At 64.8% G+C, this 56,394-nt stretch carries 53 protein-coding genes and 2 pseudogenes (1 of these 55 only partly in view); 29 read left to right on the top strand and 26 right to left on the bottom strand.

Annotation, left to right across the window (positions count from 1 at the left end):
- The 5 genes in view from XH79_RS09685 to XH79_RS09665 are tightly spaced (at most 6 nt apart) and all read left to right on the top strand, a layout consistent with a single transcriptional unit that may run on beyond the window.
- Nucleotides 1-249 carry the 3' portion of a branched-chain amino acid ABC transporter permease gene (locus XH79_RS09685; RefSeq protein WP_271581531.1) on the top strand. 609 nt of this gene lie to the left of the window's left edge, so the window shows 249 of its 858 coding nt (coding positions 610-858); the start codon falls outside the window, past its left edge; it ends in the stop codon at nt 247-249.
- Nucleotides 250-253: 4 nt separating this feature from the next.
- A complete protein-coding gene (locus XH79_RS09680; protein ID WP_212347443.1) occupies nt 254-1,471 on the top strand; it encodes a substrate-binding protein in 1,218 nt (405 codons plus the stop codon).
- 6 nt (nt 1,472-1,477) lie between these two features.
- Entirely contained in the window at nt 1,478-2,569 is a 1,092-nt protein-coding gene (locus tag XH79_RS09675; protein WP_271581530.1) for a branched-chain amino acid ABC transporter permease, read from the top strand.
- Nucleotides 2,559-3,290: an ABC transporter ATP-binding protein gene (locus XH79_RS09670; protein ID WP_271581529.1), complete on the top strand. Its 732-nt coding sequence runs from the start codon at nt 2,559-2,561 to the stop codon at nt 3,288-3,290. Before XH79_RS09675 ends, XH79_RS09670 begins: the two co-directional genes overlap by 11 nt.
- Nucleotides 3,283-3,978, top strand: coding sequence for a branched-chain amino acid ABC transporter ATP-binding protein (locus XH79_RS09665; RefSeq protein WP_271581528.1), 696 nt, complete (start codon nt 3,283-3,285; stop codon nt 3,976-3,978). The genes XH79_RS09670 and XH79_RS09665 overlap by 8 nt, the downstream gene beginning before the upstream one ends.
- A 326-nt stretch (nt 3,979-4,304) precedes the next feature.
- Here XH79_RS09665 and XH79_RS09660 read toward each other — a convergent pair whose 3' ends face one another.
- From XH79_RS09660 to XH79_RS09645, 4 genes are all read right to left on the bottom strand, one after another.
- A complete protein-coding gene (locus XH79_RS09660) occupies nt 4,305-5,828 on the bottom strand; it encodes a L,D-transpeptidase family protein (RefSeq protein ID WP_271581527.1) in 1,524 nt (507 codons plus the stop codon).
- Between the two features lie 511 nt (nt 5,829-6,339).
- Nucleotides 6,340-7,302, bottom strand: a complete 963-nt coding sequence (locus tag XH79_RS09655; protein ID WP_271581526.1) for an acetyl-CoA carboxylase carboxyltransferase subunit alpha — start codon at nt 7,300-7,302, stop codon at nt 6,340-6,342.
- Between the two features lie 272 nt (nt 7,303-7,574).
- Nucleotides 7,575-8,534 carry a site-specific tyrosine recombinase XerD gene (gene xerD, locus XH79_RS09650; protein WP_271581525.1) on the bottom strand — a complete coding sequence of 320 codons (960 nt, stop codon included), beginning with the start codon at nt 8,532-8,534 and terminating at the stop codon, nt 7,575-7,577.
- Between the two features lie 17 nt (nt 8,535-8,551).
- Nucleotides 8,552-8,698: a histidine kinase gene (locus XH79_RS09645; protein WP_271581524.1), complete on the bottom strand. Its 147-nt coding sequence runs from the start codon at nt 8,696-8,698 to the stop codon at nt 8,552-8,554.
- A 169-nt stretch (nt 8,699-8,867) separates the two neighbouring features.
- On the opposite strand from XH79_RS09645, the gene XH79_RS09640 reads away from it, so the two are divergent.
- The 3 genes from XH79_RS09640 (at nt 8,868) to XH79_RS09630 (ending at nt 12,035) form a co-directional block, all read left to right on the top strand.
- Nucleotides 8,868-9,491 carry a shikimate kinase gene (locus tag XH79_RS09640; RefSeq protein WP_212347462.1) on the top strand — a complete coding sequence of 208 codons (624 nt, stop codon included), beginning with the start codon at nt 8,868-8,870 and terminating at the stop codon, nt 9,489-9,491.
- Nucleotides 9,488-10,636, top strand: a complete 1,149-nt coding sequence (gene aroB / locus XH79_RS09635) for a 3-dehydroquinate synthase (RefSeq protein ID WP_271581523.1) — start codon at nt 9,488-9,490, stop codon at nt 10,634-10,636. Before XH79_RS09640 ends, aroB begins: the two co-directional genes overlap by 4 nt.
- 94 nt (nt 10,637-10,730) lie before the next feature.
- Complete coding sequence (locus XH79_RS09630) at nt 10,731-12,035, top strand: HlyC/CorC family transporter (RefSeq protein WP_271581522.1); 1,305 nt, start codon at nt 10,731-10,733, stop codon at nt 12,033-12,035.
- 174 nt (nt 12,036-12,209) lie between these two features.
- On the opposite strand, the gene XH79_RS09625 is transcribed toward XH79_RS09630, so the two are convergent.
- A complete protein-coding gene (locus XH79_RS09625) occupies nt 12,210-12,479 on the bottom strand; it encodes a BolA family protein (protein ID WP_433996671.1) in 270 nt (89 codons plus the stop codon).
- A gap of 105 nt (nt 12,480-12,584) precedes the next feature.
- On the opposite strand from XH79_RS09625, the gene XH79_RS09620 reads away from it, so the two are divergent.
- Nucleotides 12,585-13,217: a J domain-containing protein gene (locus tag XH79_RS09620; RefSeq protein ID WP_018643492.1), complete on the top strand. Its 633-nt coding sequence runs from the start codon at nt 12,585-12,587 to the stop codon at nt 13,215-13,217.
- 168 nt (nt 13,218-13,385) lie between these two features.
- Here XH79_RS09620 and XH79_RS09615 read toward each other — a convergent pair whose 3' ends face one another.
- On the bottom strand, nt 13,386-14,480 hold the full coding sequence (locus XH79_RS09615; RefSeq protein WP_271581521.1) for a citrate synthase/methylcitrate synthase: 1,095 nt from the start codon (nt 14,478-14,480) through the stop codon (nt 13,386-13,388).
- Nucleotides 14,481-14,564: 84 nt separating this feature from the next.
- On the opposite strand from XH79_RS09615, the gene XH79_RS09610 reads away from it, so the two are divergent.
- Nucleotides 14,565-15,782, top strand: coding sequence for a citrate synthase family protein (locus XH79_RS09610; RefSeq protein WP_271581520.1), 1,218 nt, complete (start codon nt 14,565-14,567; stop codon nt 15,780-15,782).
- A gap of 180 nt (nt 15,783-15,962) precedes the next feature.
- On the opposite strand, the gene XH79_RS09605 is transcribed toward XH79_RS09610, so the two are convergent.
- Nucleotides 15,963-16,616 carry a DedA family protein gene (locus XH79_RS09605; protein WP_271581519.1) on the bottom strand — a complete coding sequence of 218 codons (654 nt, stop codon included), beginning with the start codon at nt 16,614-16,616 and terminating at the stop codon, nt 15,963-15,965.
- Between the two features lie 295 nt (nt 16,617-16,911).
- Between XH79_RS09605 and cobS the strand changes: the two genes are divergently transcribed.
- From cobS to XH79_RS09570, 7 genes are all read left to right on the top strand, one after another.
- On the top strand, nt 16,912-17,910 hold the full coding sequence (gene cobS / locus XH79_RS09600; protein WP_172786549.1) for a cobaltochelatase subunit CobS: 999 nt from the start codon (nt 16,912-16,914) through the stop codon (nt 17,908-17,910).
- A gap of 3 nt (nt 17,911-17,913) precedes the next feature.
- The gene (locus XH79_RS09595; RefSeq protein ID WP_212347485.1) at nt 17,914-18,324 is read left to right on the top strand and encodes a GNAT family N-acetyltransferase; all 411 of its coding nucleotides are present in this window, start codon (nt 17,914-17,916) and stop codon (nt 18,322-18,324) included.
- A complete protein-coding gene (gene cobT / locus XH79_RS09590; RefSeq protein WP_271581518.1) occupies nt 18,321-20,228 on the top strand; it encodes a cobaltochelatase subunit CobT in 1,908 nt (635 codons plus the stop codon). Before XH79_RS09595 ends, cobT begins: the two co-directional genes overlap by 4 nt.
- Entirely contained in the window at nt 20,225-21,295 is a 1,071-nt protein-coding gene (locus XH79_RS09585; protein WP_271581517.1) for an esterase-like activity of phytase family protein, read from the top strand. Before cobT ends, XH79_RS09585 begins: the two co-directional genes overlap by 4 nt.
- 73 nt (nt 21,296-21,368) lie before the next feature.
- The gene (locus XH79_RS09580) at nt 21,369-22,058 is read left to right on the top strand and encodes a hypothetical protein (protein WP_271581516.1); all 690 of its coding nucleotides are present in this window, start codon (nt 21,369-21,371) and stop codon (nt 22,056-22,058) included.
- A 142-nt stretch (nt 22,059-22,200) separates the two neighbouring features.
- Complete coding sequence (locus XH79_RS09575) at nt 22,201-23,313, top strand: NADH:flavin oxidoreductase/NADH oxidase (protein ID WP_271581515.1); 1,113 nt, start codon at nt 22,201-22,203, stop codon at nt 23,311-23,313.
- A 299-nt stretch (nt 23,314-23,612) separates the two neighbouring features.
- The gene (locus XH79_RS09570; protein WP_212347500.1) at nt 23,613-24,020 is read left to right on the top strand and encodes a hypothetical protein; all 408 of its coding nucleotides are present in this window, start codon (nt 23,613-23,615) and stop codon (nt 24,018-24,020) included.
- A 52-nt stretch (nt 24,021-24,072) separates the two neighbouring features.
- On the opposite strand, the gene XH79_RS09565 is transcribed toward XH79_RS09570, so the two are convergent.
- From XH79_RS09565 to XH79_RS09555, 3 genes are all read right to left on the bottom strand, one after another.
- Nucleotides 24,073-24,318, bottom strand: coding sequence for a PilZ domain-containing protein (locus tag XH79_RS09565; protein ID WP_026312067.1), 246 nt, complete (start codon nt 24,316-24,318; stop codon nt 24,073-24,075).
- A 273-nt stretch (nt 24,319-24,591) separates the two neighbouring features.
- Entirely contained in the window at nt 24,592-25,977 is a 1,386-nt protein-coding gene (locus XH79_RS09560) for a DUF2235 domain-containing protein (protein WP_271581514.1), read from the bottom strand.
- Nucleotides 25,978-26,261: 284 nt separating this feature from the next.
- The gene (locus XH79_RS09555; RefSeq protein WP_260387632.1) at nt 26,262-26,396 is read right to left on the bottom strand and encodes a hypothetical protein; all 135 of its coding nucleotides are present in this window, start codon (nt 26,394-26,396) and stop codon (nt 26,262-26,264) included.
- A 373-nt stretch (nt 26,397-26,769) separates the two neighbouring features.
- Here XH79_RS09555 and XH79_RS09550 point away from each other — a divergent pair, with 373 nt between their 5' ends.
- Nucleotides 26,770-27,048: a DUF1488 domain-containing protein gene (locus XH79_RS09550; protein WP_271581513.1), complete on the top strand. Its 279-nt coding sequence runs from the start codon at nt 26,770-26,772 to the stop codon at nt 27,046-27,048.
- Nucleotides 27,049-27,271: 223 nt separating this feature from the next.
- Nucleotides 27,272-27,820 carry a hypothetical protein gene (locus XH79_RS09545; RefSeq protein WP_271581512.1) on the top strand — a complete coding sequence of 183 codons (549 nt, stop codon included), beginning with the start codon at nt 27,272-27,274 and terminating at the stop codon, nt 27,818-27,820.
- A 265-nt stretch (nt 27,821-28,085) separates the two neighbouring features.
- On the opposite strand, the gene ftsZ is transcribed toward XH79_RS09545, so the two are convergent.
- The 4 genes and pseudogenes from ftsZ to XH79_RS09525 all read right to left on the bottom strand — a co-directional run bounded on the left by ftsZ (nt 28,086) and on the right by XH79_RS09525 (nt 30,961).
- A complete protein-coding gene (gene ftsZ / locus XH79_RS09540; protein WP_271581511.1) occupies nt 28,086-29,342 on the bottom strand; it encodes a cell division protein FtsZ in 1,257 nt (418 codons plus the stop codon).
- A 55-nt stretch (nt 29,343-29,397) separates the two neighbouring features.
- Nucleotides 29,398-29,811 carry a hypothetical protein gene (locus XH79_RS09535; protein WP_271581510.1) on the bottom strand — a complete coding sequence of 138 codons (414 nt, stop codon included), beginning with the start codon at nt 29,809-29,811 and terminating at the stop codon, nt 29,398-29,400.
- A gap of 401 nt (nt 29,812-30,212) precedes the next feature.
- Nucleotides 30,213-30,347 (bottom strand): annotated as a pseudogene (locus XH79_RS09530) (DUF2235 domain-containing protein); the annotation flags it as partial.
- A gap of 125 nt (nt 30,348-30,472) precedes the next feature.
- Nucleotides 30,473-30,961: an HNH endonuclease family protein gene (locus XH79_RS09525; RefSeq protein WP_271581509.1), complete on the bottom strand. Its 489-nt coding sequence runs from the start codon at nt 30,959-30,961 to the stop codon at nt 30,473-30,475.
- Between the two features lie 93 nt (nt 30,962-31,054).
- Between XH79_RS09525 and XH79_RS09520 the strand changes: the two genes are divergently transcribed.
- On the top strand, nt 31,055-31,513 hold the full coding sequence (locus tag XH79_RS09520; protein WP_333938869.1) for a very short patch repair endonuclease: 459 nt from the start codon (nt 31,055-31,057) through the stop codon (nt 31,511-31,513).
- On the opposite strand, the gene XH79_RS09515 is transcribed toward XH79_RS09520, so the two are convergent.
- The 3 genes from XH79_RS09515 to rpmB form a co-directional block, all read right to left on the bottom strand.
- Nucleotides 31,478-32,731: a DNA cytosine methyltransferase gene (locus XH79_RS09515; protein ID WP_271581507.1), complete on the bottom strand. Its 1,254-nt coding sequence runs from the start codon at nt 32,729-32,731 to the stop codon at nt 31,478-31,480. The two genes, XH79_RS09520 and XH79_RS09515, sit on opposite strands and share 36 nt — an antisense overlap.
- A 417-nt stretch (nt 32,732-33,148) precedes the next feature.
- Nucleotides 33,149-33,910, bottom strand: a complete 762-nt coding sequence (locus XH79_RS09510) for a hypothetical protein (protein WP_271581506.1) — start codon at nt 33,908-33,910, stop codon at nt 33,149-33,151.
- Between the two features lie 217 nt (nt 33,911-34,127).
- Nucleotides 34,128-34,436 carry a 50S ribosomal protein L28 gene (rpmB, locus tag XH79_RS09505; protein WP_212347519.1) on the bottom strand — a complete coding sequence of 103 codons (309 nt, stop codon included), beginning with the start codon at nt 34,434-34,436 and terminating at the stop codon, nt 34,128-34,130.
- 475 nt (nt 34,437-34,911) lie between these two features.
- Here rpmB and XH79_RS09500 point away from each other — a divergent pair, with 475 nt between their 5' ends.
- The 5 genes and pseudogenes from XH79_RS09500 to XH79_RS09480 all read left to right on the top strand — a co-directional run bounded on the left by XH79_RS09500 (nt 34,912) and on the right by XH79_RS09480 (nt 41,839).
- On the top strand, nt 34,912-35,775 hold the full coding sequence (locus tag XH79_RS09500) for a DUF3108 domain-containing protein (RefSeq protein ID WP_271581505.1): 864 nt from the start codon (nt 34,912-34,914) through the stop codon (nt 35,773-35,775).
- A gap of 777 nt (nt 35,776-36,552) precedes the next feature.
- A complete protein-coding gene (locus tag XH79_RS09495; RefSeq protein WP_271581504.1) occupies nt 36,553-39,957 on the top strand; it encodes a helicase-related protein in 3,405 nt (1,134 codons plus the stop codon).
- A gap of 10 nt (nt 39,958-39,967) precedes the next feature.
- Nucleotides 39,968-40,237: pseudogene (locus tag XH79_RS09490) on the top strand (RNA-binding S4 domain-containing protein); the annotation flags it as partial.
- Between the two features lie 132 nt (nt 40,238-40,369).
- Entirely contained in the window at nt 40,370-40,708 is a 339-nt protein-coding gene (gene fdxA / locus XH79_RS09485; RefSeq protein WP_018643465.1) for a ferredoxin FdxA, read from the top strand.
- Between the two features lie 345 nt (nt 40,709-41,053).
- Nucleotides 41,054-41,839, top strand: coding sequence for a CarD family transcriptional regulator (locus XH79_RS09480; protein WP_212347525.1), 786 nt, complete (start codon nt 41,054-41,056; stop codon nt 41,837-41,839).
- 190 nt (nt 41,840-42,029) lie between these two features.
- Here the strand turns inward: XH79_RS09480 and XH79_RS09475 are convergent, their stop codons facing one another.
- The 7 genes from XH79_RS09475 to cyoA are packed head-to-tail and all read right to left on the bottom strand — an operon-like array spanning nt 42,030 to nt 48,946.
- Nucleotides 42,030-42,563, bottom strand: a complete 534-nt coding sequence (locus XH79_RS09475) for a response regulator transcription factor (RefSeq protein ID WP_212347527.1) — start codon at nt 42,561-42,563, stop codon at nt 42,030-42,032.
- Nucleotides 42,553-43,953 carry an ATP-binding protein gene (locus tag XH79_RS09470; protein ID WP_271581502.1) on the bottom strand — a complete coding sequence of 467 codons (1,401 nt, stop codon included), beginning with the start codon at nt 43,951-43,953 and terminating at the stop codon, nt 42,553-42,555. Before XH79_RS09470 ends, XH79_RS09475 begins: the two co-directional genes overlap by 11 nt.
- Complete coding sequence (locus tag XH79_RS09465) at nt 43,925-44,773, bottom strand: SURF1 family protein (RefSeq protein WP_271581501.1); 849 nt, start codon at nt 44,771-44,773, stop codon at nt 43,925-43,927. The genes XH79_RS09470 and XH79_RS09465 overlap by 29 nt, the downstream gene beginning before the upstream one ends.
- Entirely contained in the window at nt 44,770-45,150 is a 381-nt protein-coding gene (cyoD, locus tag XH79_RS09460) for a cytochrome o ubiquinol oxidase subunit IV (RefSeq protein ID WP_212347532.1), read from the bottom strand. The genes XH79_RS09465 and cyoD overlap by 4 nt, the downstream gene beginning before the upstream one ends.
- Nucleotides 45,147-45,776, bottom strand: coding sequence for a cytochrome o ubiquinol oxidase subunit III (cyoC, locus tag XH79_RS09455; RefSeq protein ID WP_211413335.1), 630 nt, complete (start codon nt 45,774-45,776; stop codon nt 45,147-45,149). The genes cyoD and cyoC overlap by 4 nt, the downstream gene beginning before the upstream one ends.
- A complete protein-coding gene (gene cyoB / locus XH79_RS09450) occupies nt 45,777-47,774 on the bottom strand; it encodes a cytochrome o ubiquinol oxidase subunit I (protein WP_212347538.1) in 1,998 nt (665 codons plus the stop codon).
- A gap of 11 nt (nt 47,775-47,785) precedes the next feature.
- Nucleotides 47,786-48,946 carry a ubiquinol oxidase subunit II gene (gene cyoA, locus XH79_RS09445; RefSeq protein WP_271581500.1) on the bottom strand — a complete coding sequence of 387 codons (1,161 nt, stop codon included), beginning with the start codon at nt 48,944-48,946 and terminating at the stop codon, nt 47,786-47,788.
- A gap of 181 nt (nt 48,947-49,127) precedes the next feature.
- Here cyoA and XH79_RS09440 point away from each other — a divergent pair, with 181 nt between their 5' ends.
- Nucleotides 49,128-50,456 carry an MFS transporter gene (locus XH79_RS09440; protein WP_212347544.1) on the top strand — a complete coding sequence of 443 codons (1,329 nt, stop codon included), beginning with the start codon at nt 49,128-49,130 and terminating at the stop codon, nt 50,454-50,456.
- A 168-nt stretch (nt 50,457-50,624) separates the two neighbouring features.
- On the opposite strand, the gene XH79_RS09435 is transcribed toward XH79_RS09440, so the two are convergent.
- Together XH79_RS09435 and XH79_RS09430 are read right to left on the bottom strand one after the other, a co-directional pair.
- Nucleotides 50,625-52,016 (bottom strand): M48 family metalloprotease, encoded by a 1,392-nt coding sequence (locus XH79_RS09435; protein WP_245004074.1) that lies wholly within the window; start codon nt 52,014-52,016, stop codon nt 50,625-50,627.
- A 133-nt stretch (nt 52,017-52,149) separates the two neighbouring features.
- Complete coding sequence (locus XH79_RS09430; RefSeq protein WP_271581499.1) at nt 52,150-52,920, bottom strand: thermonuclease family protein; 771 nt, start codon at nt 52,918-52,920, stop codon at nt 52,150-52,152.
- 400 nt (nt 52,921-53,320) lie between these two features.
- Here XH79_RS09430 and XH79_RS09425 point away from each other — a divergent pair, with 400 nt between their 5' ends.
- From XH79_RS09425 to XH79_RS09415, 3 genes are all read left to right on the top strand, one after another.
- On the top strand, nt 53,321-54,526 hold the full coding sequence (locus XH79_RS09425) for an ABC transporter substrate-binding protein (protein ID WP_271581498.1): 1,206 nt from the start codon (nt 53,321-53,323) through the stop codon (nt 54,524-54,526).
- Nucleotides 54,527-54,641: 115 nt separating this feature from the next.
- The gene (locus XH79_RS09420) at nt 54,642-55,430 is read left to right on the top strand and encodes an enoyl-CoA hydratase (RefSeq protein WP_271581497.1); all 789 of its coding nucleotides are present in this window, start codon (nt 54,642-54,644) and stop codon (nt 55,428-55,430) included.
- A 2-nt stretch (nt 55,431-55,432) separates the two neighbouring features.
- Nucleotides 55,433-56,185 (top strand): hypothetical protein, encoded by a 753-nt coding sequence (locus XH79_RS09415; protein ID WP_271581496.1) that lies wholly within the window; start codon nt 55,433-55,435, stop codon nt 56,183-56,185.
- Nucleotides 56,186-56,394: the final 209 nt, after the last annotated feature.

Below are 56,394 nucleotides of genomic sequence, written 5' to 3'. Positions count from 1 at the left end.
ATCGTGCCGGTGTTCAGCCTGTTCGCCGATCTCGGCCTGCGCTTCCTGATCCAGGGCTTTGTCGCGGTGATGGTCGGCGGAGTCGGCTCCTTCATCGGGCCGGTCGCGGGCGCCGGCGTCATCGGCACGCTGAGTGCCGCGCTGCCATGGGTGATGGCGCCCGTCGTCGCCGACGTCCTCGTCTTCGTGCTCGCCATTGTCTTCATCAAATTCCGCCCGCAGGGCCTCATCGCTGGAAAAGGGGTTTAGTCACATGTTCGATCGTCCTGAGCTTTCACGCCGCCGCTTCCTCTCCAATTTTGCCTTCGCGACCGGCGCCGTCGCGACCGGTGTCGGTAGCTGGGTGATCCCGGCCGATTGGGCCAACGCGGCGGAAGGCCCGATCAAGGTCGGCATCGCCACCGACCTCACCGGTCCGATCGCCTATGCCGGCAATGCCGACGCCAATGTCGCCAAGATGGTGATCAAGGAGATCAACAATGCCGGCGGCCTGCTTGGCCGTCCGCTCGAGCTCTACATCGAGGATACCGCGTCGAACGAATCCGTCGCCGTCGGCAACGTGCGGAAACTGATCCAGCGCGACAAGGTCGACATGGTGCTCGGCGGCATTACCTCCTCGATGCGCAACGCGATCAAGGATCCGATCGTCGCGCGCGGCAAGACGCTCTACATCTATCCGCAGCTCTACGAGGGCAAGGAGTGCACGCCCTATCTGTTCTGCACCGGCCCGACGCCGGCCCAGCAGTGCGACGAATTCATTCCCTGGTTGATCAAGAACGGCGGCAAGAAGTTCGCGCTGCCGAGCGCCAATTACGTCTGGCCGCACACGCTCAACGTCTATGCCCGCAAGGTGATCGAATCCAATGGCGGTGAGGTCGTGTTTGAGGAATACTACCCGCTCGACCAGGTCGACTTCTCCTCGACCGTCAACCGCATCATCTCCAACAAGGTCGATGTCGTCTTCAATACCGTCATTCCGCCGGGCGTCGGCCCGTTCTTCAAGCAGCTCTATGAAGCCGGCTTCCTCAAGAACGGCGGGCGTCTCGCCTGCGTCTACTACGACGAGAACACGCTCAACATCAATCAGGCCGCCGAGATCGAGGGTCTTGCGAGCTGCCTCGACTATTTCAAGGTGCTGACCAAGGAGAACCCGTTCGACGCCAAGATTCAGGCGGCCTACGAGAAGGACTTTCCGGGCAACTTCCTGTTCGCCGCCGGCAGTGCCGCGACCGGCACCTATCGCGGCCTGAAGCTGTGGGAAGCGGCGGTCAAGGAAGCCGGCAAGATCGATCGCGAATCGGTCGCTGCTGCGCTCGACCATGCCAAGATCGCCGAGGGTCCCGGGGGACCTGCCGAGATGGTGCCGGGCAAGCGGCACTGCAAGATGAAGATGTACACCGCGGTCGCCAAGGGCGGGAACTACGAGATCGTCGCGCGCAGCAACGGTCTCGTCGATCCCAAGGAATGCTGAGGCAGAATGCCGAAAGCGATGGGCGCAGTGAAGCAGGCGGTCCCCGCCGAGATCGGCGGGGAGACGCAGGCTGCCATGGCTGGCAGCCGAACGGCGGCAAGAGTCGTCGCGGTACGAAAAGTCCTGCCGATCGTGGAGGGCGTCGTACTGGTCGCGGCGCTGCTCGCGCCGCTGGTGCTGCAGGACTATCTCACCGTGTTCGCGACGCGCGTGATCATCCTCGCGCTGTTCGCGCTGTCGTTCGACCTGGTCTGGGGCTATGCCGGCATCATGAGCTTTGGCCAGGCCCTGTTCTTCGGCTCGGCCGGCTATGGCGTCGCGCTGCTCGCACGCGATCTCGACATCACCAACATCTTCCTGGTGTTGCCGGTGGGCACGCTGATCGGTCTCACCTTCGCGCTCTTGCTCGGCGGCTTCCTGCTGCTGGGCCGGCATCCCTCCAGCGTGATCTTCGTCTCGCTGGGCACGCTCACCGGCTCCTACGCTGCCGACCGCCTCGCGCGCGGCTGGTACTATCTCGGCGGCCAGAACGGCATTCCCTCGATCGCACCGATGTCGCTCGGCGGCTACGAGTTCTCGGAAGGGCCGGCCTTCTATTATCTCGTGCTCGGCATCCTCGTCGTCGTCTACCTGCTTTGCCGCTTCCTGGTGCGCTCGCAGTTCGGGCTTGCGCTCGCGGGCCTGCGCGAAAACGAGCAGCGCATCGCTTTCTTCGGCTACAAGGCGCAGCACCTGAAGGCGATCATCTTCGCCATCGGCGGCGCCATCGCCGGTCTTGCCGGCAGTCTCTATGCCTTCCACGAAGGCTTCGTCTGGCCCAACATGGTCGGGGTCGTCGTCTCGACCCAGGTCGTGCTCTACGTGCTGTTCGGCGGCTCCGGCACGCTGATCGGCGCCGTCATTGGCACCGTGATCGTCGAAGGCGTCAGTTTCTGGCTCTCGGACAATTACCGCGACATCTGGCCGATCATTCTGGGATTGCTGCTGCTGCTCGTGATCCTGTTCCGGCCGCTCGGCCTGATCAGTTTTGTCTTGGGCGAGCGCGAACGGGTCGGCAGCTTCGGTGCCAGGATCAAGGAGAAGCGCAATGCTCCTTGAAGCGGCCGGCATCAAGAAGGTCTTCGGCAAGCTCACCGCGCTCGACGGCGCCGCACTCACCGTCGGCGAGAACGAGTTTCACGGCCTGATCGGTCCGAACGGCTCCGGCAAGAGCACGCTGATGAAGTGCATTGCCGGCGCCGAAGTGCCGACGCAGGGAAAAGTCTCCTTCGTCAACACCGACATCACCGCGTTCACGCCGACCGAGCGTGCGCGCGCCGGCATGAGCCTGAAATTCCAGATCACCAGCGTGCTGCCGTCGCTGACGCTCTACGACAACATCCTGCTCGCGCTCCAGGCGCAGTCCTCGCTGTTCGACCTCGTGTTCTCGCGCACGCGCGGTGCGCTGCACGATCAGGTCATGACCATGCTGACGCAGTTCCGGCTCGCTGATCGCGCCTTCGATGCGGCTGCAGCCCTGTCGCACGGCCAGCAGCAATGGCTGGAGATCGCCATGGCGCTGGCCGGCAAGCCAAAGCTCCTGCTGCTCGACGAGCCCACGGGCGGCATGAGCCTGGAGGAACGCCGCGTCACCGGCGAATTGCTGCAGCCGATCAAGGAACATTGCTCGCTCGTCATCGTCGAGCACGACCTCGATTTCATCCGCGACATCTGCGATCGACTCACCGTGCTCGACCAGGGCAAGGTGCTGGCATCGGGCACGGTGTCCGAGATCCAGGCCAACAAATCCGTCCAGGAGATCTATCTGCGCCGTGCCTGAATTTTTGGACATCAAGCATCTCGACGCCGGCTATGGCCGCAGCCAGGTCCTGTTCGACGTCACCCTGGGCATTCCCTGGCGCGGCGGTGTCGCCGTGCTCGGACGCAACGGCGCCGGCAAGACCACGCTGATGAAGACCATCGTCGGCGAGCTGCCGGCGTGGAAGGGCGAGGTCGCCTTCGACGGCCGCGACATCAGCCGCCGCGCCACCCAGGAGCGTGTCCGCGCCGGCATCGGCTATGTGCCGCAGGAGCATTCGGTGTTCGCGCGCCTGTCGGTGCGCGACAATCTCGCGGTCGGCTCGCTTGCGAGCAAGGACGCCTCTGCCGTCGACCGCGTGCTGACCATCTTCCCAAAACTCGGCCAGCGCCTCGACCAGCCCGCCGGCACCCTCTCCGGCGGCGAGCGCAAGATGCTCGCCATCGGCCGCGCCATGTTAGGTGATCCAAAATTGCTGTTGCTGGACGAGCCGACCGAAGGCGTCTGGATCGGCGTCATCGAGGAGATCACCGAACGCCTGATCGAGCTCGCGAAAGACATCGCCGTCATCATCGTCGAGCAGCACCTCGATCTGGCCCTGCGCGTCGCCGACTACGCCTATGTGCTGGACCGTGGACGAGTCGCGTTACAAGGGCAGGCGGGCGAGGTGAGGGGCAATCCGGAGCTGATGCGGTATCTGGCGCCGTAGTGAACCATTTGCCTCTTGCTTGTGAGTGAGGCGCAGCCTTCTCGCCCCATCTCAACTGCCGTAGCCCGCATGAGCGAAGCGACATGCGGGGACCGTCGGCGACATTCCCGGATGTCGCTGCGCTCATCCGGGCTACGCGCAGCCAATTCCGTCATCCTGAGGTGCGAGCCGAGCGACGCAACGCGGCGCGCGGGGAGCCTCGAAGGATGAACGGCCGGGATGCAGCCGGGCCGTCGCCCTTCGAGGGCCGCTAAGAAGCGGCCACCTCAGGATGACGGGGAAATATTGTCGATTGAAGAAGCGCCGAAACGAAAGCGGGGAAGCTCTTACTTCACCGCCCCAAAGCGGCTGTCGAACGAGTTTGACTGCACCACCGGTGCGGCTCCCATGATCTGCGTCGCTTCACCCGCGCCATCGCTCACCGACGGCTTTAACGCGGGGCGGGTCTGGGCGAGGCGCGTGTCGGGCTGCGGCTTCGGCGGCTCTGCCGGCTTGGCGGCGGCCACCGTCGGCTTCGGCGCGTCCTTTGCGGCGTCCTTGGACTTGTCATGCCCCGGCACGAAGCGCGTCACTGCGGCTTTCAGGCGGGACGCTGCGGTCGGCGGCGTCGCGGAGGTCGTGGCCGGCGCAACCGATGCGGTGGCTTGCGGCGGAGGCGTCGTCGTCGCCGTGGTGTCGGCGGTGCCGAGGCCCATCTTGCGGCCGAGGTTGGAGAAGAAGCCGCCGCCTTGCGATTTCTCGGCGGGCTGAGCCGCGGCGACGCGGGTGTTGGTCGTGGGCGCGCTGACGGCGACGACGGGCTCTTCCTGCGGCGCAGGCGCGACCGCGGCGGCGTCGAGGTTCGGCTTGGGCGGATTGACGTGTCCGGGGATCGTGCCCGGCGCCTTCGCCATCGCCAGCATCTGCAGCGTGGTGCCTTCGGCGCCTTCCGACAGGCCGGTCGAGCCTTCCGGAATCTTGGCGGCGAAGATCTTGTTCATGCCGCCGTCGATGCCGGTGTTCATGCGCGCCATCGGCGTGCCCTTGGCAACGAGCCTTGCGTATTCGGCTTCGTCCTTCGCCTGCTTCTCGCGCACGGCGCTGGCGACGTCCTCGGGGATCACATAGGCCGGGCACTTGGCCGAAGCGTCGAACACCGGATCGCGCTTGGCGTCGGCCGGCTTCGTTGCGTCGAAGACGTACTTCTTCTCGCAGAAATCGACCCTCGGCTCCTGCCGCGTCACCTCGAAATGATCGTAGCCTTCCTTGATCATCTTCCAGAAGGCCATGTTCGGATTGTTCCGGTGCTTGGCCATGTTCACCGGCGTCATCTTGAACGGATAGGCCTGCAGCTGGAACGCCTTCTGGCCGCCGAAGAAGGATTCGCGCCCGAGCGAATAGATCTCCGCGATCTGCTCGTCCGTCATCGCGTAGCAGCCGCGCGAAGAACAGTCGCCGTGCACCATCAGCTGCGAGCCGGTGCGACCCAGCGCCTTGTCGAACGCGTTCGGATAGCCCGTGTTGAAGGAGAGGTAATAGGCCGACTGCGGATTCATCTGGCCCGGATTGATCGAGTAGAATCCTTCCGGCGCCTGGCGGTCGCCTTCGCGCACCTTGGGGCCGAGGTCGCCGGACCAGCGGCAGATCGGATAGGTCTTGAGCAGCGCGAACTGGCCGTTGCGGGTCTGCTTCCAGACCTCGAGCTCGGCCTCCTGCTTGAACAGGCGCACCAGGATCGGCGATTGCAGATCCATGTTCTTCTCGACCATCGCGGCGAGAAGTTTTGGCGGCACCGGCTGGTTGGCCTTGGCGTTGGTCGCGAGCGAGACCTGGTCGGTGTCGCAGCCGGCCAGCAGGACGCCGGCCGTCATCAGCGCAACCGAAGCCAAGAGCGCGCGAGCAAGCGAACGAGAAATCAAGATGGACCCCACACCGTGCCGGGCAGAGAGCGCGAACCCCAATTCTTTTGGAGCATGATCCGACCGGAAAACCACCCGCCGTGACGGGCTCGTTCAGACCACGCTCCAGCGCTTATGCCCTGAAGCCATTGATTAAAATTCTAACCTCTGGGTCATGTGGTCGCAACCCGAGCGGGGATCACGAGGGCGTTGGCCCAAAGGTGTGGTCAACAGAGACTTAAACTGGGCGTAACTTGGAACTGGGCCGGAACTTGGGCCTTGCGGCCAAACCGCCACTGAGATCGCCGATTTGGGCAAAAAAAGGGTTAACGCGGCGTTACCGGGTGTGGGTGGGGCTGCCCGAAAGGTCTCGTAGGGTGGGCAAAGGCGCGAAGCGCCGTGCCCACCATCTGGCTACCCGTACGGCTCGGAATGGTGGGCACGCTTCGCTTTGCCCACCCTACGAAACCGGAATCGAGGCGAATCAGCTCAGTTTCCGGCCGATATCGAGGAATTTCTGCCGCCGCTGCTTGCGGATGGCGTCGCCGTCGAGGCCCTGGAGCTCCTCGAAAGCCTTGGCGATGGCCTCGCCTGTGGTGGCGATCATGGCGGCGGGGTCGCGGTGGGCGCCGCCGACCGGCTCCTTCAGGATCTGGTCGATCACCCCGAAGCGGAGCATGTCCTGGGCGGTGATCTTCATGTTGTTGGCGGCTTCCTGCGCCTTGGTGCCGTCGCGCCAGAGGATGGAGGACGCCGCCTCCGGCGAGATCACGCTGTAGATGGCGTGCTCCAGCATCAGGACCTTGTTGGCGGTGGTGATCGCGATGGCGCCGCCCGACATGCCCTCGCCGGTGATGATGGCGACGTTCGGCACGGTCAGCGCGAGACACGCATCGGTCGAGCGCGCGATGGCTTCCGCCTGGCCGCGCTCCTCGGCGCCGATGCCGGGATAGGCGCCGGCGGAATCGGCGAGCGACAGCACCGGCAGGCCGAACCGCTCGGCCATCTCCATCAGCCGAACGCATTTGCGATAGCCTTCGGGGCGCGCCATGCCGAAATTGTGCCGGATGCGGCTCTCGGTGGAATCGCCCTTCTCCTGGCCCATCACGCAGATCGGCTCGCCGCGGAAGCGGCCGAAGCCTGCGACCAGCGCCTCGTCCTCGCCGAACTTGCGGTCGCCGGCGAGCGGGGTGAATTCGGTGATCAGCCCCTTGATGAAATCGTTGAAATGCGGCCGCTGCGGATGCCGCGCCACCAGCGTCTTCTGCCACGGCGTCAGGTTCGTATAGAGGTCGGCCAGCGCCTGCGCCGCCTTGTCCTCGATCCGGCCGACCTCGTCGCTGATGTCGGTGCCGGTGGCGGCGAGTGCGCGCAATTCGTCGACCTTGGAGTCGAGCTCGGCGACGGGCTTTTCGAAGTCGAGATAGCTGCGCATCTGGTCTTGCATCAACTCAGTATAGGGGGACGGGGCGAAAGAAGCGAAGCGAGGTTGGGTCACGGAAAGAAGTGTAGCTTCTTCAACGAGTTGGCTTGTGCGCTGGTGGCAGGGAGCCAAATCAGTCGTGAGGCCCCGGCTCTTTCTGCGGAGATGTGGCCGAAGTCAAGGCGGTTTCATGGGTTGCCCGTAGCCCGGATGAGCGAAGCGCAATCCGGGAAGGTCTGTCCGCGAGGAGGGCGGCCCCGGATTACGCTGCGCTCCATCCGGGCTACGGGCAGTAACTACTTCTCCGCCAGCGGGTGCAGGTCGCGCACCAGGCTCTTGAGGCGCTCCTCGACCACATGGGTGTAGATCTGCGTCGTGGAGATGTCGGTATGGCCGAGCAGGGTCTGCACGATGCGCAAGTCCGCGCCGTTGTGCAGCAGGTGGCTGGCGAAGGCATGGCGCAGCACGTGCGGGGAGACCAGCCGGGCCTGCAGGCCGGAGGCGACCGCGAGCTCCTTCAAGTCGCGGGCAAAGTGCTGCCGCGTCAGATGTCCGCTCTCGCCGAAGGAGGGGAACAGCCATTTCGAGGTCGCGAGACCGTCTTTCTTTTTCTCCGTCTTCGCGGCCTCCGTCGCGGCGAGGTAATCCGCCATCGCCTGGCGCGAGGCCTCGTTGAGCGGCACCAGGCGCTCCTTGTTGCCCTTGCCGCGCACCACGATCATGCGCGCATCGCGCTTGGCCGCCGAGCGCGGCAGCGCCACCAGTTCGGAGACGCGCAGGCCCGTGGCGTAGAGCACCTCGAGCAGGCAGTAGAGCCTTAGAGAGCGCAGCCGCTTCGACGGCGAGGCATCCTCCGCCTCGCTCAATTCCTTGGCGCGGCGGAGCATGCGGTCGACATCCGCGATCGACAGCACCTTTGGCAGACCGCGGCCACGCTTCGGGCCTGATAGTATCGCTGCGGGATCGTCACCGCGAATGCGCTCGCTCAGCAGGAAGCGGTAGAGGTGCCGCATCGCCGACAGCCGCCGCGCGACGCTGGTGGATTTGAAGCCGCGCATGTCGAGGTCGGCGAGATAGTCGCGCAGCGTCTGCGTTTCCGCGTCCGCAAATGTATGGCCGCCCCGGCCGAGAAATTCCGAGAAATCGGTGAGGTCGCGGCGGTAGGCGTCGAGCGTATTGGGGCCGGCGCCCTGTTCCGCCGCGAGCATGTCGAGGAACAGGCCGGTGAGCTTGGTATCGGAGGGCTTTGCAGGCATGCCCCGGAGCCTAGCTGCTATTTCTTGAGAAACTTATCCGGCGGGATCGTCACCGTCATGTCCCGCGGCTTCGGGTTCACGAAGTTCGCCAGCGCGAACACCACGCCATAGACGATGCCGGCGATCACGGCGACGACCGTCAGGAAGCGGAACAGGCTGGGCATCGTGCAAAGGTTCCTGAGGTCCAGGCGGGCGAATTAACCAATGAAATCATCCAACATGTTCGCCGTTTCGTGGCAAGAGTCCTCTGGCGAGGGCCCCTGCGGGGTCGTATAGGTGGCCAAACCCTGCCGCCTTTGGCGGCAGATCGAGCGAGATTTAGAGCTGAGATTTATGTCCGACGCCGCGTTGCCGATTCCCGCTTCGCCTGAGGCCGACATCCTGTCGGCCCTGGGTGCGCGCTCGATCGTGCTCGTCGGCATGATGGGGGTGGGCAAATCCACCATCGGCCGCCGCATGGCGGCGCGGCTCAAGCTGCCCTTCGTCGACGCCGACACCGAGATCGAGGCGGCGGCCGGCATGACCATACCGGAGATCTTCGAGCGCCATGGCGAGGTGCATTTCCGCGACGGCGAGGCCCGGGTGATCGCGCGCCTGCTCGAGGGCGGCCCGGTGGTGCTGGCGACCGGCGGCGGCGCCTTCATGCGCGAGGAGACGCGGACCCGCATCGCCGCCAAGGCGGTCTCGATCTGGCTCAGGGCGGACCACGACGTCATCATGCGCCGCGTCCGTCGCCGTGCCGACCGTCCGCTGCTCCAGACCGCCGACCCCGAGGGGACCGTGACGCGCCTCCTGACCGAGCGCGAGCCGATCTATGGCAAGGCCGACCTCACGATCGCCTCGCGCGACGTGCCGCATGACAAGATCGTCGAGGAGTGCATCGAGACGCTGCGCGCCCATCTCTGCGGCGAACAGTCCGCCCCACCACCTGCCGATGTTGCGAGTGCCGCACGATGACCGCGCCGTTGAAACATTCCGATCCCGTCAACGTCGACGTCGCGCTCGGCGACCGCGCCTATGACATCGTCATCGGCCGCGGCGTGCTGGCTTCGCTCGGCGAACGGGTCGCCGCGCTGCGGCCCGGCGTCCGCACGGCCATCGTGACGGACCGAACGGTGTCAAAGCACTGGCTCGAGCCGACCGAAGCATCTCTTGCGGCCGCCGGCATTCCGACCTCGCGCATCGTCGTCGAGGAAGGCGAGATCTCCAAGACCTATGCCGGCCTCGAAAAGGTCAGCGAAGCCCTGATCGCCGCGAAGATCGAGCGCAACGATCTCGTCATCGCGCTCGGCGGAGGCGTGGTCGGCGATCTCGCCGGCTTTGCCGCGGCGATCCTGCGCCGCGGCGTCGATTTCGTGCAGGTGCCGACCTCGCTGCTGGCGCAGGTCGATTCCTCCGTCGGCGGCAAGACCGGCATCAACTCGCCGCAGGGCAAGAATCTGCTTGGCGCCTTCCATCAGCCGGTGCTGGTCATCGCCGACACCGCCGTGCTCGACACGCTGTCACCGCGCCAGTTCCGCGCCGGCTATGCCGAGGTCGCCAAATACGGCGTGCTCGGCGACGAGGCCTTCTTCAGCTGGCTGGAAAAGAACCATTCCGACATCTTCACGGGCGGATCGGCGCGCGAGCATGCGATCGCGACCTCCTGCCGCGCCAAGGCCGGCGTTGTCTCGCGCGACGAGCGCGAGACCGGCGAGCGCGCGCTGCTCAATCTCGGTCACACTTTCGGTCACGCGCTGGAAGCTGCGACCGGTTTCTCCGACCGCCTCTTCCATGGCGAGGGCGTCGCCATCGGCATGACGCTCGCGGCGCAGTTCTCGGCCAAGCTCGGCATGATCGGCGAGGCGGACGCAGCGCGCGTCGAGCGCCATCTCATCGAGGCGGGCCTGCCGACGCGCTTGCAGGACATCGCGGGCTTTGCGCAGGAGGGGCTTGCGGACGCCGACGCGCTGATGGCGCTGATGGCGCAGGACAAGAAGGTCAAGCGCGGCAAGCTCACCTTCATCCTGCTGGAGGCCGTGGGCCGCGCGGTGATCGCGAAGGACGTCGAGCCGGCGCCGGTGCGCGATTTCCTCAAAGAGAAGCTCGCGCAGAAGGCCTGATGCGCGGCTGAGCTTTATTTCGCTAAAGCGTTTTCCAGCGAAGGGGATACCGGTTCGCGCCAGGAAAACGCGTCAGACGTAACTAGAGTGGTGCATGGACTGGCTCGGATTCACCATCGTCGTCCTCTGCCTGCTGGTCTCGGCGTTCTTCGCCGCGAGCGAGACCGCGCTGACCGGCGCCTCGCGCGCCAGCATGCTGCGGCTGTCGAAACAAGGTCATCACGAGGCCGATGTCGTCTCCCAGCTGCTCGACATGCGCGAGCGGCTGATCGGCGCGCTGCTGCTCGGTAACAACATCGCCAATATCGGGGCGTCCGCGCTTGCCACCGGCATCTTCACGTCCTGGTTCGGCGATGTCGGCGTGCTCTATGCGACCGGCGTGATGACCGCGCTGGTCGTGATCTTCGCGGAAGTCCTGCCAAAAACCATCGCCATCAACGCGCCCGACCGCGTCGCGCTCGCCGTGGCGCGGCCGATGCGGCTGACGATGTATGTGCTCGGGCCGTTGTTGACGGTCGTCGAAGTCATCGTGCGCCTGCTGATGCGCCTGTTCGGCCTTGCCGGCGAGCACCAGGCAATCCTGTCGCCGACCGAGCGCCTGCGCGGCGCGGTGGACCTCCTGCACCACGAGGGCAAGGTCGAGAAGCAGGACCGCGACATGCTCGGCGGTCTGCTGGACTTGCGCGAGCTCCAGGTTTCCGACGTTATGATCCATCGCACCGAGATGATGATGATCAACGCCGACATGCCGCCGGACGATCTGGTGCGCGAGGTGCTGGCGACCGAATACACCCGCATTCCGCTCTGGCGCGAGAAGCCGGAAAACATCATCGGCGTGCTGCACGCCAAGGATCTGTTGCGCGCGATCCGCGCCTCCGACGGCGACACCTCGCGCATCGACGTCTCCACCATCGCGCTGCCGCCCTGGTTCGTGCCGGAGATGCGGCCGCTCGCCGAGCAGCTCAAGGCGTTCCGGCGCCGAAAGACCCATTTCGCGCTCGTCGTAGATGAGTACGGCGAAGTTGAAGGTCTCGTGACGCTGGAAGACATTCTGGAAGAGATCGTCGGCGACATCTCCGACGAGCACGACGTCGTGGTCGCCGGTGTGCGCGCCCAGCCGGACGGCTCGGTCGTTGTCGACGGCTCGGTGCCGATCCGCGACCTCAACCGCGCCATGGACTGGCACCTGCCCGATGAGGAGGCAACCACGGTCGCCGGACTCGTCATTCACGAGGCGCGCTCGATCCCCGACCGCGGCCAGAGTTTCACCTTCCACGGCTTCCGCTTCCGCGTCCTCCGCCGCGAACGCAACCGCATCACCGCGCTCCGTATTTCACCGGTGCCGCGCGAGGCGGAGCTGGAAGAACCCAGGCCGAGAAGGGCCGGAACGTCGTTTTGATTTCTCTTACCCTCCCCTGGAGGGGGAGGTCGATCGCGCGAAGCGCGAGCGGGGTGGGGTGATCTCTCCACACGGGAAGTGCTCAGCGCGGATAGACCGTCACCCCACCCCGCTACGCATTGCGCTGCGCTTCATGCGTAGCGACCCGCCCCCTCCAGGGGAGGGTGAAGAGCTTCAACCTTCCCCCGGCGCCTGCGCGTGGATCGCGAGCGCATGCACGCTGCCGGAAAGTTCCGCGGCCAGCGCCGAATTTATCATGCGATGGCGCTCGACCCGGGTCTTCCCTTTGAAGGCATCAGACACGATATAAACCCGAAAGTGCGTCTCGCCGCTCGGTCGATGACCGGCGTGGCCCTCATGCAAATGTGACTCGTCGACGACTTTGAGGCTTTCCGGGGTGAAAGCTTCCTGCAACTTGTTGCTGATAGTATCTTTCATAACCATGAGCGCCATTAAAGCGCGTCATCGTGCCCCGTCAATCTCCGGGGTGTCATGCTAATTGCAATGTCAAGACTTGAAGGTTTTTGCATTGCGTAGTCAAAGTCAGCCATGCCGATCGATTCATCAAAGTTCTTCGACTCCATCCGCGTGAAGCCGCGAGGCAAGCAGCCGGAAGTGAAGCCGCGCGACACCGTGGTCAACTGCGAGTGGGCGGGCTGTGCGAACAAGGGCGCGCATCGCGCGCCGAAGGGCCGCGAGAACCAGCGCGAGTACTGGCACTTCTGCCTCGACCATGTGCGCGAGTACAACCAGAACTACAATTTCTTCTCCGGCATGAATGCCGACGCCGTCGCGCGCTACCAGAAGGACGCGCTGACCGGCCACCGCCCGACCTGGAAGATGGGCGCCAATGGCGGCAAGAAGGGTGCGGAAGCCGAAATCGACATGGCGTCCGATCCGTTCAGCATGTTCTCGGAGATCAACGGCCGTGCCAACTGGCGCAAGGGCCCGGATGCCCAGCCCAAGGCCGAGACGCGCAAGGTGATGAACGCCGAGCGCAAGGCGCTCCAGGTCATGGGCCTCGGCCCCGACGCCACGCTCGCCGACGTCAAGAGCAAGTACAAGGCGCTGGTCAAGCAGCACCACCCCGACGCCAACGGCGGCGACCGCTCCACCGAGGATCGCCTGATCGAGATCATCAAGGCGTATAATTATCTGAAGACGGTGGTGCGGGAGGCCTGAGGTCTCCTTCGGCATTCTCTGGTGTCGTCCCGGACAAGCGCAGTATCGTAGGGTGGGCAAAGCGAAGCGTGCCCACGCATTTTTGCGATCGAGAGAGATGGTGGGCACGGCGCAAGTGCGCCTTTGCCCACCCTACGATTCCGTGCTCGCGGAGACATCCGCGATCCCTCACACCTCCGGCATCGCCCCGACATAGGACGAGCTCGGCCGGATCAATCGCCCCGTCCGCTGCTGCTCGCGCGCATGCGCGGTCCATCCCGCTGAACGTGCCACCGCGAAGATCGGCGTGAACGCCTGCCGCGGAATCGCCAGCGCATCGAGCAGGATCGCGGTGAAGAACTCGACATTGGTCTCCAGCGGCCGGTCCGGATTCTTCTTGCGCAGCGCGCTGCGGATATAGGCCTCGACCTCGCCGGCGAACGGCAGGTCGGTGCCGTTGGACGCCAGCGCCTCGACCGCGGTCTTGAGCACGTCGGCGCGCGGGTCGCGCACGCGATAGACGCGGTGGCCAAAGCCCATCATCCGCTCGCCACGCGCCAGTGCCGCATCCACCCAGGGCTGGATGCGCTCGCGCGAGCCGATCGCATCCAGCATTTCCAGCACCGGTTCCGGCGCGCCGCCATGCAGCGGACCCGTGAGCGCGCAATAACCCGCGGTGACCGCAGCAAACAGGTCAGCCTGCGTCGAGGCCACCACGCGCGCGGTGAAGGTCGAGGCGTTCATGCCGTGGTCGCTGGCGGTGACGAGGTAGGCGTCCAATGCCGTGACCTCGCGCGCTGCGGGCGAGCGCCCGTGCAGCATGCGCAGCGTGTCGGCGGCATGGCTCACATTCGGATCGGGCGCGACCGGCTCGAGCCCCTTGGCGCGGCGGACCAGCGCGCCCGCGATCACCGGGAACGCGCCGACGATGGTCGCCTCATGTTCGAGGCCGTGCTCGGCACGAAGCCCAGCGATCGCCGCGCGAAACCCGTCGACGATGCCCATGCCGCGCGTCGCCGGCAGCAACTCGTCCAGCCGCGCGAAGGCGCGCTCGCGCGCCGCGCCCAGGCTCGCCCGCACATTGGCTTCGCTCAAGGTCGTCTTGCTGGCGCCGTTCCAGAGCCGGGCGGTGACGCCCTCGAAGCTCGATTTGGCGGCGAGGCGGCCGACATGCTCGCCAGCGATAATCAGCTCGCCGCGCTCGCCGTCGACATGGCTCAGCACGGTCTCGGCCGCGGGAACGCCGTCCAGCCCGATCTGGCTTTTGGTGAGGTGGATGTTCATGGCCCAATCTCCCTTTTGCATTGCACGCAGGGGGAAAGGTCGGGCCTCTCGACAGATTGATCAATCTTGATTACATAAATCAATATGAAAAATTCCGAGGGCCTCTACCTCTCCGCCCGGGAGGCCGCCGCCGAGCTCGCGATCTCGCCGGCCACCCTCTACGCCTATGTCAGCCGCGGCCTGATCCGCTCCGAGCCGACGCCGGACTCGCGGAAAAACCGCTACCGCGCCGAGGACGTCCGCGCCCTGAAGGAGCGCCGGGTGCCGTCGCCGGAGCCGCGCGGCCTGCGCAGCTTCGATGCCGATCTGCCGGTGATGGACACGGAGATCTCGACCATCACCGAGGAGGGCGCGATCTATCGCGGCGTCAATTGCGTCGATCTCGCCGAGAACGACACGCTGGAGCACACCGCGACGCTGCTCTGGGACGTCGCCGGCGTCGATCCCTTCGCACCGGAGAATCAGCCGGAGATTTCTGCGGAGATGCGCGCCATCGCAGAGGCCGCGCGCCGCGCCGCGCCGATCGACCGCGCCATCGCCGTGCTGGCGCTCGCCACCAGCGCCGATCCCCGCGCATTCACCCGCGCCCCCGATGGCCGCGCCATGGTCGGCGCGCGCATCGTTCGCCTGCTGGTCGCGACCATGCTCAATGCCGAGCCGTCGGCCGAGCCGCTGCATCAGCAGGTCGCACGTGTCTGGGCGCCCGATAACAAGCACGCGCCCGACCTGATCCGCCGCGCCCTGGTTCTGCTCGCCGATCACGAGCTGAACGCCTCGACCTTCACCGCGCGCTGCGCGGCCTCGACCGGCCTCAACCTCTATGACTCCGTCATCGCCGGCCTCGCCGCGCTGAAGGGGCCGAAGCATGGCGGCGCCGGTGTGCTGGCCTCGCAGCTCGTCAAGACGCTGGTCGATCGCGATGTCGCGCCCGTGGTGCGCGAACGCGTCGCGCTCGGCGAGCGCTTTGCCGGCTTCGGCCACGGTGTCTACAAGCGCGGCGATCCCCGCGCGCAATCGCTGCTGAATGCCCTGTCGCGCGCCGGCGCGCCGCGAAAGTTCACCAAGGAAGTGCCGGAGCGGATCGTCGAGGCGACCGGCGAGCTCGTCAACATCGACTACGCACTCGCCGTGCTCGTCCACGCCCTGCGCCTGCCGGCCGGCAGCGAGCTCGCACTGTTCGCGATGGCCCGCAGCGTCGGCTGGATCGCCCATGCCAGCGAGCAATTGCAGTTCGGCAAGCTGATCAGGCCAAGGGCGAGGTATGTCGGGCCGGCGCCGGGGCGGCGGGTGGGGGCGGGATAAGTGCCGCCTGCCACCCTCCCCTGGAGGGGGAGGGTCGATCGCGCGAAGCGCGAGCGGGGTGGGGTGACGGTCTCTCCGCGATGAGCAGTGCCCGTGTGGAGAGATCACCCCACCCCGGCTCACATTTCGCTACGCTCAATCTGAGCCGACCCTCCCCCTCCAGGGGAGGGTAAGAAGAATCTACCGCGGCTTCGGTTCCGCGACACCACCGTTCCGCCGGCGATAGATCCAGACCACCACGCCCAGCACGATCGCAAACCCGACCACGCTCAACATCCAGATATGCTTGCCGACATGCTCATGGTGGTGCAGCCCGGCATATTCGTGCAGCGCCGTCACCGCCAGCACGCCCGGCAGCACATGGGCGGGGGCCCAGACCAGGATCGCCGGGATGTTCACCGCATAGAATCTTGCGGGCGCCATGCCGAGTGCGCCGGCGGTCACCGGCACGAAGGCGCGGATCGGCGGCACGAAGCGGGCGAAGAACACGGCCCAGGTGCCGAAGCGGTGGAAGAAGCTCTCGCTCTCGGCGACCACGCGGGGATAGTTGGTCAGCGGCCAGGTGCTGAGGATTTCGCGCTGCCGCCGGTGCCCGATCCAGTAGGCCGAGCCGTCGCCGAGCACCGCGCCGAGCGCGGCCGCCAGCAGCACCCATGGCAATTTCAGTTCGCCGCCCGGAATCAGGGCGCTGAGCGCCAGGATGATGGTCGAGCCGGGGATCACCGATCCCACCACCGGCACGGCCTCCAGAAGGGCCGCCAGGAACAGGGTCAGATAGGCCAGCCACGCATGGGCCGAGACGAAGGCGATGAGGGGATCGAGGAAGGACGTCACGTCGTCTCTGTGGCGGGCTAGGGCTTTTCGGTTTGGACCCTACATAAGTCAGGAGAGGCGGTGAAAGTGCCATTTGCGTGGGCAGCCCCGTTACCCCGCCCGAAATTCGAGCGTGATTCGCAAGGCAGCCCTCCAAAAACTGCGTTCCTCACCTATCTAAATGAAAAGACAACGGAACTTTGATTGAGGGGCGGGCTTCTGCCGGCACGTTGTCTCTGATAGGTTCGCAGCCGCACCCAGCCGCAGCCAACGTGCAATAACTGGTCTCGGGATCGCCCGGGACCTCGGAGGATTGATGACGACCGCCGCCCTGTCCAAAGTTGAGGAAGTTTCCGGTCAGCCCGACATGAAAGTGTCGGTCCGCCAGGTGTTCGGGATCGACAGCGATCTCGAAGTGCCGGCCTATTCCGAAGTCGATCCTCACGTGCCCGAAGTCGATTCCGATTATCGCTTCGACCGCGCCACCACGCTCGCCATTCTCGCCGGCTTCGCCCGCAACCGCCGCGTGATGGTGACCGGCTATCACGGCACCGGCAAATCCACCCATATCGAGCAGGTCGCCGCCCGCCTGAACTGGCCCTGCGTGCGCGTCAACCTCGACAGCCACATCAGCCGTATCGACCTCGTCGGCAAGGACTCGATCGTGGTCCGCGACGGCAAGCAGGTCACCGAATTCCGCGACGGCATTTTGCCCTGGGCGCTGCAGAACAACGTCGCGCTGGTGTTCGACGAATACGACGCCGGCCGCCCGGACGTGATGTTCGTGATCCAGCGCGTGCTCGAAGTCTCCGGACGCCTGACGCTGCTCGACCAGAACAAGGTGATCAAGCCGCACCCGGCGTTTCGGCTTTTCGCCACGGCGAATACGGTTGGCCTCGGCGACACCTCCGGCCTCTATCACGGCACCCAGCAGATCAACCAGGGTCAGATGGACCGCTGGTCGATCGTCACCACGCTGAACTATCTCAGCCATGACGAGGAAGTCGAGATCGTGCTGGCCAAGGCCAAGCACTATCGCACCCAGGAAGGCCGCGACATCGTCAACAAGATGGTCCGCCTTGCCGATCTCACCCGTAACGCCTTCGCCAATGGCGATCTGTCGACGGTGATGAGCCCGCGCACGGTGATCACCTGGGCGGAAAACTCCGACATCTTCGGCGATATCGGCTTCGCCTTCCGCGTCACCTTCCTCAACAAGTGCGACGAGCTCGAGCGTCCGCTGGTCGCCGAGTTCTACCAGCGCTGCTTCAACGCGGAGCTGCCGGAATCGGCAGTCAACGTGGCGCTCAGCTAGGCCATGCCAACCATCTCCGTCGAGCGCACCATTGGTACCACCAAGAAGGCTGTGCTCGCCGGGCTCGGCGCTTACAACGACGAGAAGTTTGGCAAGCAGAAGGTCAAGAGCATCGCGGTTTCGTTGAAGGACGGCCGCAAGATCGTCGGCGGCATCGTCGGGCACCTCTGGTCCACGGTTCTGTTCATCCAGTATTTCTGGATCGACCAGAAGCAGCGCGGCAAGGGGCATGGCACGAAGCTGATCGCGGCGATCGAGGACGAGGCAAGACGGCTCGGCGCGATCCGGGTCCATGTCGATACGATGAGTTTCCAGGCGCCGGGCTTCTATCGTACCTGCGGGTACGATGAATTCGGCACCATCGACGGCTATCCCGGCGGCGTGACGCGCCATTCGTTTACGAAGTCGCTATGAGCACATCATCATCCAACTCCAAATTCCGTAACAGCAAGGAAGCGCCGACCGAGCCGTTCAAGCGCTCGGTCGCCTCCTGCCTCAAGGCGATCGCCAAGTCGCCCGAGCTCGATGTCAGCTTCGCGGCCGAGCGGCCGGGCCTTGCGCCCGGCAAGGCGCGGCTGCCGGAGCCCGCGCGCAAGATGACCAAGCGCGATGCTGCCATCGTGCGCGGCCACGCCGATTCCATCGCGCTCAAGATCGCCTGTCACGATCCCAAGGTTCACCGCAAGCTGATGCCCGGCAATCCGCAGGCGCGCGGCGTGTTCGAGGCGGTGGAGCAGGCTCGCGTCGAGGCGATCGGCGCGCGCCGCATGGCGGGCGTTGCGAAAAACCTCACCGCGATGCTCGACGACCATTTCCATCGCGGCAAGTTCGACGAGATCACCGACCGCGCCGATGCGCCGCTGGCCGATGCGCTGGCGATGCTGGTGCGCGAGCGCCTCACCGGCATGGCGCCGCCGACGGCGGCGAAGAAGATGGTCGATCTCTGGCGGCCCATTCTCGAAGACAAGATCGGCAGGCGGCTCGACCGGCTCGACGGCGTGGTCGAGGACCAGGCCAGGTTCGGCGATGCCGTGCATGATCTGTTGTCGGCGCTCGAGCTCGGCGACGAGCGCAACGCCGACAGCGAGGACAATGAGGACAACGACGAGAACCAGGACGGCGATAACGACCAGTCCGGCGCCGAAGGCTCGCCCGATTCCGATGCCGCGCAGGAGATGAGCGCCGACCAGGCGCAGGCGACCTCGGAGGAGATGAGCGAGAGCGCGATGGAAAGCGCGCAGGCCTCGACCTCCGATACCTTCGACGACGGCGAGCTCGGCGACGACGAGACGCCGGGCGAGGCGACGCGTCCGAACGCGCATGGCAGGAACGAGCCGCGTGGGCCGGAATATCACGCCTTCGCGCCGAAATTCGACGAGGTCATCGCCGCCGAGGACCTCTGCGACCATGACGAGCTGGAGCGCCTGCGCGCCTATCTCGACAAGCAGCTCGCGCATCTTCAAGGCATCGTCGCCCGGCTCGCCAACCGGCTGCAGCGCCGCCTGATGGCGCAGCAGAACCGCGCCTGGGAGTTCGATCTCGAAGAGGGCATTCTGGACCCCGCGCGCCTGTCGCGCGTCGTCACCGATCCCTATCATCCGCTGTCCTTCATGCACGAGAAGGAGGCGACGTTCCGCGACACCGTCGTGACGCTGTTGCTCGACAATTCCGGCTCGATGCGCGGACGCCCGATCACGGTCGCCGCGACCTGCGCCGACATCCTCGCGCGCACGCTGGAGCGTTGCGGCGTCAAGGTCGAGATTCTGGGCTTCACCACGCGCGCCTGGAAGGGTGGGCAATCGCGTGAGGCGTGGCTTGCCGCCGGCAAGCCGGCCAATCCCGGCCGTCTCAACGATCTCCGTCACATCATCTACAAGTCCGCCGATGCCCCGTGGCGTCGTGCGCGGAAAAACCTTGGCCTGATGATGCGCGAGGGTCTCCTCAAGGAGAACATCGACGGCGAGGCGCTGGACTGGGCGCACAAGCGCCTGCTGGCGAGGGCCGAGCAGCGCAAGATCCTGATGATGATCTCGGACGGTGCGCCGGTCGACGATTCCACGCTGTCGGTCAATCCCGGCAACTATCTCGAGCGGCACCTGCGCCACATCATCGAGGAGATCGAGACCCGCTCGCCGGTCGAGCTGATCGCGATCGGCATCGGCCATGACGTCACGCGCTACTACCGCCGTGCGGTGACGATCGTGGACGCGGAAGAACTCGGCGGCGCCATCACCGAAAAGCTCGCCGAGCTGTTCAGCGAGACCAACACCGCACCAACCCAGCCGGCCGGTCGCCCGCGACGCAAACTGCATTCGTGAGCACGCAACCATCCCGCCGCAGCTTTCTTGGCCACGCGGCGGCGGGATTTTCCACTCTTGCACTATCGCGCCTTGCGCAGGCGCAAGCAACGACCGAGCCGCCCCCGCGCCCGCTCCAGGTCGAGCATGCCGTCGCTGAGCCCGTCAGCCTCGAGGTCAATGCGCGCCCCATCCCGAATTTCGAGCCGCGCGACCGCTCGCGCACGCGCTTCGGCTCGCTGGACTATCGCAGCGGCCTGGTGCTGACCTCGTCCTATCGCGGTTTTGGCGGCCTGTCCGGCATCCGGCTCGATGCGAAAGGTGAGCGCTTCCTCGCGATCTCCGACCAGGGCGGCTGGTTCACCGGCCGCATCCGTTATTCCGGCGGCAAGATGGCCGGGCTCGACGATGTCGAGGCCGCGCCGCTGCTGGGCGCGGAGGGACGGCCGATCACCGAAAAGCGCATGTGGTGGGATTCGGAATCGCTGACGCGCGACGGCAATCTGGTCTATGTCGGGCTCGAGCGCGTCAACCAGATCCTGCGCTATGATTTTGCCAAAGGCGGCATCCGCGCCCGCGGCGAGCCGATCGCGGTGCCGCCAGGCGTTCGCAAGCTGCCGCACAACAAGGGCCTGGAAGCGCTGGTCCTGGTCCCGAAGGGCCAGCCTCTCGCCGGCAGCCTGATCGCGTTCTCCGAACGCGGGCTCGACGCCGACGGCAATCTGGTCGCGTTCCTGATCGGCGGCCCCACGCCCGGCCAGTTCAGCGTGCGCCGTACCGAGAAATTCGACATCAGCGACGCGGTGCTGTTGCCCTCCGGCGAGCTGTTGATCCTCGAACGCAAATTCTCCTGGTTCACCGGCGTCGACATCCGCATCCGCTCGATCCCGCTGAAATCGATCGCGCCGGGCGCGGTGGTCGACGGCCCCGCGCTGTTCAAGGCCGATCTCGGCCAGGAGATCGACAACATGGAAGGCATCGACGCCCACGTCACGGCCGAGGGCGAGACCGTGCTGACGCTGGTGTCGGACGACAATTTTTCCATGCTCCAGCGCACCCTGCTGCTGCAGTTCACGCTGGTGGAGTAGGCGCAGGGTATCTCCCTTCGCCTGGACGACAGCGGAGATTGAACTCGCGTGCGTGAGCCTGCGACACACCCTCATGTCCCTCCGCGTCCTCCTCGCTCTCATCCTCATGCTTGCCGCGGCCTCGCCGGCCGTTGCCACGGCCGAGCACACCTATGCGAAGGGCGAGTACGGCATCATCGCGGGCGGGTGGGCGCCGAACAAGCGGCTCGCCATCGCCGTCCATGGCGAAGGCGAGGGCGCGCATGACAAGTTTCACGCCTATCTGATGGCGGAGCCGAAGCATCGCCGGCTGGCCGTGCTTGATAACATCAGCCACGAGAACAATCTCGACACCGCCTCCGATGCCTATTACGCGGAATGGTCGCCCGACTCGCGCTATGTCGCGGTCTCCTTCCGCACCGAGCGTCACATCACGACGCTGAACATCTATGCGATCGAAGGCAATCGCGCGCGGCTGATCGAGACGCCGGACCTGTTCCGCAAGGCGGCGGGCCGCACCGTCGTGGTCAAGACCGACGGCGATATGCGCACCTATTTCCCCACCGTGAAGTGGCGGGGACCGCGCAGCTACGATCTCAACGACTACCGTCTGTTCGTCGAGGACGACAAGACGCTGGCCGACAAGCTCGGCGAACTCGGCAGCCTGACCAAGATGGAGGACGGCCGCTATTCGATCGAGTTCGCCGCCCATGCCACCGTCACGCTCGGGCGCGGCAATCGCAACCGTATCGGCAAGCTCAAGCTTGGCGTTTTCGAGCGGTAGCGGGCCGGATTGCGACCGGGACCTTTGCGCAAATGCACGGCGCGCGGGCCGCCATGCCGCCTGCGCAACTGGCAATTCGCGTTTCCGCCACTAAACTTCATGCAATCGCTTCCATCCCTCTCATCCCCCGGGAACCCCCCGCATGAGCGCCCTGTTTTCCCCGATCAAGCTGCGCGGCCTGACGTTGAAGAACCGCGTCGTGGTGTCGCCGATGTGCCAGTATTCGGCCGACGACGGCGTCGCCACCGACTGGCACTTCACCCACATCAACAATCTCAGCCTGTCGGGCGCGTCGATGTTCTGCATCGAGGCGACCCATGTCGAGGCGATCGGCCGCATCACGCCGGGCTGCCTCGGGCTCTACAGCGATGCCTGCGAGGCCGCGCTGAAGCAGATCCTCACCTCGGTGCGCAAGCATTCCTCCACCGCGGTCGCGATGCAGCTCGCCCATGCGGGGCGGAAAGCGTCGAGCGCGCGGCCCTGGGACGGCGGCCAGCTGATCCCGGCGAGCGCAGGCGGCTGGCAGACGGTGGCGCCGTCGGCGGTGCCGCACAAGGAGGGCGAGGCCGCCCCGCTCGCGCTGGATAGCGCGGGCTTGAAACGCATCCGCGACGCCTTCGTCGACTGCGCCAGGCGCGCCGACCGCCTCGGCATCGACGCCATCGAGCTGCATGGCGCGCACGGCTATCTCATGCATCAGTTCCTGTCGCCGATCTCGAACCGGCGCACCGACGAATATGGCGGCAGCTTGCAGAACCGCATGCGCTTCCCGCTCGAAATCTACGACGCCGTGCGCGCCGTGTTCCCGCACGACAAGCCGATCGGCATGCGGGTGTCGTCCACCGACTGGGTCGAGGGCGGCTGGGATCTGGCGCAGACCATCGAGTTCGCCAACGCGCTGAAGGCGCGCGGCATCGACTGGATCGATGCCTCCTCCGGCGGCGTCTCACCGCTGCAGAAGATTCCGCTCGGCCCCGGCTATCAGGTGCAGTTCGCAGAGGCGATCCGCCGCGAGACGGGAGCGACCACCATCGCCGTCGGCCTGATCTCCGAGGCAAAGCACGCCGAGGAGATCGTCGCCTCCGGCAAGGCCGACATGGTCGCGCTCGCCCGCGGCATGCTCTACGATCCGCGCTGGGGCTGGCACGCCGCCGCCGAGCTCGGCGGCGAAGTCGAAGCCCCGCCGCAATACTGGCGCTCGCAGCCCTCGACGCAAAAGGCGCTGTTCGGCAAGACCACGTTCGGAGCAAGGTGAGGCGCGATTGCGGCGCTACAACTTCTGCCGTCGTCCCGGCCTAGTGCGCAATTGCGCACGGGGGCCGGGACCCATAACCACAGGAAGCAGTTTGGCGAAGACTCTAAGTTACGTTGTCAACACGCACCGCGCGCTATCGTAAGATCACGCGGTACGGGTCCCGGCCTTCGCCGGGACGACACTGAATCTATGGCGAGTTCATTCGCTCACGCCTCCTCACGCATCCGTAAACCTCCTCACCTTTCACGCACCGTAAAACTGGCCTAACCTGTGCGTCCAACGCCTCACGGAGGCCGGCCATGCGGTTTGGTGTTCGCAAGACTGCCCACGTGTTCGAGCGCGTGGGCCTCGCGATGGCGGGGGCCGCGTGCGGGTTGTTCGTCGGCGCCTATGTCGGATCGGCGATCGCGCCGCTGACCACGCAGGGGTTCCTGCTGCTGATGATGCTGCTCGGCGCGGTCGGCTTCTATCTCGGCATCGACACGCCGCAGATGCCCTTCGACGACGCGCACAGCGCCATCGACGCCGCCGAATTTCTGAGCTCGGCCGGCACGCTCTGCGCCACGCTCACCGCGCTCGCCTCCGTCGCCGTCATCGTGCTCCGCCTCGACCCGCACATGGTCTGGAGCTGGCTCGTCCTGTTCGGCTGGACCGCCGGCGTCGCCATGCAGATCGTCGCGGGGACAAAGGCCAGGATGCGGAAGTAGCTTCCTTACCCTCCCCCTCCAGGGGAGGGTAAGCGGGCAGCGCACCGCTTGCCTAAAACACCACGCCCACCCGCGTGCCGCGCTTCCACGCGATGCGGCAGCGCTTCTTCGTGTTCACATGCAGCAGCTCGAACCTGTCGGGGATCTGCACCTGGCCGCCGAGATCGACGCAGGCCCCGCCCGGCGAATAGTCGATCAGCGTGCAGGGAATCACCGGCGCGCGCGGGTCGGTGATGATCTTGGCCTGGCGGGACACCAGTCCCGCCGGTTTCACGCGGGCATATTTTCGCGGATGCATTGGCACATCTCCTCCAACTCCGCGGCTCGCGGCGGACTCTATGCAGGATGATGCGGAGGAGTTGATGCGATCCGACTAAGGTGGGCGCGAGAATTTTAATGAAAAGTGGTGGCGGCCGGAGAAAGCGGCGGTAGCGGGGTGCCCACCCTCCCCTGGAGGGGTCCGGGACGAGCGTAGCTCGCCCGTGGTCGATCGCGCGCAGCGCGAGCGGGGTGGGGTGATCTCTCACCACGGGCAGTGCTTCTCGCGGAGAGACTGTCACCCCACCCCGTCTCATGTCTCGCTTTGCTCGACATGAGCCGACCCTCCCCCTCCAGGGGAGGGTGGGAGCACAGCCTCCACCCCCGCCGCCACATCCACCCCCGGCGGCACCGGCATCGGCACGGTCACGTACTCCTTCGGCATGTTCACCGGCCGGTAGTCCGGCTCCACCGCCATCCGCTTCAACACGCTCTCATGCACATGCGCGCCTTCGGGGATGACGCGCGGCTCGCAATCGGGGATGTAGAAGCCGAAATAGACCTTCCGCTCCGGCCATTCCCGGTACTTCGCGCGCTTCGGCAAATACTCCAGCACGCGCCAGGCCGCATTCATCGAATCGTGCAATTCGCCCGTCTTCCCCTCGTAGGCGGGCGGCACATATTTGAACGGCGAGTTCTTGCGCTGGACGCCCCAGGCGAGCTGGTTCACGGTGCGCGGGTTGAAGTTCAGCCCGGCCTTCTCGGCCTCCTCGATCATCCAGATCAGCGGATATTTCGATTCCCCGCTCTCCGCCTCCGCATAGCCGCCGCCGACGTCGCAATGCACGCCGGCGAACCACACCTGCAGGATGTCCTGCGCCACCTTCTTCTCGTCGGGCACGTAGCGGTTGCTCCAATAGTCCTGCGGCTCCCAGTACTTGTTGAGGCGGAACATGCGGCGCCGCTCGTCGATCGCGATCGCCTGCCGGAAGATGTTGACGCTCGGATTGCGCCGCGTGAAGGCGAGCTCCTCCAGGCTGAACACGAAGAAGAAATTGTCGCGCCGCGGCACGATCACGCTCGCCACCGTGTCCCAGACGCCGATGAAGTGGATGGTCGGCCAGCGCGTCGAGGTGATGCGCGCGAATTGGGCTGCGAGGTCGAACGCGTCCTTCGGCAGCGGCCCCTGGTCGTCCACAGTGACGTCCTTGAGGTCCTCGACGTCGTTGCCGCGCCCGGTGCCGGAATATTGCTTGTAGGCGACCATGCCGGACCCTGCGAGGTTCACCTGCTCCGGCGAGATCAGCCCGATCTTGTGAATGAGCCCCGCCAGCACCCGCACCGTGTAAGCGCCGCGCGAAAAACCGAACAGGTAGATCCTGTCGCCCGGCGCGTAGTGCTCGACCAGGAAGCAATAGGCCGAGAGCACGTTGTCATCGAGCCCGTAGCCGGTGGCGAGCCCCAGCACCAGGTTGACGTCGGCCTTGATCCGGTGCCACGTCGTCGGCTCCGTCACCGTGCCGACCCCGGGATCGTAGAACACCATCTGCCGCGGATGCGTCTTGTCCGTCTTGCGCAGGCAGCGATAGAGCTTCAGGACGTTGGAGATGTTCTCCGATATCTCGTTGCCGGTCCCGTCACAGCAGATGACGAGGTTTTTCGGCTCGGGCTTGCGGTCGATGTCGCGCGCGTGCTCCACGGGATGTGCCTCCGGGTGATGCTACCGGGGCGAGTATAGCGGAAAAGCGCGACGGAGAAGAGACGATGGTACTTCTTACCCTCCCCTGGAGGGGGAGGGTCGGCTCGCATTGAGCGCAGCGAAAATGCGAGACGGGGTGGGGTGACGGTCTCTCCCCATCCAACAGTGCCCGAGTGGAGAGATCACCCCACCCCGCTCGCGCTCCGCGCGATCGACCACGGGCGAGCTGCGCTCGTCCCGGACCCCTCCAGGGGAGGGTAAGCGCGCCGTGCGCTCCTCTCGCTCTACTTCTTCTTCGCCGGCCCGAAATCCGGCTGCCAGGCCGCCTCCTTGCGGCTTGGTGCCGCGGCGATCACCTTGGCTTTGTCCTTCTTCGGCTTCTTGGCTTCGCGATTGCTGCGTTGCTGTCCCTTGGCCATGACGTCCGTCTCCTGTGCCATTGAACGCGCGATAATGCGACAGCGTACGCCTGCGGTCCGGCGATAGCGAGCGCTAAAGCGGACGCCTGCGCGGGGAGGGCTGAGGGGCGGCCGCGGCCGTCTGCGGCAGCGACGGTGCCCGCATCGAAAACAGGTGTCGTCCCGGCCTAGTGCGCAATTGCGCACGGGGGCCGGGACCCATAACCACCGAAGCGAGTTGTTGCGGATACCGTGGCGACAGCGTGCTCCGACAACGCTGACCGGGGTAATGGGTCCCGGCCTTCGCCGGGACGACGTTGGAGAGTTTGCTGGCCCGAAGCACGTTGCAGTCAACCGGCGTTCGCCAGGACGACACGCAACCAAGGAGCAACCCGTGACCCTCACCAGCGGCCGCTACATCGGCCACGAACAGGACCGGGGGATCGTCCAGTTCTCGATGCAGGACGGCGCGAAGGAGATCCCCTGCGCGATATCGACCTCCGCGATGGACGACCTCGAGCGCGGCCCGCGCGCCAGACCCGGCGAGCGCGAAGCCCAGTTCACCCGCCTGCGCGACCGCATCGAAGCCTGCGCCGCCAGCAAATACCGCGCCTGCGAGTTCGAAGGCACCCCGCCCGGCATCGTGCTGCGGAGCATTGATTTTCGAGGGTAGGGGAGCGCACCCGGCCCCATGGGCATCGTCTGTTGACATTAACGGTCTGTTAACCATGCGGTTGCCTAATGTTGACGATGGGGGGATCACCATGTCGGCCCATGTGACGCGACCGAGGTTGATGCCTGTTTCGGCCGATCCGGCCATCCGGTCGGTGGCGAGGCTGGCGGGTCGCGCCAGGGCCGTCCTACAGGGCAAAGCGCCTGTCCTACGGAGCAAAGCCATGTTCGGAAAGGACGACTTAGTGGACAATCTCAGCCGCGATCTCGATCGCGCGCGCGGAAGACGAGATGCGCTCGCATCCGAAGCCACGACCCTGACGGCCCAGATCGCCGAAATCGAAGCCCGTCTTTCGGAGGAAAAGAAAAGGCGGGAGCGTGAGCGCGTCTTGAGCGAGGTCGAGGCGATCAAGACGCGAATCAAGCAAGCCGCCGGCGCGTTTACGCCTGTCGTTGATGGTCTCTCGAGGGCGATCGAGCAGGCCGCGGCGGTTGTGCCCGAGGCTCGCGAGCTCAATAGTTTCCTGGTGTCGGTGGCGACAGAGATCGACAGCGTGCTCGATCCCCTGCTCCGCGAACTGGATCAGCGCGCGGATGCGGTGCGAACCGGACAGGCAGCGCTGGACCTGCCGAGTTCGGCCATGGAAGCGCCGCCCGTCGAGCTGCCAAAGGACACCAACGAGCGCCTGCTTCGTTTTCCGGCGTGGCTGTCCCGCGACAGGGAGACGGACAAGAAGGACACAGCCGAGAGCCCGCGCAGCACGGCGGCGTGAAGCATCGGCGCAGATGGCTTCTTGGTGACGGCCAGAGCAAGCGCCTCGTCCTTCGAGACGACCGCTTCCAGCGGTCTCCTCAGGATGAGGCTAAGCAGCATTGGCTCCGTTGAAATTGCCGCCGCGCACTCCGCCCCCATCCTGAGGGCCCGCCATCGGCGGGCGTCTCGAAGGATGGGCTGCGGGCGATCTATCCGCCTCGCTTCTTCATATGCGATAGCCCTCCCCGCAAGCGGGAGAGGAAGCGCACCTCCTTCGCCACCGCTCAGTTGGCGGCGCGGCGCAGGAAGGCCGGGATATCGAGAGCGGCCTCGTCGGGCGCATTGCGCGCAGGGGCGCGGCGTTGAGGATCGAGCGGTTGAAGCGCCGCCTGCGGCGCATAGTCCAGACCCGGCCTTGCCGGTGGCCCCACGGGGTGGTGCGGCTGCGGGCGCAGCGGCGGGCTTCCCGCTTGCGGAAGGGGGGCACTGCGCTCGATGCGATCGGCGATGCGGCGGCCGTCGTTGCGCAGCCTGCCGGCGAGCTGCGTGAGGGCGGTTTCCACCGGCGCCAGCTGCGCCGGATCGACATTATCGATTCCGGTCGCCACCACCGAGACGCGGACGATGCCTTCGAGGCTTTCGTCAAACGACGCACCGACGATGATGTTGGCGTCCGGGTCGGCCTCGTCGCGAATGCGGGTCGCGGCTTCGTCGACCTCGTACAGCATCAGATCCTTGCCGCCGGTGATGGAGATGATGAGGCCGCTGGCACGCTTGATCGAGGGATTCTCGATCAGCGGATTGGAGATCGCGGCCACGGCGGCGGCGAGCACGCGCTTCTCGCCGGAAGCCTCGCCCCGTCCCATCATGGCCTTGCCCTTCTCCTTCATGACGGAGAGGACGTCGGCAAAATCGAGATTGATCAGGCCTTCCTTGACGATGAGGTCGCTGATGCAGGCCACGCCGGAATAAAGCACCTGGTCGGCAAGGGCGAAGGCATCGGCGAACGTGGTCTTCTCGCTGGCCACCCGGAACAGGTTCTGGTTCGGGATGATCAGGAGGGTGTCGACCGTCTTCAGCAGCTCCTCGATGCCGGCTTCGGCAAAGCGCATGCGGCGCTGGCCCTCGAAGTAGAACGGCTTGGTGACCACGCCGATGGTGAGAATGCCGAGCTCGCGCGCGGTTCTGGCGACGATGGGTGCAGCCCCGGTGCCGGTGCCGCCGCCCATGCCGGCCGTCACGAACACCATGTGCGCGCCGGTCAGGTGATCGCGGATCGTGTCGATGACCTCTTCGGCTGCGGCGCGTCCCAGTTCGGGCTGCGAGCCGGCGCCGAGGCCTGCGGTGACCGTTGTGCCGAGCTGGATGAGGCGCGTCGCCTTCGACATCGCCAGCGCCTGCGCGTCGGTGTTGGCGACGACGAATTCGACCCCCTGCAGCCCGGCCGTGATCATGTTGTTGACGGCATTGCCGCCGGCGCCGCCGACGCCAAAGACGACGATGCGGGCCTTCATTTCATGGATATCGGTGCTGCCAGTCATTCTTCCCTCGCGATTGCTCCGGCAAGCCGGGGATTAAAGAAAGTCTCGAGTGATCTCATCGCGTTCCAGCCGCGCGGTCTGCTTGCACGATGGAAGCGGCCAGATGTCCCAATCGACGCGCGGCGTATCCCGCGATCGTCCCGCCATCGCGGCGATCGTTCCGCAGCGCCGTCACTTCGTCCTCCAGTCGTGCCGCCCACGCATTGGCGGCCGTCGTCTCGGCGGCCGCCTGCGTCAGCTCGACGGCGAGGCGATCGGCACGCTCGCGCTCGCGCTCGAACACGGCCCTGTAGGCGGTTGCGACCTCTTCGAGCCGCGCGATCTCCGCCTTGAAGGCCTCGATCTCCAGAGCGTTTTCGAGCGAAGTGGATGCCGGTTCGCGTGAAGAAAACGCGTCAGAATAAGAATCTGGAGCCCCGTTCCGACTCCGTCGGAACGGAAATGGCTCCATGGCCTCGATCTTTGCCATGGAGGCATCGACGGGGTCTGCCCGGCGGCCCTTTCGTGGGCGGGGCGTGTACCGGAGCGCGGAGAGATCAACGCTCACCACGGCTTTGCCGTCCTCCGAGCGCGAGCGCGGCAGGCGGCGACGTCTCGCCAGCGACCGCGCGGCCTCGCGCGAGATATCGAGGCGGGCACTGAGATCGGCATACGTCAACAACTCAACGCACATCGGCGCTTCTCCTGGAGCGAACCGGGAAGGCATTTCGAGCTAATGGTGGCTGGACGATTACCGCAGGCTAGGGTGCGTTGGTTAATGGATGGTTAACGCGCGCGCGATGCTGTTTACGGGTGGCGTCGCCGTGCCGGCCTTGGGAGCGGAGTGCCGACCCCGGGATCGGAGTGCACCATCTGCCGCGGCTGTGTCTAGTCGGTCTTGCGCAGGCAGCGATAGAGCTTCAGGGCGCTCGAGATGTTCTCCGAGATCTCGTTGCCGGTCCCGTCACAGCAGATGACGAGGTTTTTCGGTGAGGGGTTGCGATCGGTGTCGCGCGCGTGCTCCACGGGATGTGCCTCCGGGTGATGCTACCGGGGCGAGTATAGCGAAGATCGATTAAGTGGACGTGAGAGAATCGGTATCTTAAAGGGTGCGTGCTCTGGTTGTCTAGATTGGTGCCGTGTCGTGAAATTCATAGCTTCCAAATTCTTTCGTAAGCGACCTTTGCCATCAGTGCGGCTCGATCCTTAATCTCCTTTGCAGTCCACTGGGTAGCATTCTTGAGAACATGATCGAGAGGGATGCCAGCCTCTATGAGGATAGACTTCTTCGCTGGAAAGTCTTTATTTTTCAGCTTCTCATTTGTTTCCTTGGATACAAAAACAAGATTTCCAATATTGCCAGGATCCAATTTTTGCGGCTTTGTGCTTGAGGGATTTTCTGGAGCAATGTGCTCAATAGTCATCTTCTCATAATCGGCACTCTTATCGATTCTGAGATGATGATCTAACTTCTCGAGAATGTACCGAACGAGTTGTCGCTGCTTGCTGTCGCTCGACAGAAAACGAACATCGACGAACTGCGCGGCGAATGTATTTTGCTCCGGAATGCGCTCGTAAAGTTTCTTACGGAATGCTTGTAGATGTGCTGCGCGCTTTTGCGCGGAAGCCCCTCCAATCAACTAAAGTATGCAAGTCTATGCTCGCTTGTATCGAGATGCAGCGTTTAATGTTGTTCTGCGCAACTTTTGCGATAGTCAAAAGTATCGCAGCTAATGTTTCAAGTAGTTTCGATGGATAAGAAGGTTAAGCTTGTTAAAAAGGCGCAAGCCTCAATCTCTCCGTCTACTCGCTCGCAGATGATGCGGAGCATTCGGAAGACGGACACGACGCCTGAATTGATCGTACGAAAGTTGCTGCGGCAGCTAGGCATACGCTATCGCCTTCATGCGCGGGATCTGCCCGGAAGCCCGGACATCGTTATGCGCCAGAAGAAGAAAGCGATTCTAGTGCATGGCTGCTTTTGGCATCAGCACGAGGGATGCCGGCTTGCAAAGCGCCCCCATGCTCGTCCGGAGTATTGGCTCCCAAAGTTCGCACGTAATCAGGAGCGCGATCGCTCAGCTCTCGCTGCACTGTCTGAACTCGGCTGGAGCACTCTTGTTGTCTGGGAATGCGAGCTAGGGAAACTCGAGGAGCTACGGGGTAAGCTCAAAGAATTCCTCGGTGCCTAACCCTTCGCGCGACACCGCGCGATAGCCTCTGCCTGTTCCTGGGTGTGCCTCGTGATCTCCCCGGAGCGTGAGGTACTCCACTGGAACGGCCACGACCTCGCCAGGAGCCGGGATTGGCGCCTTCGAGGGCCTGATCGCTAGCCCGAGCGGCTTCTTGACCGATCGCCCTAGCAGTTGAGAGCTGATTTCACGAGCGAGAACCTCAGCGAGCAAAGAGGGGACCGCATTCCCGAGCTGGCGTTGAGCGTCCGCGTAAGTGCCCGCGATCTTAACGTCGTTCGGGAATGTTTGCAGGCGCGCCATTTCGCGCACGCTTAATAGCCTGTTGTCCCAGTGAAATGGACCGGTAGCGGGCCCAGGCTGAGCCTGAATCGTCCATGACGGGGAGTTCTTTGCTAGCTTCAAAAGAAACGACCAGTACCTGCGCCTCCATCCGAATAGTGGCTCTCCGCCTCCGCGTTCCGTGTGCCAGAGATAGTTCTGTCCTTCGGGAACGCTGGGCAGGAGGTTCGCCCATTTGCCCTTCATGCGCAGGGAGATGGCTTCAGATTTTGAGAGACGAACGGATCGCAATGCGTCCCAAGCAGTAAGGTGTTGCCGTTGGTCGTTCAGAAGCTCGACAGAAGAAGCGTGGGTTGCAGTTGGGAAGCGGAACGAGGAGCCATCGCGGCTTCCGATAATAAATAATCTTCGCCGAAGCTGCGGAACACCAAAATCCGCAGCATTCAGCACGGCCGTGGACATGGTGTACTTGGTCCCACTCTTCGCGTTGATCTCCTCAAGACGGTTCTGGATGTGGAGCAGCCCTTCGTCCTTACCCTTGAACCCAAGGCCTTCCACGTTCTCCATGAGAAACGCTCGTGGCTGTGTCTCCTCCAAGACTCGCAGGTAGTTCTCAAGTGTAGATGCTCGCGGGTCCTTGAGCCGTTTAGTTGAGCCGGTTGCCCAAAAGCCGGACTTTGAGAATGGCTGGCAAGGCGGCCCTCCGATCAATACGTCAGGCTCGCTACAACAGAGCTTGGCTTTGCCTAGGATCTCCTCCGTCCTGACGGAGTTGATATCCCCTTGGATGGTCGGCCACCGACGGTTTGCTCGAAGTGTCTCAACGCAGCGCTCGTCCATCTCGACAGCTACAGCTGTACGAAATCCTGCAGCCTCGAATCCGTAATCCAGTCCGCCGGCCCCGGTATACAAACTGATCGCTGTGAGCTTCTTCATGGCGCTCTCATGGTCGCTGCGGCTTGAAAGATCGGTATCGGATCAGATTGCCAATTGTTGTCGATTCGCAGGTTGCTTGAAAGCTTTCCAACACACTTTCGATGCGGCGGCAAACTTTGTGGAAGTATGTACCGAAACTCCCAATTCTCGGTCACAGCGTGCAAGCAAGCAGCCACCACATGGAAATCAGAGGGGGCATAGTAGCGCGAGCAGGGGTCCTTCTTCGAAGCACGCGTTCTCTGGAAATCTAGCCGCGGTAGGTTCTTGCTATCGGTCTCCCGCAGTACGTTCTTGCATTCAACGGTGAGTAGCGGCCCATCACTCAGCCTGACGTAAAGATCCGCGGCTCCCTCCTTGTTTATGGGCTCACAAAACGCGATCCCTGGCGTGTTCGAGAGGACTTCTTTGAGATGTCGCTCAGCCACCCAGCCACGAACAGCCATCTTCAGGCGTTGGGCATTGGCGATAACATCCAGAACCTCGTCTGGGCCTAAGCCGAGTTCCGAGCGGATGTTGTGGCACATCTGCCAAGGTAAGGTTGGTTCCGGACAACAAAGGGATTTGCGCGAATAGCTCTGGTTTCTGCGCAAGCAATTGCCGGTTCCCCGGATCGAGCCTGAGGGCCGCTCGCTCGAACCTGATCAGATCGAGGAAATGCTCTTTTGTGCCCCCGGTCATCACCTCGACCGGCTCATCTTCCCGATTGATGCGGCTCCTCTCCCATGTGGTCCAACCGTTACGCTTGATGTCCTCCGCGTTGCTGTCTTTGAATTCGATCCGGATGAAGAATTTGGTCGGGTTATGCAGCTCGGGATCGACCGCGACGAAGAAACCCTCGTCGGGTGAAATTCCCAAGAATACGGTTGTGAGGAGACCGAGCGGATCTTGGTAGATTTCATGCAGATTGTTTTCCAGCTTACTCCCGTATTTTACTTGGAAGCTCCTTTCATCGTCAGGCCGGTTCTTTGTTGGGGTTCGCGTTGCAAGAAAGGCGTAGGCGACGACGCCCATTCGCTCGCCCGTGAGCGTTTCAAATGCAATCACAAAGGGGGCGCGATCCGGTTCTGAGGCGTAGATGATCCGGCATCCTCGTGCTTCGAGCGCTTCGCGCATGAACCGCAGGAGCGGCTCCCGATCGGCTCTCTGAACGCGATAAGTACGCGGCCCTTCAAACATCATGGAAGCTTCCGCATCGGAGAGTCCCTAAAGCGCGACGCCGATTATTGAGGAGACTTTCTCCTCCCGCTAGAGGAAATGCGACCTTGCAATCGTGCGGCGGCGCCATTTCCAAAACAAAAACGGCCGGATCTTTCGATCCGGCCGTCACGCAAAACTCTTACTGGCTAAGCTTACGCCACGCGACGCGACTTAGCCCCCGCCCTAACGGTAAATTGTCTTAGCTGGCCTTCTTGACCGGCGCGGTGGTGCCGACCTTCTTCTGGATGGCGCGCTTCAGCTCGAGGGCGCGCGGCGACAGGGCGTCGGCGTTGGCCTTGAGCAGGAAGGCGTCGAGGCCGCCATTGTGGTCGACGCTCTTCACCGCGTTGGTGGAGACGCGCAGGCGCACGTTGCGCTCCAGGGCTTCCGAGATGAACGTCACGTTGACGAGGTTCGGCAGGAAGCGGCGCTTGGTCTTGATGTTGGAGTGGCTGACCTTGTGGCCGACGAGGGGGCCCTTGGCCGTCAGTTCGCAGCGGCGAGACATGTCACAAATCCTTGTTCGAGCCCCAAACGAGTTGCGGCCGCCATTCGGGGCGCCACAGGGGCAAATTCTCTGTCCTTGCAGGGAGCGGGCGGACGTATAGGGGGGAAGGGGCGGGTAGTCAAGGCGACGGCCCGTTTTCTGGCCGTCGTCCCGGGGCGGGCGGAGGCGCCCGAACCCGGGATCTTGCGCGGCAGAGCAGGTACCATCAGCGGCACGGCTGGAACAGAGGGGGCGCGGCGTACTGGATGCCCCGGTCAAGCCGGGGCATGACAGCGGAGGTAGCGGGGAGAGGTGCGCCCCAGCGTCACACCCCGATCACTAAAACGGCAATGATTGAAACGCCTTACCATCACATAAAGGGCGCATTCGCGACCGAGATATCCGGTGGAGTTCCCGGTGTTTTGCACCCGGACCGATTGCTTGCCGCGATTTTTGGCTTAACTAACAAGGCCTGACGGCCCCATTGGATGGCTTCGTGAAGACCCTGACCCCTTACCTGCCCCGGCTGCGTGCAGCCGGCCGGCTGGCCTTCGCGGCCCTTTGCGGGCTCGTCCTGGCGTGGGGGGCGAGACCTGCGGCCGCGCAGGGCAAGCTCGAGGCGCAATATGAGGCGACGCTGTCAGGCATTCCCGTCGGCAAGGGCGCCTGGAACATCGACATCCAGGACGACGTGTTCGCGGCCGCGGCCTCGGGCGGCACCACGGGGCTGTTGAAGTCGTTCACGGGCGGGTCCGGCACGGGCGCCAGCCAGGGCCGCGTCGTCAACGGCGCGCTGGTTGCGACCGGCTACCAGGCCTCCACCACCACCCAGAAGAAGACCGAAGAGATCCACATCACCCTCGACAAGGGCAATGTGAAGGAGTTCGGCATCGTGCCGGAGCCGCCGGTCGATCCGGACCGTATCGTCGTCACCGATGCGCATCGCCGCGGCGTCTGGGACCCGATGACGGCCTCGCTGCTGCGCGTGCCCGGCACCGGCGACCCTGTGACGCCGGAGGCCTGCCACAACGCAGCGCCCGTGTTCGACGGCCGCATGCGCTACGACTTGAAACTCGATTTCAAGCGCATGGAGACGGTGAAGGCGGAGAAGGGGTATCGTGGCCCGGTCGTGGTCTGCGCGCTCTATTTCGTGCCCGTCGCCGGCTACATCCCCGATCGCCCCGTGATCAAATACCTCGCCGCCCAGCGCAACATCGAGATCGCGTTCGCCCCGGTGGCCGGCACGCGCATCCTGGTTCCATTCTGGCTGAAAGTGCCGACGCCGCTGGGGCCGGCAATGCTGGAAGCGACGAGCTTCGTCACGTCGCCCCAGCCGCCGCGCGTGGCGAAGACGCAGTGATCTTACCCTCCCCTGGAGGGGGAGGGTCGATCGCGCAAAGCGCGAGCGGGGTGGGGTGATCTCTCCCCTCGAACGGTCCCCGTGTGGAGGGATCACCCCACCCCGCGCCGCATTTCGCTGCGCTCAACGTGCGCCGACCCTCCCCCTCCAGGGGAGGGTAAGAAAGCGAGCTGCTTCAATGCCTTACGGGCTTCCAGCCCACCGACCGCCACTCACCCGTCTCTACTGTGCATGGGGTTGTTTTCGCAGTTTTTGTTTTGTCGCCCTGATCCGGGAATCCATTTGACTCCTCCCCGATTCTGATTCGACTCCGCGCCGTCCCCAATTTTAAGGAACCCGCCATCGAAACGTCGCTTGTGCGGCAGGACAAAACTCCATCTAGTGCGCGCTTAAGACGAGTCCCGCGACATGTTGCGTGAACGGAACAGGACTCTGGCGGGAGTCAGCGATTCGGCCGCGATTCGTTCTAGAGTCGTTCCGAAGCTTAAAGAGAACGGAAAAAGCGTCGCAAAGTGAAACAGTTGCGCGAGGTTTGGGGAGCGGCTCCTACACGCTCCGCTGTCATGCCCCGGCTTGACCGGGGCATCCAGTACGCCGCGGCTTCTCGGTTCCGTCACGACCGCCTCGGCGTACTGGATCGCCCGGTCAAGCCGGGCGATGACAGCAGTGGGGGCGGCCGCCGCTCCGCGTTCGGAGACATGGTCGGCACCCCGGTCGCCTCACCGCCCCAAACAGCACTGACATTCGCCCAAATCGGCACTACCTAATCCCCCAGACATGGCCTTCTCTCCCTCCCCCTTCGCCTCCGAGCGCGCACCCGGCGCGGGCGTCACTGCGGTGCTCGGGCCGACCAACACCGGCAAGACCCATCTCGCCATCGAGCGGATGCTGGCGCATCCTTCGGGCGTGATCGGCCTGCCGCTGCGGCTGCTCGCGCGCGAGGTCTACAACAAGATCGCCGATCGCGCGGGCGTGGAGAGCGTCGCGCTGGTGACGGGCGAAGAGAAGATCAAGCCGAAGAACCCGCGCTACTGGGTCTCCACGGTCGAGGCGATGCCGCGCGACCTCGATGTCTCCTTCCTGGCCGTCGACGAGGTCCAGATCGCCTCCGACCTCGAGCGCGGCCACGTCTTCACCGACCGCATCCTCAACCGCCGCGGCCGCGACGAGACGCTGCTGCTGGGCGCTGCGACCATGCGCCCGATCATCGAGCGCCTGCTGCCCGGCGTGTCCATGATCACGCGGCCGCGCCTGTCCACCCTCGAATTCGCCGGCGATCGCAAGATCACGCGCCAGCCGCGCCGCACCGCCATCGTCGCGTTCTCGGCCGACGAGGTCTATGCCATCGCCGAGCTGATCCGCCGCCAGCATGGCGGTGCCGCCGTTGTGCTCGGCTCGCTGTCGCCGCGCACGCGCAATGCGCAAGTGGCGATGTTCCAGAACGGCGACGTCGATTATCTCGTTGCCACCGATGCCGTCGGCATGGGCCTCAATCTCGACGTCGACCACGTCGCGTTTGCCTCCGACCGTAAGTTCGACGGCTACCAGTTCCGCCGCCTGACGCCGTCCGAATTCGCGCAGATCGCCGGCCGCGCCGGCCGTGCCACGCGCAACGGCACCTTCGGCACCACGGGCCGCTGCGCGCCGTTCGAGCCCGAGCTCGTCAATGCGCTCCAGAACCACACCTTCGACGCCGTGAAGATGCTGCAATGGCGCAACGCGAAGCTGGATTTCTCCTCGCTCGGCGCACTCCAGGTGTCGCTGAACCTGGCTCCCGGGCATGAGGCGCTGACGCGCGCGCCGATCGCCGAGGACATGCGCGTGCTGGATCATGCCGCCCGCGACGTCGAGGTGCGCGATATCGCGCATGGCAAGGCCGCGGTGGAGCGGCTCTGGGAGGCCTGCCAGGTCCCCGATTACCGGAAACTGTCGCCGGCCGCCCATGCTGAGCTGGTGACCACGCTGTACGGCTTCCTGATGCAGAAGGGCTGCATCCCCGATTCCTGGTTCGCGGCCCAGGTCGACCAGGCCGACCGCATCGACGGCGATATCGACACGCTGTCGGCCCGGATCGCGCAGATCCGCACCTGGACCTTCGTCGCCAACCGCCCGGACTGGCTGAAAGACCCCGAACGCTGGCAGGGGATCACGCGGGAGGTCGAAAATAAATTATCGGATGCGCTCCATGAACGCTTGACTGAGCGTTTCGTTGATCGTCGGACCAGTGTATTGATGCGCCGCCTGCGGGAGAACACGAGCTTGAATACTGAAATCGGCAAGACCGGCGAAGTCATCGTCGAAGGCCATGTCATCGGCCGCCTCGACGGCTTCACCTTTGCACCGGATGCGGCGGAGGCCGGCTCCGATGCGAAAGCCTTGCAGGCTGCAGCGCAAGCGGTGCTCGCCGGCGAGATCAACACGCGCGCCGAAAAACTGGGCAATGCGCCGGACGACCAGTTCGTGCTGACCTCGGAAGGCATCATCCGCTGGACCGGCGACGCCGTGGCGCGGCTGTCCGCCGCAGAGGACGCGCTGCATCCGCGCATCCGCATCATCTCCGACGAGCGCCTCACCGGCGGCCCCCGCGAGAAGGTGCAGGCGCGGCTCGAGCTCTGGGTCAAGACGCATATCGAAAAGCTGCTCGGGCCGATGTTCGAGCTGTCGAAGGCCGAGGATGTCACCGGCATTGCCCGCGGCATCGCCTATCAGCTGGTCGAGGCGCTCGGCGTGCTCGAGCGTCCGAAGATCGCGAACGAGCTGAAGGATCTCGACCAGCCTTCGCGTGCGACGCTGCGCAAATACGGCGTCCGCTTCGGCGCCTATCACATCTATTTCCCCGGCCTGCTCAAGCCTGCTGCGCGTGCGCTCGCCGCGCTGCTGTGGGCGCTGAAGCAGGACAATGTCGATCTGTCCGCACTTTCGGGTGCGCAGCATCTGGCATCATCCGGCCGCACCTCGTTCCCGGTCGACAAGGCTCTGCCGCGCGATGCCTATCGCGTGCTCGGCTACAAGCAGGCCGGCGAGCGCGCCGTGCGCGTCGACATCCTGGAGCGTCTTGCCGATCTGATCCGCCCGGCGCTGGCCTGGCGCGAGAACTCGTCCGGCGAAAAGCCCGCCGGCGCCTTCGACGGCCGCAGCTTCGTGGTGACGCAGGCGATGACCTCGCTCACGGGCTCCGCCGGCGAAGACTTTGCCTCCGTGCTGCGCGCGCTCGGCTATCGCATGGAGAAGCGCCCGCCGCTGCCGGTGAAGCCCGCAGCGCCTGCTGCCGAGACGGTCGCGACCGAGACGCCGCCCGCCGAGGGCAGTGCGGAGACGTCAACCGAGACCGCCGCGGAGGCCGTTGCAGGCTTGCCGGAAGAGGCGGCTGTGTCCGCCGAAGCCGTCACCGTCGAAGACGCGCCCGGCATGGAGCAGCATGACGAGCCCGCTCCTGAGGAGCCGGCGCTCGAAGCTTCTCCCGAAGTGCCCGTGACGCCGGAAGATGCCCCGGGCATCGCGCCGCCGGCCGAAGAGGCCGCTGCACCAACGGAAGCTGCTGGCCTGGAAGCCGCACCTGCCGAGACGGCCGCGACCGAAGCCGCTGCATCGCCCGATGCTGCCGCACCTGTCGAGGCAGCAGCGACGCCCGCCGAGCCCGAGCTGGTCGAGGTCTGGCGTCCCGGCGGCCGCCACGAGGATCGCAAGCCGCGCCACGAGCGCCATCGCCACCAGCGTCACCACAACAACCAGCGTCCACAGGCCGGTGCTGAGGCGGGCGCTGCGCCCGCCGTGGGCGAGGCCGCGCAGTCGGCCGACGGCGAGAAGCGTGGTGAGCGTCATCGTCACGGCGGTGGCCATCGCCGCGATGGTGGCAAAGACTTCCGTAAGCCGCGTGAAGGCGGCGAGGGCGGTGAGCGCCGCGACGACCGCAATCGCAGCTTCCAAGGCAAGGACCGCGACAAGGATCGTGATCGCAACCGCGACAACAAGAAGTTCGGCGGAGATCGCGATAAGGGCCGCGATAATCGTGGCCGCGACCGCGACAAGGGCCGCGATCGTCGCGACCGCGAGTCGGGTCCCTCGCTGCGTCCCTACGCCTCGAGCGCGAACCCGCGCGAGCGCGATCGTCCCATCGATCCCAACTCGCCCTTCGCCAAGCTTGCCGCGCTGAAGGAGCAGCTGTCCGGCCGGAAGGAGTGATCCCACGACCGAGCGGCAGCGTCTCGACAAATGGCTGTGGCACGCGCGGGTGGTGAAGGCGCGCACCTCGGCGGCTGAGCTCGTCGAGTCCGGTCATGTCCGCGTCAACGGCGCGCGCGAGACCTCACCGGGACACGCGATCAAGCTCGGCGACGTCCTCACCATCGCCCTCGATCGCACCGTGCGCGTGCTGAAGGTCACCGGCTTCAACGAGCGCCGCGGCGATGCCGCCTCGGCGCGCGTGCTCTATGAGGAGCTGAGTGAAGCGAAGCGCAATTAATTGCGCTTCGAATTCATTTCTTGGTCGATCAAACACACAAAGCCGTCATGATCGGGCCTTCCCGACCTTGCGGCGCCGGGCCATCCGCGCTACGCAAGCCGCGACTTTTAAAAGAGCTTTTCGGAGCGTTGGATGACTTACGTCGTCACTGAAAACTGCATCAAGTGCAAGTACACCGACTGCGTCGAGGTCTGCCCGGTCGACTGCTTCTACGAGGGTGACAACATGCTCGTCATCCATCCCGACGAGTGCATCGACTGCGGCGTGTGCGAGCCGGAATGCCCCGCCGACGCCATCAAGCCGGACACGGAACCGGGGCTGGAAAAGTGGCTCCAGGTCAACGCCGATTACGCCAAAAGCTGGCCGAACATCACCCAGAAGAAAGAATCACCCGCCGACGCGAAGGAATTCGACGGCATGGAAGGCAAGTTCGAGAAATATTTTTCTCCGAACCCGGGCTCGGGGGACTAATTCCCGCCCAAACTTAACCCTAATACCTTCGTCAGCGCCGAAAACCAGGCCTCAAGACCCCTAAATCATTGATTTTTGCGGGAAATGTGCTATATTGGGCACATTAAGCTGAACCCCCGTCAGCCCAGTTGGCCCCGTTGGGTTCCCGTGAAACCAAATGTCGAACAGGGGCGTGGCAGTTTCCGCGCGCAGGCTGTGTCACAGAAAACGCGTAAAAAGAGTACTTCAGCGAGGGCTTCCCATAAGGAGGCCAAAAAAGTCGCCGCGGCCAGCCGTAGCGCATCCAAGGGTCGGACCGCGACGAAGGCGCCGGCTGCAAAGTCCTCGAAGAACAAAAGAAGCGCAATGCCTAACAAGTCTGCCAAGCCGGCCGCGAAAGCGACCGTTTCCAAGCCTGCTGCTGCCAAGGCTCCCGCTGCCAAGCCCGCGCCGAAGGCCCCTGTTGCTGCTGCTCCTGCCAAGGCTCCCGTTGCTGCCAAGCCGGCCGCCAAGCCCGCTGCTGCGCCGAAGGTCGAGGAAAAGAAGGTCGTGACCCAGCGTCAGGGCTTCAAGGCCAACGAATTCGTCGTCTATCCCGCCCACGGCGTCGGCCAGATCCTGGCCATCGAGGAGCAGGAGATCGCCGGCGCGAAGCTCGAGCTGTTCGTCATCAACTTCATCAAGGACAAGATGACGCTGCGCGTTCCGACCGCCAAGGTCGCCAACGTCGGCATGCGCAAGCTGTCCGAGCCCGCCCTGGTCAAGAAGGCGCTGGAGACCCTCAAGGGCCGCGCCCGCGTCAAGCGCACCATGTGGTCGCGCCGCGCCCAGGAATACGAAGCGAAGATCAATTCGGGCGACATCGTCGCGATCGCGGAAGTCGTGCGCGATCTCTACCGCTCGGAGTCGCAGCCGGAGCAGTCGTACTCCGAACGCCAGCTCTATGAAGCGGCGCTCGATCGTCTGTCCCGCGAGATCGCGGTGGTGCAGCACTCGACCGAGACCGAAGCAGTCAAGGAGATCGAGGCCCAGCTCGCCAAGAGCCCGCGCCGCAACGCCAAGGCGGAAGCCGCCGAGGGCGAGGCGGATGCCGAGGGCGATGCCGACGATACGGATGGCGACGACACCACCGTCGCCGACGAGGCCGCGTAAGCGTCTCGGCGATCGTAAGAGATCAAAAGCCCGGCCGTTCGGCCGGGCTTTTTGTTTGGGGGCGTACTTCGTAGGGTGGGTTAGCTCGCGGCTGCGCGAAGCGCGGTCCGCTAGCGTAACCCACCGCTTCTGCCTCAACGGATAGGAAAGTGGTGGGTTACGGCTTTGCCTAACCCACCCTACGTTTGCATCACTTCACCGGCCGCTTCTCAAGCTTCCTTGCCAGCGTCCTGCGGTGCATCCCCAATCGTCGCGCCGCTTCAGAGATGTTGAAATCCGTCTCGATCAGCGTCTGGTGGATGCGTTCCCATTCCAGCGTCTTGATCGAGGTTGGCCGTGCGTCGAGCGCGACCTCGGCGTTGCCTTCGGCCTTGTGGAAGGCGGCCTCGATGTCGTCGGTGTTGGAGGGTTTTGCCAGGTAGTGGCAGGCGCCCAGCTTGATCGCCTCGACGGCGGTGGAGATGCTGGCAAAGCCTGTCAGCACCACGATCAGCATGTCCTCATCGTGCGTGTGCAGCAGCTCGACGCAGGCGAGCCCCGAGGCGCCGCCGAGCTTGAGGTCGACCACGGCATGGCCGAAGGTGCGCTGCTCCAGCACCTTGCGCACCTCCTCGATCGAGGCGGCGAGCACGACCTCGTAGCCGCGGCGCTCGAACGAGCGCTTCAGCGTGCGCGCAAAACCTTCGTCGTCCTCGACGACGATGAGCGAACGGTCAGGCGTCAAAGCTGCCTCCGATCGCGAGCGTTGCGAGAGGCAGCGTCAGGCGGACGGTGGCGCCGCGCTTCCTGTGGTTCTCGGCGGTCACGCTGCCGCCCAGCTTGCGCACCACGTTGACCACCAGGAACAGGCCGAGCCCGCCGCCGGCGCGGCCCTTGCTTGACTGGTAGGGCTTTCCGAGCTGCGCCAGCATCTCCGGCGCAAAGCCCGGGCCGCGGTCGGAGATCGACAGCACGAGATTGTCGCCCTCGCGCTCGGCCACAAGCTCGACCCAGTCGCGAGAGACCTCGTAGGCGTTGTCGAGCACGTTGAAGATGACCTGCTTCAGCGCGACATCCGAGACGATGGCGACGTCCTCACCAAAAGTGTTGACGAAATAGAGCGTGCGCGCCGAACGGGCGTTGCGCCATTCGTCGACCAGGTCAGTGACGAAAGCCGTCACCGTCGTCGGCGAAGAGCCTTCGCCGCGGGCTTCGCCCGCCGACACCAGGATGCCGGTGACGATCGACTTGCAGCGCTGCAGCGAGGTTTCCATCTCCGCGAGGTCCTCGGCGAGCTCCTGCTTGGCGGCCAGATCCGGCATGCGGCGCCAGTCGCTGAGGATGACCGAGAGCGAGGCCAACGGCGTGCCGAGCTCATGCGCGGCGCCGGAGGCCAGGAGGCCCATGCGGACGATGTGATCCTGCTCGGCCGCGTGCTGGCGTAGCGCCGCCAGATGCGCGTCGCGTTCGCGCAGGTTCCTGTTGATACGGGTGACGAACACGACCAGCAGAATGGCATTGAGCATGAAGCCGAGCAGCATGCCTGTTACGGTGAGGCTGTAGGTCTCGCTGATCGGGTTCGGCGGCAGCTCGAGCGGGCGGTAGGCCAGCGTCAGCCAGACGAAGCTCGCGCAGGTCAACGCCACCAGCGACCAGGTCGAGCGGGCATCGAGCAGCACGGCAGCCAGCGTCACCTGAAGCAGGAACAGCGAGGTGAAGGGATTGGTCGCGCCGCCGCTGAGGTAAAGCTGCGCGGTCAGCGCGGCGACGTCGAGCATCAGGGCGACCAGCAGCTCGTTGCTGGAGATCGCGGCGCGATGGCGGACCCAGACCAGGCTCGAGACGTTGAGCAGCACCAGCGCGCCGATCACCGCGCCCATCCGCTCCAGGGGCAGCGGGATGCCGAGCCAGAAATGCACGCCGCCGATGGTCACGATCTGGCCGACCACCGCAGTCCAGCGCAGCTGGATCAGCAGCGCCATGTTCTTGCGGTTGGTCTCGTCGTCGGTGGGCGCAGCGCCGATCAGCTCGCTGCGCGTATCCGCCTGCGATTGCAGTGTGACGGCCAGTCCGCCGCCATGGGCGAGCGTCTGCGTTCTTCCGTCGTCAGGCCTGTTCGACGATCGTTCCAGCATCTGATCCCGTCCTGCGGGCGGCGGCATCGGGGCCGCCGGCCGGTTCGTGGACGAAGCGCCTGCGGCGGAACAGCCCGCCGCCGAATGTGACGAAAAGCTTACCGGCCAGCATGAAAGCCAGGGCAAACCACGTCAGCGCGTAGATCAGGTGGTTATTGGGAAAGCGGATCACGGTCAATCCGCCGATCGGCCCGCCGGCGCTTTGTGATCCGGCGTCGGCATCGACGGAAAAGGGGGCGACATCGTGGAGGCCGCGTGCCGCCGCGATCGCGTCGACGTCCCGCGAGTACCAGCGGTTGTGCTGGGGAACGTTGTTGCGGAGGAAGCCGCCCTTCGGCTCCGTGATGCGCAGGAGGCCGGTGATTTCGACCTGGCCCTCGGGATTGCCGGCCTGTCGCGTCGCTGCGTCGCGCCGCTCGGTCGGCACGAAGCCGCGGTTGACAAGAACCAGCGTGCCGTCGCTGCGCTGAAGCGGCGTCAGCACCCAATAGCCGCCGCCTTCCTCAGTCACGGCCTGAACCAGCGTCTCGCGGTCGTGCAGGAAGCGGCCGGTGACGCTGACGTGTCTGTATTCGTCGTTTGCGGCGGTGATGGTGGGCCACGCCGCGGGCGCGGGGATGGGCTGGACCGGGGCATGGACGCGCTGCTCGACGCGGTCGATCAGCGCCAGCTTCCAGGCGCGGCGCTCGATCTGCCAGACGCCCAGCGCGATCAGAAGTGCAAAGGCCGTGAGCGAGAGGACCGTGAGCCACAAGGACGGGCGCGCAGCCTTGCGGGGTGCGCCCATTGCCTTGCTCGTCACGGTCCCGGTATCGCTCACTTCATTCCGCTCATCTGGTGGATGGGCATCATGTTGCTGTTGAGGTGGTTCATCACCCACAGCGAACCGGACAGCGCGATCACCACCATGACGATGGTGAAGATCAGCGCCATCATGGTCCAGCCATTCTCGGACTTGGCGTTCATGTGCAGGAAGTAGATCATGTGCACGACGATCTGCACGATCGCGAAGGCCATGATGACCAGCGCGGTGATCTGCTTGCTCGGCAGCGCGCCGCTCATGACCAGCCAGAACGGGATCGCGGTGAGCACAACCGAGAGCACGAAGCCGAGCATGTAGCCCGAGAACGTGCTGTGGGCGTGGCCGTCGTCGTGGTGATGGTCGCCTGCGTGGGCGGCGTGGGTATCGGTGCTCATCGCAGAACTCCCAGAAGATAGACGAAGGTGAAGACGCCGATCCAGACCACGTCGAGGAAGTGCCAGAACATAGACAGGCACATCAGGCGGCGGCGGTTGGCCTCGATCAGGCCGAATTTCCCGACCTGCACCATCAGGGTCACCAGCCAGATCAGGCCGCAGGTGACGTGCAGGCCGTGGGTGCCGACCAGGGTGAAGAAGGCGGACAGGAAGGCGCTGCGCTGGGGCGTGGCACCTTCATGGATCATGTGGGCGAACTCGGTGAGCTCGATGCCGATGAAGGCGGCGCCGAACAGGCCGGTGATCGCCAGCCACATCTGCGTCTGGCCGATCTTGTTCTGCTGCATCGTCAGCATCGCAAAGCCGTACGTGATCGACGACAGCAGCAGCATCGAGGTGTTCACCGCGACCAGATCGAGGTCGAACAGGTCCTTCGGCGCAGGGCCGGCGGCGTAGTTGGCGCCGAGCACGCCGAAGGCGGCGAACAGCATCGCGAAGATGAGACAATCGCTCATCAAGTAGATCCAGAAGCCGAGCGAGGTGCTGTAGCCTTCCGGATGCGGGTGTTCGTCGGCGAGGTAGAACAGCGGCTCGCCGGTTTGCGTGGGATTGACAGCGACAGTCATTTACTTGGCTCCGGCGAGCAGTTTGGTGCGCGCGTCCTCGGTCCGGATGACGTCTTCAGCCGGAATGTCGAAGTCGCGGTGATAGTTGAAGGTGTGGCCGATCCCGACGACGAGCATCGCGAGGAAGCTCGCAGCCGCCAGCCACCACATGTACCAGATCAGGCCGAATCCCATCGCGGTGGCGAGGCCGGCGAGGATGACGCCGGTGCCGGTGCTGCTGGGCATGTGGATCGGCTTGAACCCGGTGAGCGGACGCTGGTAGCCGCGCTTCTTCATGTCCCACCACGCGTCATTGTCGTGAACGACGGGGGTGAAGGCGAAGTTGTAGTCCGGCGGGGGCGAGGAGGTCGCCCATTCCAGCGTGCGCGCATCCCAGGGATCGCCGGTGACGTCCTTGAGCTGCTCGCGCTTGAGCAGGCTCACCGCGAACTGCATCAGCATCGAGAGGATGCCGAGGAAGACGAGGAAGGCACCGATCGCGGCGATGACGAACCAGATCTGCAGGGAAGGATCATCGAACACGCGCAGGCGGCGGGTCACGCCCATCAGGCCGAGCACATAGAGCGGCATGAAGGCGAGGTAGAAGCCGACGACCCAGAACCAGAACGACAGCTTGCCCCAGAACACATCGAGTTTGAAGCCGAAGGCCTTCGGGAACCAGTAGTTGATGCCGGCGAACGCGCCGAACACCACGCCGCCGATGATCACGTTGTGGAAATGCGCGATCAGGAACAGGCTGTTGTGCAGCACGAAGTCGGCCGGCGGCACCGCGAGCAGCACGCCGGTCATGCCGCCGAGCACGAAGGTCAGCATGAAGGCGATCGTCCACATCATCGGCAGCTCGTAGCGGATGCGGCCGCGATACATCGTGAACAGCCAGTTGAACATCTTCGCGCCCGTCGGGATCGAGATGATCATCGTGGTGATGCCGAAGAACGAGTTGACGCTGGCGCCCGAACCCATCGTGAAGAAGTGGTGCAGCCACACCAGGTACGACAGGATGGTGATGACGACCGTGGCGTAGACCATCGAGGTGTAGCCGAACAGCCGCTTGCCGGAGAAGGTCGAGGTGACTTCCGAGAAGATGCCGAAGGCCGGGAGAACCAGGATGTAGACTTCAGGATGGCCCCAGATCCAGATCAGGTTCACGTACATCATCGGACTGCCGCCGAAATCGTTCGTGAAGAAGTTGGTGCCGACGTAGCGGTCGAGCGAGAGCAGCGCGAGCACGACGGTCAGGACGGGGAAGGAGGCGACGATCAGGATGTTGGTGCAGAGCGAGGTCCAGGTGAACACCGGCATCTTCATCATGGTCATGCCGGGGCAGCGCAGCTTGACGATGGTGCAGATCAGGTTGATGCCGGATAACGTGGTTCCGACGCCGGCGACCTGCAGCGCCCAGATGTAGTAGTCGACGCCGACGTCAGGACTGTAGCCGATGTTCGAGAGCGGCGGATAAGCCAGCCAGCCGGTGCGGGCGAACTCGCCGATGAACAGCGAGGCCATCACCAGCACCGCGCCGCCGACCGTCATCCAGAAGCTGAAATTGTTCAGGAACGGGAACGAGACGTCGCGTGCGCCGATCTGCAGCGGCACGACGTAGTTCATCAGGCCCGTGACCAGCGGCATCGCCACGAAGAAGATCATGATCACGCCGTGGGCGGTGAAGACCTGGTCGTAGTGATGAGCGTTGAGATAGCCTTCGGAGCCGTTGAACGCGAGCATCTGCTGCCCGCGCATCATCAGCGCGTCGGCGAAGCCGCGCAGCAGCATCACGATGCCAAGGATCATGTACATGATGCCGATGCGCTTGTGGTCCACCGTGGTGAACCACTCACGCCAGAGGTAGCCCCAGAGGCGGAAATAGGTGAGGCCGCCGAGCAGCGCGGCGCCGCCGAGCGCGACCACCGCGAAGGTGCCGACGACGATCGGCTCGTGCAGCGGCAGCGATTCGAAGCCGAGCCGGCCGAAGATGAGCTTGAGAAGATCAGGAGACATGCGCGTTCTCTTTAGGAGTCTGACTTCGGACGCTGTCCGAGGAAGAAGGACGAGGACTTCAGCGGCGTGAAGGTCGGCCGCTTCAGGCCGGCGCCGGTGAGCGGCGCAATGTCGATCGGGGCCTTGATCGACGCGGTGGTCTGACCCTGCGGCGCATCCGGCGTGCAGGTGCCGGCGACGAAGGTCGGCTCCGGCCCGAGCGGGGTGCCGCGGCGGGCGTACTTGTCGTAAGTGAGCGGCAGGGTGTTGTTCAGGCCCTCATGGCCGCGGCCGCCCTTGGCGTCGATCGCCATCATCTCGCTCTGGCACATCTTGCCGGTCTCGACACACATGTTGAGGATCAGGCGGTAGAGATCGGAATCGACCGTGCCGTAGCGGCGCACCGGCTCGTTCTCGCTGGGCTTCTCGAGCTGGAGATATTCGGCGCGGCCGAGCGAGCCACCGGCGGATTTGGCCTGCGCGACCCAGGCGTCAAAGCCCTTGTCGTCGAGGCCCTGGAAGTTGAAGCGCATGCCGGAGAATCCGGCGCCGCTGTAGTTGGCCGAGAAGCCCTTGTAGGTGCCGGCGTGGTTCACGACGGCGTGGAGCTTGGTCTCCATGCCCGGCATCGCATAGATCTGGCCGGCGAGCGCGGGGATGTAGAACGAGTTCATCACCGAGGAGGCCGTGATGCGGAAGGTGATCGGACGATCGACCGGGGCGGCCAGATCGTTGACGGTGGCGATGCCGTAGTCCGGATAGATGAAGAGCCACTTCCAGTCGAGCGCGACGACATCGACCTCGAGCGGCGCCCTGGACTGGTCCACCGCATGCTCCGCCTTGATGCGGCCGAGGGTGCGATAGGGGTCGAGCAGATGCGTACCCATCCAGGTCAGTGCGCCGAGGCAAACGATGATCAGCAGCGGCGCCGACCAGATCACCAGCTCGAGCTTGGTCGAGTGGTCCCATTCCGGCTCGTAGCGGGCCGAGGTGTTGGACTGGCGGTAGCGCCAGGCGAACAGCACCGTCAACGCCATCACGGGGACGACGATCAGGAGCATCAGGACGGTGGAGATGATGACGAGGTCGCGCTGCTGGGCAGCGATGTCGCCGGCTGGCGCCAGCACGACGTAGTCGCAGCCGCTGAGTGCGGCAGCCAGAGGTAGTAGCGCCAGGATCTTGAGACGAGACACGGGCCGAGCCTTTGAGAATGAGTTTCCTTTGCGGGGCCAACGGGTAGCTGCGACGCAGCAATCCGGACATTGGACAATTTGTCCAATGTTGCAGTGCGGAATGTTGGGCCAGACAGGGCCGGATTGCCCGGCTCCCCGCCGGGCGGTCAGCTTTGGTTTTCAGGACGTTAAGGGCGCACGAATGGCGACGGCACAGACCCCCGCAATGGCAGACCTCCACTCGGGCGAGCACGGCCACGACCAGGCCAGTCCCGGCGAGATCGCCATCGGCGTCATCATCGGGCGCACCTCGGAATTCTTCGACTTCTTCGTCTTCGCGATCGCCTCGGTGATCGTGTTCCCGCGCCTGGTGTTCCCGTTCACCAGCGAACTGACCGGAACGCTCTATTCCTTCATGATCTTCGCGCTGGCGTTCCTGGCCCGGCCGATCGGCACCGTCATTTTCATGACGGTCGACCGTGAGTACGGCAAGACGGCCAAGCTGGTCTCGGCGCTGTTCCTGCTCGGCACCGCCACCGTCGCGCTCGCCTTCCTGCCCGGCTATCACGACATCGGCGTTGCCGCGATCTGGCTGCTGGCACTGGCGCGCATCGCGCAGGGTCTGGCCTGGGGCGGCGCCTGGGACGGCATGGCTTCGCTGCTGGCGCTGAATGCGCCGGCGTCCAAGCGCGGCTGGTACGCGATGGTGCCGCAGCTCGGGGCTCCGCTCGGGCTGATCGTGGCGAGCGCGCTGTTCGCCTATTTCGCCGGCAACCTCTCGGCCGACGATTTCTTCGACTGGGGCTGGCGCTATCCGTTCTTCGTCGCGTTCGCCATCAACGTCGTTGCGCTGTTCGCGCGCCTGCGCATGGTGACGACGGAAGAATATGCCTCGCTGTTCGAGACCCGCGAATTGCAGCCCTCGCGCATTTCCGACACTGTCGCGCGCGAAGGCCACAACATCATGCTGGGCGCATTCGCGCCGCTGGCAAGCTTCGCGCTGTTCCACATGGTCACGGTGTTTCCGCTGTCCTGGGTGTTCCTGTTCACCCGCGAAAGCCCGGTGCGCTTCCTGATCATCGAGATCGTTGCCGCCGTGTTCGGCGTCGCCGCGATCGTGGCTTCCGGCGTCATCGCCGACCGCGTCGGCCGCAAGTCGCTCTTGATGGGATCGGCGATCGCGATCGCGATCTACAGCGGTTTCGCGCCGCAGCTGCTCGATGCCGGCGCGTTCGGCGAGACCATCTACATGGTGATCGGCTTCATCCTGCTGGGTCTCTCGTTCGGCCAGTCCTCGGGCGCGATCGCCTCGAACTTCAAGCAGATGTATCGCTACACGGCCTCCGCGCTGACCTCTGACATGGCCTGGCTGTTCGGCGCCGGCTTCGCCCCGCTGGTGGCGCTGCTGCTCGCCACCAATCTTGGCGTCATCGCCTCGGGTGCGTATCTGCTGTCCGGCGCGTTCTGGACCCTGCTCGCGCTCTGGCTCAGCGGCCAGCGCGAGGCCGGCGACATGGACGCGGGCGCATAATCAAGCGCGAATCTTGTAGGGCGGGCAAAGGCGCGTAGCGCCGTGCCCACCACCTTTCAGCGATTGTGGATGGGAATGGTGGGCACGCTTCGCTTTGCCCACCTTACGGCAGCGGATTTGTAGCACCAGATCCCGGGTTCGCGCCAAGCGCGTGCGCTTAGCGCAGCCTCAATCCGCCACGATCTTCACGCGATCCCGCACCTTCACCTGCGCGGTGCGGTCGAGGCCGTTGAGCACGCGGAAGCGTTCGGCGGGGTGATCGACGCCGGCCATGCGGTGGGAGAGCGATTCCACGGTGTCGCCGGGCTGCACGGTGATGACCTTGATGCGCAGCGGGCGCGCGGCCTGGATCTCGTCGAGCGTCAGGCGGCGGAATGAGTTGACGGTCTCGCGTGCGTTGCGCTCGCTCTCGGTCGACTTCTGCCGTGCGGCGAAGATGAAGCGGTAGACGTCGCTGCCGAAGCGCAGCGCATAGACCTTGAACTGCCACTGGTCACCCTTGGCGGTGGCGGACGCGCCCGGGAAACCGTTGATAGTGAGATCCTCGGTCGAGGCCTTCTCGACGCCTTCCATCCAGCCCGAATTCAGGTAGTCGCCGAGCGACTGCTCGGCCGGCACGCGCACGACGTCGAAGCGCATCGCCTGCGAGCCGCCGTCGCGCACGCCGATCACCGCCTGTGCGGTGTTGTCGAGCGTGAAATTATCAGGCGCCTGGAAGGTGAAGCCGAGCTTCGGATGCAGGAAACGCCGGCCGCGGACAAAACCTTCGCTGGGATCTTCGCCATAGACGAGGTTGTCGATCGCGGCGAGATAGCTCTCGCGGTCGCGTTCGGCGCCTTCGGGGGCCGAATATTGCCGCGCGATGTTCTGCGCGTTCTGCACGCGCTCCGGCGTTGCCGGATGCGACGAGGTGAAATCCTGGGCGCGTGGATCGAGCGAGCTCTTGCCGGCCTTCAGTTCGGCATTGCGCTCCATCGCCGAGAGGAAGCGCGCGGCGCCATAGGGGTCGAAATGCGCTTTCGCAGAGATGCCGACGCCGATGCCGTCAGCCTCGAACTCCTGGTTGCGCGAAAAACTCGCCATGGTGAGCTTGGTCTTGGCGAGCGCGAGCGCGGTGAGGTCGGGGTCGTTGCTCATGTCGGTGACGACACGAGTGACGATCGCGGCCTGGCGCGCCTGGTCCTCGCGCATGGCGGCGTGCTTAGACAGCACATGCGCCATCTCGTGGCTGAGCACGGAGGACAATTCCGAGGTGTCGCTCGCAAGCGCAAGCAGTCCGCGCGTGACATAGAGCTGGCCGTTCGGCAGCGCGAAGGCATTCACCGCGCCGGAATTGAGAATGGTGACCTTGTAGCCCTGGTCGGGACGGTCGGACGCCGCGACCAGCCGGTCGACGGTCTTGCTGACGAGCGATTCGAGCCTGGGGTCGTCATAGGTGCCGCCATAGCTCGCCAGGATGCGCTCGTGCTCCTTCTCGGTGGCAGGGGTCTGTGCGACGGCCGGCTTGGGCTTGGGCATCGCAACGGTGGGCGGGGCGGCGGCGGTCTGGAACCGGTTCATGTCGCCGCAGCCGGCGAGGAGCCCGCCCAGCGCAAGGCAAAGCACGACCGGCGCAGCCCGCAGGCGGCGGCAATCGCCCAGTCCGTGCCGTTCTAGCACCCCATTCACGTCGCTTAACCCGTGCCTGGCCCTGTTAGGGCCTTACCCCTGTCAGCTCGTTTGCGCCTAGCAACTCGACCTGTCCCACGAGCCGCAAATCGATCCGCGGCCCCAAAGTCCCCTCAACCCAGCCCCTGACTCGAATACGTCGATACTCCAATGACTTAGGGGGAATCCCGGCGCTTTCGAATGCCGGTAACGCGCGCCTTGAAATAGTCACGGCAAAGCCGCGTGTCCAGTTTCGTCCGAAGTTGAGGTAGGTCATTACCCCAGCTTGCCGGACCGACAGGACTTTGCCCTCGACCACCATAAAGCGCCCGATCCCCGCCAAAATATCGTCCGGACTTTCCGCGTTTTTTATGGCCGATGGGTCAGCCCAGTTGCCCATTTTTTGGCGCCTGGCCTGCGCCTCCGACGTCATCAGGGCGGCCGCGCAGTCCTTGTCGGCGATTTCGGCGGAGCCGATGGCTTCGCCCTGGGCCAGCAGCGTGGCCTGAACCGAGGTGTCGCTTTCACCGATGAAGACCAGCGCGCCCTGGCGGCCGTAACGGTCCGGCGTGTCGTCCGCGCTTCGCAGCGTCACATCGCGGCCGGCGAGCAGTGATGCGAGCGCCTGCCTCGTCGTCGCCGTCGGCTCGATGCCGGCGAGACGAATCTCGCGACCGTCATCGAGGCGCATGCTGCGCGCGTCGACGATGGCGGCGACGCGGCCCTCGCCCAGGGATTCGAATTGGCACGGTGCCGCGAACGCGATGTGACCTGCGACGAGAAGAATTGCTGCGATGAGGTGAAACAGTCGCGTCACGTTGCCCGGAGAGGTTGCGTTACGCCGCGACCTTAACCCAAACGGTGCCCACGACGAAGGGGCACTCGTAGGGTGGGCAAAGCGAAGCGTGCCCACGTCTTCGGTTCGTCGCTCCGGCTGGTGGGCACGGCGCGAAGAGCGCGCCTTTGCCCACCCTACGGCAGTTTGCGTGACGCTTCGTCATTGCCTCACGCATCGTGATTGCTTCACGGCGCTCGCAATGACGATGTGGAAGCATTTCGCCGCATCTCACCATTCCGCTTTGCGGAAAACACCCGCGGCAATCGCGCGCTCTCAACGCCCCCGTGCTTGCTGCCCTCCCGCGCATGCGGCATGATTGCGGCAACAACGATAACCAAGCCGCCATCAGAGTACGGCGCGATAAAGGGAGATTCTTTCGATGAAGAATATTTTGTCCGGCATTTTTGCTGCCGCGTTTGCTCTGAGTGCGAGCGCCGCGCAGGCCCAGGACAAGCCGCCGCTCAAGATCGGCGGCATCCTCGACATGTCGAGCCTGTATGCCGACATCACCGGTCCCGGCAGCGAGACCGCGGCGAAGATGGCCGTCGAGGATTTCGGCGGCGAGGTGCTCGGGCGCAAGATCCAGGTGCTGGCGGCCGACCATCTCAACAAGGCCGATCTCTCCGGAAACATCGCCCGCGACATGCTCGACAACCAGGGCGTCGAGATGATCTACGACGTCGCGGCCTCCGCCACCGCGCTCGCCGCTGGTGAGATCGCGAAAGCGCGCAACAAGATCATCATGTTCAACGGCCCGGGCTCGATCCGTCTCTCCAACGAGGCCTGCGGTCCCTACACCATCCACTACGTGTTCGATACGTTCGGACAGGCCAACGTCACCGGCCTTGCCGCGGTGAAGTCGGGCCTCGACACCTGGTTCTTCCTCACCGCCGACTACGCCTTCGGCCAGGATCTGGAGAAGGACACCAGCAACGTCGTGATCAAGACCGGCGGCAAGGTGCTCGGCAACGTCCGCCATCCGCTCAACACGTCGGATTTCTCCTCGTTCCTGCTCCAGGCCCAGGCCTCGAAGGCCAAGGTGATCGGGCTCGCCAACGCCGGCGGCGACACCGTCAACGCCATCAAGCAGGCAGCCGAGTTCGGCATCATGAAGGGCGGTCAGAAGGTCTCGCCGCTGCTCGCCTTCGTCACCGATATCGACTCGATCGGGTTGGAGACCGCGCAGGGCCTTCTGCTGGCGGAAGCCTTCTACTGGGACATGAACGACGAGACGCGCGCCTTCTCGAAGCGCTTCATGGAGCGGGTCAAGCGGCCGCCGACCTCGGCGCAGGCCGGTGTCTATTCCTCCGTGACGCATTACCTCAAGGCCGTGAAGGCGGCCGGCACGACCGATGCTGCAGCTGTGATGAAGGTGATGAAGGAGACGCCGATCAACGACTTCTTCGCTAAGAATGGCAAGATCCGCGAGGATGGCCGCATGATCCACGACATGTACCTGTTCGAGGTGAAGAAGCCGTCGGAGTCCAAGGGCCGCTGGGACGACTACAAGCTGCTCGCGACCGTGCCCGGCAGCGAAGCGTTCCAGTCGCTGGAGCAGTCGCGCTGCCCGCTGGTGAAGAAGTGACGCGAAGCGTCATCCCGGGGCGCGAGTAAGCGCGAACCCGGGATCTCGAGGTTCCGGGTTCTCGCTTCGCGAACCCCGGAACGACGGAGGTACATAACAACAAGGAAGGCGTCCCATGAACGACATGGTCCTGCAGAAGCTCGAAGGCGGGCTGCTCACCATCACCATGGACCGCCCGGAGCGGAAGAACGCGCTCAACCCCGACATGGTGCGCGGGCTGGTCGAGGCGGCGCGCCGCGCCGCTGATGATCCGGAAGTCCGTGCGGTGCTGTTCAAGGGCGCGGGTGGCTCGTTCTGCGTCGGCGGTGACGTCAAGTCGATGGCGGAGGGCCGCGCGCCGCTGCCGTTCGAGCAGAAGCTGGCGAATCTGCGCCGCGGCATGGAGGTCTCGCGCATCCTGCACCAGATGCCGAAACCGGTGGTGGCGCAGCTCGACGGCGCGGCGGCCGGCGCTGGCCTCTCAATGGCGCTGTCTTGCGACCTGCGCATCGCCTCTGAATCCTGCAAGATCACGACGGCCTTCGCCAAGGTCGGCTTCTCCGGCGATTACGGCGGCACCTATTTCCTGACCCAGCTGCTCGGCAGCGCGCGGGCGCGCGAGCTGTATCTGATGTCGCCGGTGCTGACCGCGAAGGAAGCGCACGCCATCGGCATGGTGACCAAGGTCGTGCCCGACGCCGAGATCGATGCTGCTGCGCACGAGCTCGCGCTGTCGCTCGCACAGGGGCCCTCGATCGCGCTCGGCTTCATCAAGCGCAACATCAACAATGCCGAGCATCTGGCGCTGGAGGATTGCTTCGACGGCGAGGCGATCCACCACACCCGCTGCGGCGACACCGCCGATCACAAGGAGGCCGCAAAAGCCTTCGTCGAGAAGCGCAAGCCTGCCTTCAGGGGCGAGTGACGATGTCGTCGTATCTGCGCCTGCGCCAAATCTGCCTGGTCGCGCCGCATCTCGAGCCGGTGATCTCCGACATCGCCCGGATCATGGGGCTCGCCGTCTGCTACCGCGACGGCAATGTCGCGAAATACGGCCTGGAGAACGCGCTGCTCCCGGTCGACACGATCCTGCTGGAGGTGGTGGCGCCGTTCAAGGACGGCACCACGGCCGGCCGCTTCATCGCGAAGACCGGCGGCCGCGGCGGCTACATGGCGATCTTCTGCTGCGATGATCCCGAGGAGCGCGGCCGCAACGCCAACGCCATGGGTGTGCGCACCGCCAACGTCATCGACCACGCGCCCTATCACGGCGTGCAGCTCCACCCCCGCGACTGCCGCGCCGCCTTCATCGAGTTCAACCATACCGAAGGCAGCGACGACATTCTGGGCCCGTATCCGCCGGCGGGGCCGGACTGGCAAAAATTCATTCGCACGGATGTGACGCAGGCGTTGACGGGTGTGGAGATGCAGAGCCCGGATCCGGCGGGGCTCGCGGAGCATTGGGGCAAGCTCATCGGCGTTGCGCCGAGTGGCGATGCCGAATTGAAGCTGCCCAATGCGACCTTCCGCTTTGTGAAGGGCGCCAGCGAGATCATGAGCGCGCTGGAGTTTCGGGTGGCCGACGTGGCGCAGGTGCTGCATACCGCCAAGGCGAAGGGGCTTGCGGTTGCCGGCAACGAGTTTCTGCTGGGTGGGGTGACGTTCCGGCTCGGCGCGTGACGATCGTGGGTACGCTGATGATAGCGAGGGTAGAGCGCCACAAAGCTGTTGTCGTCCCGGCGAAGGCCGGGACCGATACGCCGCCGCAATAATTCTGCGAAGACTCGGAGTTACCAGCTCGTCCTGCAACCACTCCCTGTGGTTATGGGTCCCCTGAGTTCACAAACGAAGTGCAACACTTCCTGGAGGAGGTGTTGCCATGGGGCGGA

Origin of the sequence: Bradyrhizobium sp. CCBAU 45389, assembly GCF_028128625.1 — a bacterium.
GTDB lineage: Bacteria > Pseudomonadota > Alphaproteobacteria > Rhizobiales > Xanthobacteraceae > Bradyrhizobium > Bradyrhizobium liaoningense_B.
This window is presented reverse-complemented; position numbering and strand designations above follow the sequence as displayed.

Excerpts from the sequence above, each read along its gene's own strand:
- XH79_RS09680 (WP_212347443.1), top strand. The coding sequence starts at position 254 with ATGTTCGATCGTCCTGAGCTTTCACGCCGCCGCTTCCTCTCCAATTTT.
- XH79_RS09675 (WP_271581530.1), top strand. The coding sequence starts at position 1,478 with ATGCCGAAAGCGATGGGCGCAGTGAAGCAGGCGGTCCCCGCCGAGATC.
- XH79_RS09670 (WP_271581529.1), top strand. The coding sequence starts at position 2,559 with ATGCTCCTTGAAGCGGCCGGCATCAAGAAGGTCTTCGGCAAGCTCACC.
- XH79_RS09660 (WP_271581527.1), bottom strand. The coding sequence starts at position 5,828 with ATGACGGCCGGCGTCCTGCTGGCCGGCTGCGACACCGACCAGGTCTCG.
- XH79_RS09655 (WP_271581526.1), bottom strand. The coding sequence starts at position 7,302 with ATGCAAGACCAGATGCGCAGCTATCTCGACTTCGAAAAGCCCGTCGCC.
- xerD (WP_271581525.1), bottom strand. The coding sequence starts at position 8,534 with ATGCCTGCAAAGCCCTCCGATACCAAGCTCACCGGCCTGTTCCTCGAC.
- XH79_RS09645 (WP_271581524.1), bottom strand. The coding sequence starts at position 8,698 with ATGCCCAGCCTGTTCCGCTTCCTGACGGTCGTCGCCGTGATCGCCGGC.
- XH79_RS09640 (WP_212347462.1), top strand. The coding sequence starts at position 8,868 with ATGTCCGACGCCGCGTTGCCGATTCCCGCTTCGCCTGAGGCCGACATC.
- aroB (WP_271581523.1), top strand. The coding sequence starts at position 9,488 with ATGACCGCGCCGTTGAAACATTCCGATCCCGTCAACGTCGACGTCGCG.
- XH79_RS09630 (WP_271581522.1), top strand. The coding sequence starts at position 10,731 with ATGGACTGGCTCGGATTCACCATCGTCGTCCTCTGCCTGCTGGTCTCG.
- XH79_RS09625 (WP_433996671.1), bottom strand. The coding sequence starts at position 12,479 with ATGGTTATGAAAGATACTATCAGCAACAAGTTGCAGGAAGCTTTCACC.
- XH79_RS09620 (WP_018643492.1), top strand. The coding sequence starts at position 12,585 with ATGCCGATCGATTCATCAAAGTTCTTCGACTCCATCCGCGTGAAGCCG.
- XH79_RS09615 (WP_271581521.1), bottom strand. The coding sequence starts at position 14,480 with ATGAACATCCACCTCACCAAAAGCCAGATCGGGCTGGACGGCGTTCCC.
- XH79_RS09610 (WP_271581520.1), top strand. The coding sequence starts at position 14,565 with ATGAAAAATTCCGAGGGCCTCTACCTCTCCGCCCGGGAGGCCGCCGCC.
- cobS (WP_172786549.1), top strand. The coding sequence starts at position 16,912 with ATGACGACCGCCGCCCTGTCCAAAGTTGAGGAAGTTTCCGGTCAGCCC.
- XH79_RS09595 (WP_212347485.1), top strand. The coding sequence starts at position 17,914 with ATGCCAACCATCTCCGTCGAGCGCACCATTGGTACCACCAAGAAGGCT.
- cobT (WP_271581518.1), top strand. The coding sequence starts at position 18,321 with ATGAGCACATCATCATCCAACTCCAAATTCCGTAACAGCAAGGAAGCG.
- XH79_RS09580 (WP_271581516.1), top strand. The coding sequence starts at position 21,369 with ATGTCCCTCCGCGTCCTCCTCGCTCTCATCCTCATGCTTGCCGCGGCC.
- XH79_RS09575 (WP_271581515.1), top strand. The coding sequence starts at position 22,201 with ATGAGCGCCCTGTTTTCCCCGATCAAGCTGCGCGGCCTGACGTTGAAG.
- XH79_RS09570 (WP_212347500.1), top strand. The coding sequence starts at position 23,613 with ATGCGGTTTGGTGTTCGCAAGACTGCCCACGTGTTCGAGCGCGTGGGC.
- XH79_RS09565 (WP_026312067.1), bottom strand. The coding sequence starts at position 24,318 with ATGCATCCGCGAAAATATGCCCGCGTGAAACCGGCGGGACTGGTGTCC.
- XH79_RS09555 (WP_260387632.1), bottom strand. The coding sequence starts at position 26,396 with ATGGCCAAGGGACAGCAACGCAGCAATCGCGAAGCCAAGAAGCCGAAG.
- XH79_RS09545 (WP_271581512.1), top strand. The coding sequence starts at position 27,272 with ATGTTCGGAAAGGACGACTTAGTGGACAATCTCAGCCGCGATCTCGAT.
- ftsZ (WP_271581511.1), bottom strand. The coding sequence starts at position 29,342 with ATGACTGGCAGCACCGATATCCATGAAATGAAGGCCCGCATCGTCGTC.
- XH79_RS09535 (WP_271581510.1), bottom strand. The coding sequence starts at position 29,811 with ATGGCAAAGATCGAGGCCATGGAGCCATTTCCGTTCCGACGGAGTCGG.
- XH79_RS09520 (WP_333938869.1), top strand. The coding sequence starts at position 31,055 with ATGTTTCAAGTAGTTTCGATGGATAAGAAGGTTAAGCTTGTTAAAAAG.
- XH79_RS09515 (WP_271581507.1), bottom strand. The coding sequence starts at position 32,731 with ATGAAGAAGCTCACAGCGATCAGTTTGTATACCGGGGCCGGCGGACTG.
- XH79_RS09510 (WP_271581506.1), bottom strand. The coding sequence starts at position 33,910 with ATGATGTTTGAAGGGCCGCGTACTTATCGCGTTCAGAGAGCCGATCGG.
- rpmB (WP_212347519.1), bottom strand. The coding sequence starts at position 34,436 with ATGTCTCGCCGCTGCGAACTGACGGCCAAGGGCCCCCTCGTCGGCCAC.
- XH79_RS09495 (WP_271581504.1), top strand. The coding sequence starts at position 36,553 with ATGGCCTTCTCTCCCTCCCCCTTCGCCTCCGAGCGCGCACCCGGCGCG.
- fdxA (WP_018643465.1), top strand. The coding sequence starts at position 40,370 with ATGACTTACGTCGTCACTGAAAACTGCATCAAGTGCAAGTACACCGAC.
- XH79_RS09480 (WP_212347525.1), top strand. The coding sequence starts at position 41,054 with ATGCCTAACAAGTCTGCCAAGCCGGCCGCGAAAGCGACCGTTTCCAAG.
- XH79_RS09470 (WP_271581502.1), bottom strand. The coding sequence starts at position 43,953 with ATGCTGGAACGATCGTCGAACAGGCCTGACGACGGAAGAACGCAGACG.
- cyoD (WP_212347532.1), bottom strand. The coding sequence starts at position 45,150 with ATGAGCACCGATACCCACGCCGCCCACGCAGGCGACCATCACCACGAC.
- cyoC (WP_211413335.1), bottom strand. The coding sequence starts at position 45,776 with ATGACTGTCGCTGTCAATCCCACGCAAACCGGCGAGCCGCTGTTCTAC.
- cyoB (WP_212347538.1), bottom strand. The coding sequence starts at position 47,774 with ATGTCTCCTGATCTTCTCAAGCTCATCTTCGGCCGGCTCGGCTTCGAA.
- XH79_RS09440 (WP_212347544.1), top strand. The coding sequence starts at position 49,128 with ATGGCGACGGCACAGACCCCCGCAATGGCAGACCTCCACTCGGGCGAG.
- XH79_RS09435 (WP_245004074.1), bottom strand. The coding sequence starts at position 52,016 with ATGAACCGGTTCCAGACCGCCGCCGCCCCGCCCACCGTTGCGATGCCC.
- XH79_RS09425 (WP_271581498.1), top strand. The coding sequence starts at position 53,321 with ATGAAGAATATTTTGTCCGGCATTTTTGCTGCCGCGTTTGCTCTGAGT.
- XH79_RS09420 (WP_271581497.1), top strand. The coding sequence starts at position 54,642 with ATGAACGACATGGTCCTGCAGAAGCTCGAAGGCGGGCTGCTCACCATC.
- XH79_RS09415 (WP_271581496.1), top strand. The coding sequence starts at position 55,433 with ATGTCGTCGTATCTGCGCCTGCGCCAAATCTGCCTGGTCGCGCCGCAT.